Raw genomic sequence first — 56204 nt, 5'->3', positions numbered from 1 at the left:
AGCTCGTCACAGCGTTCGTTTTCCGGGTGGCCCGAGTGTCCTTTCACCCAGAGCCATTCGATCTGGTGACGGGCCACTTCCGCATCAAGGGCCTGCCAGAGATCGACGTTCTTGACCGGCTGACGGTTGGCGGTCATCCAGCCCTTCTTCTTCCAGCCGATGATCCATTGGGTGATCCCCTGGCGCACATACTGGCTGTCGGTGGTGAGCCGCACCTGGCAGGGTTCGTTCAGGGTCCGCAGCCCCATGATGGCAGCCATCAGCTCCATCCGGTTATTGGTGGTCAATCGAAAACCGGCGGAGATCTCCTTGCGATGCTTGCCATAGACCATGACGGCACCATAGCCGCCGGGGCCCGGGTTGCCTAAGCAGGAGCCATCCGTGAATAAATCAATCTGTTTCAACATGAGCAATCAATCTGTTTTAGCGAGAGGCTTGGGGTAAACTAGCGAGTAAAACCGAAGTTTGACATGGATTTGATCATGAGCACACCCCAACTGAATCGCCAGATCATTCTGGATACCGAAACCACCGGCATGAACACCGCGGGCGGCCCTGTCTATCTTGGGCACCGCATCATCGAGATCGGCTGTGTGGAGGTGATCAACCGCAAACTCACCGGCAACCATTTCCACGTCTACATCAAGCCGGATCGGCTGGTGGACCCCGAGGCCATCGCCGTGCACGGCATCACGGATGCCTTCCTGGCGGACAAGCCCTCTTTTAGCCAGATAGCGGACGATTTCATCGAGTTCATTCGCGGCGCCGAGCTCATCGCCCACAACGCCCCCTTTGACGTGAGCTTCATGGACTATGAGTTCAGCAAGCTCGGTCTGAACTTCAAGACGGCGGATATCTGCGGCATCACGGATACCCTGGCGATGGCGCGGGATCTCTTCCCGGGCAAGCGCAACAACCTGGACGTGTTGTGCGATCGATACGGCATCGACAACTCTCACCGTACCCTGCACGGCGCCTTGCTCGATGCGGAGATCCTGGCGGACGTCTACCTCCTGATGACGGGTGGCCAGACCAAACTCAATCTGGCGAGCGAAACCAGCGAGAGCGAGACCAGCCAGGATACCGGCATTCGTCGTCTGGAGAGCAATCGCCCGCCGCTCAGGGTGTTGCGCGCGAGCGACGAGGTGGCGGCTGTCCATGAAGCGAGGCTGGATCTGGTACAGAAAAAAGGAGGTGCCTGCCTGTGGCGGCAATGAGATCGCTTTGGGGGCTGCTGCTGCTGGCCTCCCTCCCGGCCGTGGCCAACGAGGTGTTTGCGCCTTCCGACATTCCTCTGCTCGACAACCGCTTTCGCATCGATTACGGCGTGAAGGAGATCACCTTCATCATCAAGCGCAAGCCGGGGACACCCTCGGTGATCCTGGTGCGACCCGATGGCAGCAAGCTCTATGTGGGCAAGGTCAAGCCGCCCGACGTGGGCTGGTTGCCCCTCAAGGATCAGGATCTCATCACCATCCGCGACCCCATGCCCGGCCCCTGGCAGGCGATCGGAGAGGTGGACCCCGACAATCGGGTGCGCCTGCTCACCGACATCCAGGTCGAGAGCGAGCCGCTACCGGCCCGCCTCTATCAGGGTGAGCGGGTCAAACTGCAATCCCGTCTGCTGATCGATGGCGCGGCGCCTGGGGCGGGTTACTACCTCACCGATCTGGGCATGACCGTCAAGCTTCAGCAGTTCAACGATGCCAGCCAGAGCGGCGATCCCGTGTTCGAGGAGACCCTGGGACGCTACATGGATGATGGCAAGGGGGTGGACGAAGTGCCGGGGGACGGTATCTTGACCGCCGAGGCGGTACTGGACGTCCCTGCGGGAAAATACCGAGCCCTCTTCAGCACCGGCAATGAGGTCTTCTCACGAGCCCAGTCACAGCAGGTGCTGCTCTACCCCTGGCCGGTCAGCTATTCCCTGAATCCCCCCTCCGGGGAGGGGGGAGCCAAGCTCTCTCTGGTCATCGATGTGGATGAACTGGATCCCGTCTCCGTGGTCATCCAGGGCAAGGCCGTCGACGGCGGCGGCAGTAGCATGACGTTCAACGAGGTGGCGACAGCGCCGCGTTTTGGCGTGGATCTCTCCGCCCTCAAGGCGGCAGGGCAGTACAAGGTGGAGGCCACCCTCTTTGGAACAACCCGGCTCGGTCGCGAGGTGCAACTGCAATTGCCGGCCAAGTCGTTCACCATAGCACCGCCTCCCCCTCCTCCCGCCCCCTCTGCGGCCATGCCCGCATCCGCCGCCACCCCCGACCGGTTCGAGGAGCGGGAGAGTCCGGTCTGGCTGCCCTGGGCGCTGGGGGGAGGTGGCGTGTTGCTGCTCTTGCTGGGGGCGGGTGGTTTCATTCTGCTGCAAAAGCGCCGCACTCTGCACAAGGCGATGGCGGCGCAGAAGGCGCAACTTGAAGAGACGCCAGCAACCCCCAAACTGGATCTCAATCTGCCGGAGCAATAATTCCGCGCACATTGCAAAGAAGCCGCCCAATGGGCGGCTTCTTCATGGTGGCAAGTGGATGGGGTGAATCCGATATCAGTGAGCGCCGATATAGATGTCTTTGTATTGCTCGCGAATATCGAGGAACTTCTCCAGATTGGCCAGCATCAGGTCCACCAGGAGGGGGTCGAAGTGCTCTCCTTTCTCCTCCTTGATCAGCGCCAGCACCTGATCCAGCGGCCAGGCCTGCTTGTAGCAACGATCCGAGCCCAGGGCATCGAACACATCCGCCAGGGCGACGATGCGTCCTTCCAGCGGAATGTCCTCTCCCTTCAATCCGCGGGGATAGCCGCTGCCATTCCACTTCTCGTGATGGTTGCCCGCGATGGTGGCGCCTATCTGAAACAGGGCCAGATCACTGCCGGAGAGCATGTCCTGCCCAAGCTGGGCGTGGGTTTTCATGATCTCCCACTCCTCGGGAGTGAGTTTGCCCGGTTTGTGCAAGATGGCGTCCGGGATCCCCACCTTGCCGATGTCATGCAGGGGAGAGGCCTGCTTGATGAGCTCGCACCTGTCCTCATTCATGCCGAGCAGCTTGCAGAACAGTTCGGTGTAGAGGGCCACCCGCTTGACGTGCAAGCCGGACTCCTTCGAGCGGCTCTCCACCAGTTCGCCGATGCGATAGATGATCTCTCGCTGGTTGTCACCGATCACCTCGTTGAGCCGGATATTCTCCAGCGCCACTATGATGTTTTCGGTGAACAGGCTCAGCAGCCCGGTATCCATCTGGCTGAGCGGGCGAGTGGTCTCGATGTGGAACAGCAGGTGATGACGGGCATTCTGGCAATAGAGCACCATCTGGTTGCCATCGTAGACATTGGCTCCCTTGGCCATGGCACAACGCAGGATTTCCGGCGCATCGACGAGGCGCAGCATGGGACCATCGCTGAGCAGAGGCTCGAGCACCTGATCCCGCACCTCATACGCCAGATGTTTCACATCGTAAATCTGGGACTCTTCCAGATTGAGCAGGGCGCTGAGCTGGGTCTGGGCTCCTTCGACGAACTGGCGCAGGGCACGCTGCTCGAAGATCCCCTTGGACGCCTCGATGACCTTCTCCAGCCCCTGTCGATTGCTCTCAAGGGTTCGGATGTCCCGGTAAGAACGCAGGCTGGCGCGCAACAGGGTGCGCAGTTTCTGGGAGGTAAGTTCGGTCTTGTCCTTGTAGTCGTTGATGTCGTAGTTGGTCACCACGTCATCTTCCGGGGCCTGGCCGGGCTGACCGGTTCGCAGCACGATGCGTACCATCTTGTTTTGCAGCTCGTCACGCACGAACTTGACCACCTCGAGACCGGCATGATCGACCTCCATGACGACGTCGAGCAGCAGCAGGGCGACATCCGGGGTGAGGGCGAGCAAGGCTTTGGCTTCAGCCGCAGAGTAGGCGTGCAGAAAATCGATCGGCTTGCCGTCGAATTCAAACTTGTTCAGGGTGATTTTGGTGATGCGATGCACTTCGGGTTCATCGTCCACTATCATCACCTTCCAGCCGGCGGGACGCGGTGCTGATTGGGGAAGATCTTCATCATCAATAATCAGGATTTGATCATCCATTATGCAATCCTGTGTGTGATCCTGTGCTTACCTTAACCGCTTCATTCAATATAGGAAACGGATTGATATCCAAAATATGATCCAGTCGGTTTCTCTTTCTTCGTATCGGATGCCATCCACCAGCCCTTTCATGAAAAACGCCTCCACAAGGGAGGCGTTCTGGCATCAGAGGCATCAAGCTGCCCTGTGATATGCGGAGGCTTCAAACAGTGCCTTGTTGGCCACCAGGTCGACGGGATCGAAGTCATCGACGTTGATGGTGCGAAGGCGACTCTCCTCGGCGCGCCGCAGCAGGTCCGCTTCGGCCTGATTGATGACACCGAGGCTCAGGCCCGCCTCTGCCACCTTGTCGAGCTGGGTGAAGGGGCGTTTGCTCCCTTCGGCTTTGCACACCTTGTCAAACAGTGGCTCTGCGGTCAGCACATCGTCCAGCGCCTGTTCCAGCAGCCCGAAGGGGTTGCCCTCCTCGCGCGTCAGATATTGGCCCTCGGCCAGACGGCTGCGAGTGGCACTTGGCACCTGGAGCAGGCGGGCCACCTGGCTGTCGAGCTTGTCGGAGGGACGCTTCAGGTCGCGACCAAGGGGCAGCACGATGGCGCGCAGGGCCAGACCAATCCAGCGGTTCGGGAAGTTGCGCAGCAACTCGTCGATCGCTTCCTGAGCCTTGAACAGGGCGTCTTGCAGTGCCCAGTGCAGCAGCGGCAGGTCGGCCTGCTGGCGTCCTTCATCCTGATAGCGCTTGAGGGCGCTGGAGGCCAGATAGAGCTGGCTCAGCACATCGCCGAGGCGGGCAGAGACCCGCTCTTTGCGCTTGAGCTCGCCACCCAGGGTGCCCATCGCCATGTCTGACAGGAAGGCCAGGTTGGCGGAGAGGCGGGATAGTTGCTGATAGTAGCCCTTGGTCTGATCCTTGTAGGGCGCGGCGGTGAAGCGGGCACCGGTCAGCCCCAGCCAGAAGCTGCGCACCAGGTTGCTGATGGCAAAGCCCACGTGGCTGAACATCGCCTTGTCGAAATCTTTCAGCGCCTGCTCTTTGTCGGGGTGGCTGGCTGCCAGCATCTCCGGCAACACGTAGGGGTGGCAACGGATGGCTCCCTGACCGTAAATGATCATGCTGCGGGTCAGGATATTGGCTCCTTCGACGGTCACGGCGATGGGCGCCCCCTGATAGCCACGGGCCAGATAGTTGTTCGGCCCCATGCAGATGGCCTTGCCGCCATGGATGTCCATGGCATCGATGATGCACTTCTGGGCGCGGTCGGTGAGGTGGTACTTGACGATGGCGGAGATGACCGAGGGTTTTTCACCGAGATCGATGCCGGTGACCGTCAGTTTGGCGGCGGCGCCCATGATGTAGGCGTTGCCACCCAGGCGTGCCAGCGGCTCTTCAATCCCTTCCATCTTGCCAATCGGCAGCTTGAACTGGCGACGGATGCGGCTGTAGGCACCGGTGGCCAGGGCCAGCATCTTGACGCCGCCCGTGCTGTTGGAGGGCAGGGTGATGCCGCGACCGACGGAGAGGCACTCCACCAGCATGCGCCAGCCCTGACCGGCCATGGCCGGACCGCCGATGATGAAGTCGAGCGGTACAAACACGTCCTTGCCGCGGGTCGGGCCGTTCTGGAACGGCACGTTGAGCGGGAAGTGGCGGCGACCGATGTCGACTCCCTTGATGTGGGTCGGAATGAGGGCGCAGGTGATGCCGAGCTCTTCTTCCTCACCCAGCAGGTGGTCAGGGTCACGCAGCTTGAAGGCGAGGCCGAGTACGGTGGCGATGGGAGCCAGGGTAATGTAGCGCTTGTTCCAGGTCAGGCGCATGCCGAGCACCTCTTCCCCTTCCCACTCGCCTTTGCAGACGATGCCGAAGTCGGGAATCGAGCCCGCATCAGAACCTGCTTCCGGGCTGGTCAGGGCGAAACAGGGGATCTCCTTGCCGACGGCCAGACGGGGCAGGTAGTAATCCTTCTGCTCCTCAGTACCGTAGTGTTGCAGCAACTCACCCGGCCCTAAGGAGTTGGGCACGCCGACGGTAGAGGCGAGCACGGCGCTGGCGCCGCACAGCTTTTGCAGCACGCAGGACTGGGCGTAGGCGGAGAACTCCAGCCCACCGTATTTCTTCTTGATGATCATGGCGAAGAACTTGTTGTCCTTCAGGTATTGCCACACCTCGGGAGAGAGATCGGCACGTTCGTGGGTCACTTCCCAGTCGTTGACCATACGGCACACTTCTTCAACCGGGCCGTCCATGAAGGCCTGCTCTTCGGCAGACAGCGTGCTGACCGGAATGGCGTGCAGCTTCTTCCAGTCCGGGTTGCCGGCAAACAGATCCGCTTCCCACCAGGTCGTCCCCGCTTCGATGGCTTCCTTCTCGGTTCGGGACATCTCCGGCATGATGGACTTGTAGATCTTGAACAGCGGCTTGGTCAGCTGGTTGCGGCGAAACTCCACCAGATTGAGGGGCAGGGCTATCACCGCGAACAGCGCCCACACCAGCAGGGGCACATGGCCATAGAAGGTGCCGGCGACCAGGGCGGCGGCCGTGGCAAGCGTGGCGGTGAACAGGGACGCACGGCGATAGGCCATGGCGCCGATCACCAGGATCACCCCGAGCAGAGTGAGGGTCGTCGTCATTGTTTGCTCCTTGCATGAATTGCCGAGGTTGGGAAATTGGCGTTAACTGATCCAGAGGTCTGACCTGTTGGATGTGGCCCCTGTTGTAATTCATACGCACAAACTTATCAAGCTGTTTACAAGCCTGTTACCTTGGCTCTGTGATCGGCATAACGCGCTGCCCGCCCCATCTTGGCGGGCGGGGGGCGACGATTGGACTGGCTTGTGCGACAATGCCGCCACCCTATGTTGGACGACGAGATTTCAAGAACCATGTACCAAGAACTGATCCGCAACGAGTTGACCGAGGCTGCCAGCGTGCTTCAGGCGTTCCTGGCAGATGAGCAAAATCTGAAAAACATCGAGGCGGCGGCCAGGCTGCTCGCCGACTCCTTCAAGCAGGAAGGCAAGGTACTCTCCTGCGGCAACGGCGGCTCCCACTGCGATGCCATGCACTTTGCCGAGGAGCTGACCGGTCGGTACCGCGAGAACCGCCCAGGCTATGCCGGCATCGCCATCTCCGATCCCAGCCACCTCTCCTGCGTCTCCAACGACTTTGGCTATGACTATGTCTTCTCCCGCTATGTGGAGGCCGTCGGCCGCCGTGGTGACGTGGTGCTCGGCATCTCCACCAGCGGCAACTCCGGCAACATCCTCAAAGCCATCGAGGCGGCCCGTGCCAAAGGGATGAAGGTGATTGCCCTGACCGGCAAGGACGGCGGCAAGATGGCTGGTCTGGCCGATGTGGAGATCCGTGTGCCGCACTTCGGTTATGCCGACCGCATCCAGGAAGTGCACATCAAGGTGATCCACATCCTGATCCAGCTGGTTGAAAAAGAGATGGCCAAGTAATCAACGATCCGGGATTGAGAGGGGGTGATGGGCGACCATCCCGGCCCTCTCATCCAGCAGTGACGGTTGATTGACGAAACCAGAGTCAAGACATTCAGGGAGTGGATGGTATATGTGCGAACTGCTCGGCATGAGTGCCAATGTGCCGACCGACATCTGCTTCAGCTTTACCGGGCTGATGCTGCGGGGAGGCAAGACCGGTCCCCACAAGGATGGCTGGGGGATCACCTTCTATGAGGGGCGGGGTTTTCGCACCTTCAAGGATCCCGAACCCAGTGCCCAGTCTCCCATCGCCAAGCTGGTCCAGGCACTGCCCATCAAGAGCCGTGCCGTGGTCAGCCATATCCGGCAGGCGAACCGGGGGTGTGTCTCCCTGGAAAACACACACCCCTTTACCCGCGAACTGTGGGGCCGTTACTGGACCTTTGCCCACAATGGCCAGTTGACCGGTTACAAGAAGCTGCCGACCGGGCGCCACCGTCCGGTCGGCGACACCGACAGCGAGCACGCCTTCTGCTGGCTGCTCGACAGGCTGGAGCACAAGTACCCCAAACGGCCGGCAAATTTCCCCGCCATGTTCCGTTACCTCGCGACCCTGTGCGACGAGCTGCGCGGGCTCGGGGTGTTCAACATGCTGCTGTCGGACGGAGAGTTCGTGATGACCTATTGCAGCAACAACCTTTACTGGTTGACGCGCAGGGCTCCCTTTGGCGAAGCCCGTCTGCTGGATGAGGATGTGGCCATCGACTTTCAGAGTGAAACCACGCCGAACGATGTGGTGACCCTGATCGCCACCCGGCCGCTCACCGGCAACGAGAATTGGGTGAAGATGGTGCCCGGGGAGTTCTGCCTGTTCAGGCTGGGTGAGCTGGAATATGGCAATGCAGCCAACTTGTTGAACCAGAAATAAAAAAATACCAGGGTAGATGTCTACCCTGGTTCTTCGCAGCAGCCATACAGGCAAAAAGGGATGAGAGAGGTGTTGCTGAGCCGCATCATTCTCATGGGTTGCATTGTTACTTTAATGTTAATTTTGTGACAACCTTTATCTCTCTCCATTCTGACTGACATACCGATAACTTGAAGCTGCTCACATTCTGGTGTCGCAAGAGCACCCGGAGCGATACGGGCATGCCCGAAGGACGGGTGACAGCGGGGCTGTGGGTCCGCTATATTGTGGTCTGTTTGAATACCATCATAGGGAAGAGAAGATGGAGTGGCTGGATCAGAAAGTGCTGCGACAACTGGCAGATGATATCGGTCACGAGATGATGCCGGTCGTCATCTCGGTGTTTGTCGAAGAGGTAGGCGAGCAGTTGGCCCAATTAAGACCGCTTTTTGAGCAGCGGGACTGGTCAGCCCTGGCGCGTCTTGCCCACAGCATGAAATCGTCCTGTGGCAGCTATGGCGCCAAACCCAGCTATCAGCAGGTGATGGATCTGGAGTCCGCCTGTCGCCGGGAAGATGAGCAAGAGGCCGGCAGACTGCTGGCGGAGCTGGAGCACTCCCTGCCCCAGGTCTTCACCCATCTGGCCCAGTTTCACTGATCCAGAAGGGCATCAGCCCGCCATGTCGCGCTCGCCAAGCCTGCTCAGGATCACTGTGTCGAGTGCCAGCCGCAGCTTGAGGCGGTCGTGGCGGTGGGGGAGGGCCGCTTCACCCAGCTCGGCCCGAACGAGGCAGTGCTGCAGCTCGGGTACCTGGGGGCCCTCGGGAGCCAGAATGGCATCGATCCGGCCGCTGCCTATCCGCTCTTCCAGCCAACGATGTTGACTGGACAGTGACAACTGGCCTGCCGGACCCTCTTCGTCCACCAGATTGCTGATGAACACGACGATGGCGCGGCTGTTGCGGATCGCCTCCGCAATTTCGCGCAGCAGCAGAGGAGGCATGATGGAGGTGAGGAAGCTGCCCGGCCCCAGGATGATCATGTCGGCCTGGCTCAGCGCCTTGACCGCTTCGCGCGTGGCGGGCACGACCGGTTTCAGGCTCAGGGCCCGTGGCGGCGTGGTGAGCTGATCGATGGAGACCTCCCCCAGGATCTGATCGCCACAGACGGTGTGGGCGCACAGATCGGTGGGATGCTCGGACATGGGCAGCAGATTGGGTTCAATTTCCAGCATGTCGCTGATGAGCCGGATGGCATCCAGGGGGCGCACGCAGAGGTTGTCGAGGGCCAGCAGCATCAGGTTGCCGAGGTTGTGGCCCGCGAGCTCGCCGCGGCCGGTAAAGCGGTGCTCGAACAGCTGGCTACCGATGCTGGGGGTGGTCACTAGCTGGTTGAGGCAGTTGCGCAGATCCCCCCAGGCGATGCACTCCTGGCTTTTGCGCAGGCGTCCGGTGGAGCCGCCATCATCCGTGGTGGTGACGATGCCCGTCAGCCGGGATCCCAAGAACGACAGGGAAGAGAGCACCCGGCCCATACCGTGCCCGCCGCCGATGGCGACAACCCGGTCGAAGTCATTGATATTTTTCTGCCACATGCAGTGATCCCGTGGGAGGCCAGTGAGCACCATTCTAGTCTCCATGGCCAGGTAATTGTTTGATAAGGGTATGATTTTTGCTTGATGCCAGCATCCCGTACCCCTAGGAGACGATGTTGAACTTTCTGACGGCTCACTCGCTTGCCGAGACGACCCCACTGGCCGCCCAACAAGTTACAGAGCGGTTGCATGCCCAGTCATCCCATGTTCCATCGCTGTTGCTGGTCTATTTTACCCAAGCACACGAGGCGGCGGAACTGCGCCGTGCGCTCAAGGCACGTTTTCCCGATACCCGGCTGATCGGTTGCAGCTCCTGCGGCGGTATCCTGACCCAGGATGGCCATCATGGTCGGCATGGCTGGAGCCTGTCGGTCGCCGCCCTTTATGATGGCAAGGGGGCCTATGGCGTGGCTGGCCAGATGGGGGATCAACCGGATGTGCGGGCATTGCTGCGCCGCGCCATCGCCGATGGTGGCCGACCGGGAGAGCTGCCGCAGCTCGTGTTGCTGCACACCAGCCCGGGGCTGGAGGAGGCTGTGCTCGCTGGGATCGACGCCGAGTTTGGCGCGACCGTTCCCGTCGTCGGCGGGTCGGCGGCAGACGATGGCGTGGCCGGGCAGTGGCAGCTGTGCTGGGACGAAGGGGAGGGATCACAAGGGTGCGTGTTGGCGGTGCTTTACCCCGACTGCCAACTGGCGTTCCAGTTTCACTCAGGCTATGTACCCACCGAGTGTCGCGGCATCATTACTGGGATAGACGGGCGGGAGGTGCTGACCATCGATCACGAGCCGGCGGCCCGGGTCTATGGTCGCTGGACCGAGCGTGCGACGCCCTGGCCGGTGGGCCCCATCCTCAGGGAGACGACGCTCTCGCCACTGGCCCGTCAGGTCGGCATGCTCGATGACCTGCCCTACTACAAGCTCTCCCATCCCGAGGCGGTGACGGCGCGGGAGGGGCTGCGCCTCTTTACCGAGACCCGACTGGGAGAGCGGCTGCTGCTCATGTACAGCAGCCAGGAAGGGTTGTTGCAGCGCAGCCTGAATGCGGTGAATATCGAGCCTGAATATGGTATGGCGAGCAATATGCGCCCCTTTGGCGCCCTGGTGGTGTTTTGTGCCGGTTGTCGGCTGGCACTGGGGGACAGGCTGGGGGACATCGTCAGTCAATTCAGTCAGAGGCTGGGTGAGATCCCCTTCATCACGCCCTTTACCTTCGGTGAACAGGGACGATTACCCCATGGTGAGCTGGCACACGGCAACCTCATGGTGTCGAGCGTAATCTTCCTCGAGAGCTGACACTGTGCTGGATTCAAGATGATAGGGAATAGCGAACTCGAAACCCTGGGTGACAAACTACAAACCACGCTGGTGGAGCTGATGCGTTGCCGGGAGCGGGAGGCCAGATATCGGGAGGAGTCCCAAGCCCTGCTGTGCGGGGTGGCGACCCTGGCACAGGCCCAGAGTCTGGAGCAGGTACTGGAGAGTCTCATTCTTGCTCTCAAGCCCTTTATCGGATTCGAACAGGCGGACGTGGTTGCCTGGGAGGCCGTGAGGGGCAGCACCCATCTGAGCACCCAGCCGGACGAGGTGGGCCGGACCTGGTCGCTGACACCGCTCTTCTCCAGGGCCATCGAGGGGGAGACCCTGGTCATCTATGATCCTGCCCAACTGCCTGAGCTGGCGCCGCTGGCGGGGGCGCCGGGCTGGGCCAGTGTCATGATGACAGGCTTGCAGGGACCGGGGTTTTCCGGTGTGCTCATCTGCCGGCACGGCGTGGCGGGCACCTTCGATCTCAAGAGCAAGGCGGCGATGCAGCGTTGTCGCCCGCTCATCTCCCAGGCCCTGGTCAACATCGCCTATCGGGCTCGCCTGCAAGAACAGGTTGACCTCAAGACCCTGGCCCTGCAGGCCAGCGAACAGCGTTTTCGCAGTTTTGCCGCCATGGCCTCCGACTGGTTCTGGGAGACCGACCCCCAGCACAGGCTCAGCTATGTCTCTGCCCCTGGCTATCAGGGGGAGGTGCTGGCCCGCCAGACGGGGAGAAGCCTCTATGATTTTGCCCACGACAAGCAGGACCCGGTCTGGAGCCACTATCGGCACCTGATCGCCCACCATCTGCCGGTGCGGGAAATGCGGGCCCAGGTGATGCTGGCGGGCGGGCCTTGCTGGATGGAGATCAATGCGGAGCCTTGCCATGATGCCGGTGGCCGCTTCCTCGGCTATCGGGGCACGGCGCGGGAGATAGGCAGCCAGATCCGCCGCGAGCAGGAGCTGGCGCGGGCGCGGGACGATGCCGAGACGGCCAACCGTGCCAAATCCCAGTTCCTCGCCATGATGACCCACGAGATCCGCTCTCCCATGAACGCCGTGCTGGGGATGCTGGATCTGCTGCAGCACGGCCGGCTCGACACTCCGCAACAGACCCTCATCGGCCATGCCACCCACTCTGCGCATCTGTTGCAGACCATCATCGACGATGTGCTCGATTTCTCGAAAATAGAGTCACATACCCTGACGCTGCACTGTGAACCCTTTCAGCCAGCCGAGCTGTGCCGTGCCCTGGTGGAGCCCTTGCAGGCACAGGCCAGTGCCAAGGGCATCACAATGCACTGGCATCTGGATGAGACGCTCCCTGAACGCCTTCAAGGGGATGCCGTCCGCCTCTCCCAGGTGATAGGCAACCTGCTTGGCAATGCCGTGAAGTTCACCTCCGTCGGCAGCGTGCGTCTGGCGTTGACCTGGGAGGAGGAAAAGCTGGGGGTCATGGTCAGCGACACGGGGATCGGCATCTCCACCGAGGATCAGGCGTTGCTGTTCGAACCCTTCTATCAGGTCGACAGTTCGGCAACCCGCCGCTTCTCCGGCTCGGGGCTCGGGCTGGCCATCTGCAGGCGGCTGGTGCAGCTGATGGGGGGAGACATTTGCGTGCAGAGCACGCCTGGGCTGGGAAGCTGCTTCTGGTTCGAGCTGCCCGGGATGGCCTCTCCCTGTGCTCCGGCCACCGCCCCCGGCAGTGAAGAGTGCGCCAGACTGGAGCTGGATGTGCTGGTGGTGGAAGACAGTCCGGTCAATCAGCTGGTGGTATCCCTGATGCTGCAGAAGCTGGTGTGCAGGGTGAGGCTGGCAGGCAATGGTCTGGAGGCCCTGGCACAGGTGGCGAAGCAGCAGCCGGACCTTGTCCTGATGGATATGCGGATGCCGCAGATGGATGGGCTGGAGGCGACCAGGCGCCTGCGGGACATGGGGTGCGAGATGCCCATCGTCGCGTTGACGGCCAATGCCATGATGGAGGACAGGGCCCGCTGCCTTGCCCAGGGCATGAACGATTTTCTGGCCAAACCCATCAGTCTTGCCAGGCTGCGAAGCTGCCTGCTCCGCCATTGCAGGTGATGCCGGCCGATTTTTGGTAAAAAAAATGGTCAACCTGGTGGTTGACCAATTCTTCAGCAAATACTGAAGAGAGCACGGGATAAATCGGGTTGTATGGTTTTATATGAAAAAGTCGTGCCAACTTTTCAAAACCTGTTATTTGCGGCCTGTAGCTGAATTGTGTGTTATTTATCGCTACCGTGATTGCAAAATGCAATTCTCATTTTTTCATTATAAGAATGCAGTGCCGAGAATTCGCGTTTTGCAAACCAACCGTTGACTCACTTTTTGACTCACTGTGCGATCAGTCGGCGCAAGAACTGACGCGCCGCTTCACTGTTCTGCTTGGCAATCAACATCTGTTTTTCATAGATCGGCATGGGCAGGATCTCGAGCCAGCGTTGGCAGAGCCAGGCTGCATCGTCGAACTGCTTGTCCGGGTAGAGTTCATCCAGTTCCGGGTATTGTGCAAAGACCTCTCTCAATCGGCTGACCAGCTGGTTGTCGCTGACATCAGAATCCGCACTCGGCCAGTTGGGCAGTGGCTCGACCTGGGCGTGCCTGAGGCCTGCGTCATCCGTTTCCATCTCGTGGATGCAGAAGCGTTCAAGGCCGAGCACGGTGACCCCGAGCAAACCGTCGTTGAGGGTATAAAAATCAGTCACCTTGACGCGGGTTCCGACCGGGAGAATCCGTCCGCAGGTGCCCGTGCTGGTGGTCTCTTCCATCACGATGCCAAAGCCACGATCCTCGAGGAAGGACTCCTTGAGCATCTGCAGGTGGCGCGGCTCGAACAGGCGAAGGGGGAGCTTGCCACCGGGCAGAATGTGGGACGGCAAGGGGAACAGTGCCAGTTGTTGAAGTTTCATGTTCCATCCTCCTAATCACTCATTGCTGAATGTGACAATGCAGTGACCGTGCCAGAGAGAGGTGGCGTGGCGAAGGGGTGAGCCATTTCCCGTGGTTATTTTTAATATCCATTTAAAATCAATCTATTGTGATTTTGTATCACGAACGCAGGCAAGGTAGTGCGAAAGGGATTCAGGTGAGGTGTTAGGGCGCCGAACATACCCCGTGTGCAGAATGAGTCTATTTTCGCATATTGCAAATTTGATTCATGCAAAATGCCTGTTACAGACCCATTCAGCGATTGGAGACCAAGGCTAGGGGATCAGGTGGTCAATTCGGTGTGCTGTGTCATGCCGTCCAGCATCAGGGCGGCTATCTCGTCATACATCTGCGACCATGTGCCAGTGCCGGGGTAAAACCACTGCCGAGACGCCGTGCCAGTACCTGGGTCAGCGCCTGTTTGAGCAGCGCAAACTGGTGGGGTTGAACGTTGAATCGCTTGTGACGCCTGCCGAGATCGCGAATGATGAAACCCAGTGCATCCAGCTGGGAGAGGCTGGTGATGACGGTGTTCAGGGTGTCCGACACCTTGGCAACGGGCAGCTCCTGATGTGGGGGGAAGAGGGCCCTGAGTTCGGGAGACAATCTGAACAGCTCTTCATAAACCTCCTGGACATAGCTGTTGTTCAGGGCGCTCACCCTGCCCCAGGCTTTCTGGACCAGCTCTATCTGCTCAAAGGTCATGTCGATGTTTCCTTCCCGTTCGATGTCATGAAAATAATAATCCATCTACTCAATAGAGCACCGGGTTCCGCGCCATTTGGGGAAAAGGAGAGGGGGCCAGCAAGGAGGCACGGATGGTGACCCCTTGCTGGCAGGAGGCCGGGACCTCAGTTGCGCTGTTCCAGGTACATGACGGCTGCTTCGACGCGGCTTTGGGCCTCGAGCTTTTTCAGCAGGCTCTTGACGTGGACCTTGACGGTTCCCTCGGAGATATGGAGCACGGAGGCGACCTGCTTGTTGGACAACCCCTTGGCGATTTCACGCATGATCTGCATCTCGCGTCGGGTCAGGCTCTCCAGCTTCTGCTGCAGGTGGTCCAGCTCGTAGATGTTCTCGAGATAGGGACGTAGCGGCTCGCTCAGGATCTGCTTGCCGGTCATCACGTCAGCCAGCTGGGCCAGCAGCATGTCAGGCTCGGTGTCCTTGAGCAGATAGCCGTCCGCGCCTGCCTTGAGCAGGGCAACCACATCCTGGCGGGCGTCAGAGACGGTCAGGATCACCACGCGGGAAGTCACCTCTTCGGCCCGCAGCGCCTTGAGGGTATCGAGACCTGACAACCCCTTCATGTTGAGGTCGAGCAGGATGAGGTCCGGTTCGGACTCCTTGGCCATGGCCACGGCGTCGGTGCCGTTGGAAGCCTCGCCAACCACGTCGATGTTATCTTCCAACTCCAGCAGTTGCACAATTCCCTTGCGCATCAGGGGGTGGTCATCCACGACCAGAACACTGTATTTCATCTCGTCCATCAGGCGTCTCTTGTTAGGCTGGTGGGAAAGGTCAGGTGTATGCGGGTGCCCCCGGAGGGCGGTTCACTGATGGTCAACTGGCCGCGCAATTTGCTGGCGCGTTCATTCATGATGCTGAGACCGTAGTGATTCACCGCCGAGCTTGCGCCCCTTATTCCAACACCATCGTCTGCAATCTGAACCTGGATGTTACCATCAGCCAGGGTCTCACAGCTAACGTCAATGTGCCGTGCGCTGGCATGCTTGATGGCATTGAGCACTGCCTCACGGATCAGCTGCAGGATGTGGATGTGCTGCCCCGCTTCAAGGTCGGTGTCCGTCAGTCCGTACTGGAGCCTGATGTCGGCGTGCGTCTGGGGTTTGAGCTGCTCGAGCATGACCGCGATGGCTTCACCCAGGTTGGCATCGCCGATGCTGAGGCGGAAGGTGCCGAGCAGTTCGCGCAACTGGGTATAGGCATTGCTGAGTCCCTCGTCGATCTGCTCCATGGCTGCCTCGGTCTTGGCCCTGTCCCCCTTGGCGAAGGAGCGCTTGAGCAGAGTGGCCTGGATCTTCAGGTAGGAGAGGGCCTGGGCGAGGGAGTCGTGCAGTTCACGGGCGATGACGGCGCGTTCTTCCATCAGGAGCAGGCGCTGGTGCTGCAGCAGGGTCTGATCCTTGTGCAGCACCTGGGCCAGCAACATGGAGAAGTTCTTCATCAGCCGCTCGTCGATGGGGTGGCCGCTTATCATGTCGAGCCGGCCGTACTCCTCGTCATCCATCTGCAGGTAGAAACTCACCACGGCGTCCAGATCCCCCGGCCACCCCTTTCGCCCTGTGATGTAGACCGGCATCGCATTGTGCTCGAAGCGGGTGAGGCGGATGTACTCGATGTGCTGGTGGCCGGCGGCCCGCTCCAGCAGCTTTTGCAGGGTGCGGCGGCTGAGGGGCGCCGCGTGCAGTTTCTGGGCGGTGGAATAGAGGAAGGAGAGGGTGTCGTTGGCCTGTTGCAGCTTGGCCGTTTTCTCCTCCACCTTGCTCTCCAGCTCCCGATAGAGCTTGCCGAGCTCGTCGGCCATGGTCGCGAACGCCCCCGACAGCTCTCCCAGCTCGTTTTCACAGTGAGGGGGCAGGGTGAGATCGAATTCCTGACGCTGGATCTGGCGTGCGCAATAGACCAGCTGGTTGAGGGGCGCCACCACCTGCTGGCGAGTGAAGCGCACCGTGCACCAGGCGATGGTGATGATGGCGAGCAGCCCTAGCCCCTCGGCCAGCGCCAGCATGCGCACCTTGAACTCCACGTGGTACTGCATCTGGTTGACGAAGTCATCGATGGCGGCGACGAACTGTTCCGTATTGTCGGTATAACGGCTGGGGGTGGCATTCTCGATGTGTTCGCGCATCACTTGCCATTGCAGCAGGACTTCACCATAGGTGCGGCGCAGTGAGGCGGGCGTGATCCAGCGCTGGGTCTCCTGCAGCTCGGGGGCATGAAGGGTCTGTTCAAACTGGGCGAGCCGGCCGAGGACGACCTGATCCTTCTCGATTTCATAGGCCATGCGGTAGGCCTGCATGCGCAGGGATCCCGACAGGTTGATGGCCTTGGCATCGGGAACCGAATAGAAGAGGGTGACCATGGCCACCACGGCGATCAGGCTGGCCATGAACAGGATCAGCACCATGGAGCGACCGATGGCGCTGCTGACCGACTGCACTCTGAACCATTTTCCCATGCCGACCGGCTCCCTTTTCACCCACAAAGACCCCACAAAGTAGCATGGGAGTGTACTCCAAGTTGTGCTAGCATCGAAAAACTAGATGAACTCCGAGCGATTTTGCCTAAGTCATTGAGATAGGGGGAGATCGCCGTCAGCCGATGTTCGAGCTGAAAGGGTCAGGAAAGAAATGCCCTGGCCTCCCGTATTTGGAAAGGTGTTTATGTTGCCACTTGAAGATGGTTTTTCCCGTCGCTTTTACTATTTGCGTCTGTCGGTCACCGACGTCTGCAATTTCCGCTGTACCTACTGTCTGCCGGACGGCTATCACCCGCCGAAAGGAGATGGTGAGGGGCGCCAGTCCTTCCTCTCCCTGGAGGAGATCCGTCGCGTCGTCTCCGGGTTTGCGGCCATGGGGACGCGCAAGGTGCGTCTGACTGGAGGCGAGCCCTCCCTGCGCCGCGACTTCACGGCCATCATCGAGACCGTGGCCAATACTCCCGGCATCGAGAAGGTGGCCATGACCACCAACGGGTATCGGCTCAAGGAGCGTGCCCGCGAGTGGTTCGATGCGGGGCTGACGGCCCTGAACGTCAGCGTCGACAGCCTGGATCCCCGTCAGTTCCACCAGATCACCGGCGAGAACAAGCTGGCGGAGGTGATGGCGGGGATAGACGCCGCCCTGAGTGCCGGTTTTCGGTCGGTCAAGATCAACGCCGTGCTGCTCAAGGGGCTCAATGATCATCAGCTCGAGACATTCCTCGCCTGGATCCGCGACAAACCCATCGAGCTGCGTTTCATCGAACTGATGCAGACCGGCGAGATGGACGCCCTGTTTCGCGATCACCATACCAGCGGTGAACTCATCAAGCAGCGCCTGCAAGAGAGCGGCTGGGTGCAGCAGCTGCGCGGCCTGGATGATGGCCCTGCCCAGGTGTTCACGCATCCGGACTCGAGGGGCGGGGTGGGGCTCATCATGCCCTACAGCAAGGATTTTTGCGCCGGTTGCAACCGGCTGCGGGTCTCCTCCAAGGGCAAGCTGCACCTGTGTCTCTTTGGCGACAACGGGGTGGAACTGCGGGATCTGCTCACCGATGACAGCCAGCAGGAGGCGCTGCAATGGCGTATTCGCCAGGCGCTGACCGGCAAGGCCGCCACCCATCGCCTCCATGAAGGCAATGCAGGCATGACCCCCCACCTGGCCTCCATCGGCGGCTGACAGCCGCCGTGCACCTCAAATAACCTTCGATTAATTATCAATCCTCACATAGGGGTAATTTACCTTGCCCCTGCTGTGTCTAATTACGCCAAGGGTTTGATCCAGCGCAAGAATCCCCCCTGTTTATCTCCCTGGTGGTATATCCCCTGACTTGTCAGGGCCGCAATATACACCCACGCTTATAATTGGCATTGAAAATGCCAGTCACGGGATCCGCGCGGGGGCATTCGTCCCCCGAAAAGAGGAGTCGATATGACCGACGGGGTCAACTTGTCACGCAGAGGCCTGTTTCGGGGACGCCTGAGCGCCCCCAAGGCTGGGATCCAGTTGCCCTGGTCCGTCTCCTGGGACGAGTTCGTGGCCGGCTGTACCCGCTGCGGCGACTGTCTGGCGGCCTGTCCGGAGCAGATCCTGATCAAGGGGGACGGGGACTTCCCCACGGTGGATTTTCACCGCGGCGAGTGCACCTTCTGCACCGAGTGTGTGAGCGCCTGCCAGGCGCCGGTGTTCAGGCCGACAACCCAGACACCCTGGGAGTATGTGGCCCATATCGAGGCGGGCTGTCTGGCCACTGCCCAGGTGTTCTGCCAGCGCTGTCAGGACAGCTGCGAGCAGCAGGCCATCCGCTTTTCCCCCCGGCTGGGGCGCGTACCCACCCCCGGCATCCATGCCGAGTCGTGCAACGGCTGCGGGGCCTGCGTAGCGGATTGCCCAGTGGGCAGTATCAGCATCGGTCTGTCTCGTGGCGAGGCTTCGCGATGACCCAAGAGACGAACAAGTTGGAAAACGGTGATATGACGCGAGAAGAGTTCCATGTATCCAGCCTGGTGGTGCTGACCCAGCCCGATCTGCGCCACGCCCTGGCAGAGCGGATTGCGACCCTGGACGGGGCCGAGATCCACGCCGTCAGCGAGGAGGGCAAGCTGGTGGTGACCTTGGAGGGGCCGAGCCAGCGCCCCATCATGGCGGCCATCGACACCATTCAGGGGTTGCCCGGGGTGCTCTCTGCGGCCCTGATCTACCACCAGTTCGATGAAATGGACGCCGAAGATGGGGAATAAGGCGTCATGTGGCAGAAGCGCAAGAGTCGTTCGCTGACCGCCACGGGTAATACACGGGATGCCGGGTCTGTTGTCTGCGTTCGATGAACGAAAAGCCCAGAGCAAAGGAATAAAGCGCCATGGAGCTGAGCCAGCGCGGCTCGTCACAATGGCTGTCATTGATGTGATTAAGCAATGCGAGGATATGTCATGAAGCTGAGTCGACGCGACTTTATGAAGGCCAATGCGGTGGCGGCAGCCGCTGCCGTGGCCGGTGTCAGTGCCCCCACTCTGGCGGCGAACCTGATCACCAGTACCGACAAGACCGCCATCACCTGGGACAAGGCACCGTGCCGCTTCTGCGGGACCGGCTGTTCCGTGCTGGTGGGCTCCCAGGCTGGCCGCGTCGTGGCGACCCAGGGGGATCCCGATGCACCGGTCAACCGTGGCCTGAACTGCATCAAGGGCTACTTCCTCTCCAAGATCATGTACGGGGAGGATCGCCTGACCCAGCCCATGCTGCGCATGACGAACGGCAAGTTCGACAAGAACGGCAACTTCGCCCCCATCAGTTGGGATCAGGCCTTCGACATCATGGCCGAGAAGTTCAAGGCGACCCTGAAAGAGAAGGGCCCGACCGCCGTCGGCATGTTCGGCTCCGGCCAGTGGACCGTCTGGGAAGGCTATGCCGCCGCCAAGCTGATGAAGGCAGGCCTGCGCTCCAACAACCTGGATCCCAATGCCCGTCACTGCATGGCCTCCGCGGTAGTGGGCTTCATGCGTACCTTCGGCATGGATGAACCCATGGGCTGCTACGACGACATCGAGCAGGCCGACGCCTTCGTGCTGTGGGGCTCCAACATGGCCGAGATGCACCCCATCCTCTGGTCGCGCATCTCCGATCGCCGTCTGTCCCACCAGGATGTGCAGGTGCACGTGCTCTCCACCTTCGAGCACCGCAGCTTCGAGCTGGCGGACAACGGGCTGGTGTTCACCCCCCAGACCGATCTGGCGATCCTCAACTACATCGCCAACTACATCATCCAGAACGACAAGGTGAACTGGGAGTTCGTCAACAAGCACACCCAGTTCCGCAAAGGGGTGACCGACATCGGTTACGGCCTGCGTCCCACCAACCCGCTGCAGCAAAAGGCCAAGAACCCGGACAGCGGCGACTCCACCCCCATGAGCTTCGACGACTTCGCCAAGTTCGTGGCGGATTACGATCTGGAGTCCGTCTCCAAGCTCTCTGGCGTGCCCAAGGACAAGCTCGAGAAGCTGGCCCAGATCTATGCGGATCCGGACAAGAAGGTGGTCTCTTACTGGACCATGGGGTTCAACCAGCACACCCGTGGCGTCTGGGCCAACAACCTCTGCTACAACATCCACCTGCTGACCGGCAAGATCTCCCAGCCGGGCTCCGGCCCCTTCTCCCTGACCGGCCAGCCCTCCGCCTGTGGTACCGCCCGTGAAGTGGGTACCTTCGCCCACCGTCTGCCGGCGGACATGGTGGTCACGGATCCCAAACACCGCGCCATCGCCGAGAAGATCTGGAAGCTGCCGGAAGGCACCATCCCGGAGCAGGTGGGCTACCACGCCGTGCTGCAAAACCGCATGCTGAAAGACGGCAAGCTCAACGCCTACTGGGTGATGTGCAACAACAACATGCAGGCCGGCCCGAACATGAATGAAGAGGCGCTGCCCGGTTATCGCAACCCGGCCAACTTCATCGTGGTCTCCGACCCTTATCCGACCGTGACAGCCCAGGCGGCCGACCTCATCCTGCCCACCGCCATGTGGGTGGAGAAAGAGGGGGCCTATGGCAACGCCGAGCGTCGCACCCAGTTCTGGCACCAGCAGGTGAAGGCACCGGAAGGGGCCAAATCCGACCTGTGGCAGCTGATGGAATTCTCCAAGCGCTTCACCGTGGAAGAGGTGTGGCCGGCTGAGCTGATTGCCAAGATGCCGGAAGTGAAGGGCAAGACCCTGTTCGACGTGCTCTATGCCAACGGCCAGGTGAACCAGTTCCCGAAAGAGCAGAGCAAGGGGGCCCTGAACGATGAGGCCGAGCACTTTGGTTTCTACGTCCAGAAGGGGCTCTTTGAGGAGTACGCCTCCTTCGGTCGCGGCCATGGCCACGATCTGGCGCCGTTCGATCAGTATCACGAAGCCCGCGGCCTGCGCTGGCCTGTGGTGGACGGCAAGGAGACCCTGTGGCGCTATCGCGAAGGGTTCGACCCTTACGTGAAAGCGGGGGAGGGGGTACGCTTCTACGGCAAGCCCGACGGCAAGGCGGTCATCTTTGCGCTGCCCTATGAGCCCGCCGCCGAGGCTCCGGACAAAGAGTACGACATGTGGCTCTCTACCGGTCGCGTGCTGGAGCACTGGCACACCGGCACCATGACCCGCCGGGTCCCCGAGCTCTATCGCGCCTTCCCGGATGCGGTGCTCTTCATGCACCCGGAAGATGCCAAGGCTCGCGGCGTGCGCCGTGGCGAAGAGGTGATCGTCTCCTCCCGCCGGGGCGAGGTGAAGACCCGGGTCGAGACCCGCGGCCGCAACCGTCCGCCCAAGGGACTGGTGTTCATGCCCTTCTTCGACGCGAGCCAACTGGTCAACAAGCTGACCCTGGACGCCACCGATCCGCTCTCCAAAGAGACGGATTACAAGAAGTGCGCCGTCAAGGTCATGAAGGCCTGAGGCGGGGGAGCGCGAGATGAGTCGTAGTCGGCGCCAGTTTCTGGCCGACATGGCCAAGGGGGCCTGCGGTGTGGGCCTGCTTGGCGTGGGGCTTGGCGGCGTGGCGCGCCAGCAGGTGCAGGCCGTGCCTGCCCAGGCGCTGCGCCCGCCGGCGGCCCTCGACGAGGCCGAGTTTCTCGGCGCCTGCGTGCGCTGCGGGCTCTGCGCCCTGGCCTGCCCCTACGACACCCTCAAGCTCGCCCGGCTGTTTGAACCCGTGACCACCGGCACCCCCTATTTCAAGGCGCGCGCCGTCCCGTGCGAGATGTGTGACGACATCCCCTGCGTGGCGGCCTGCCCGAGCGGGGCGCTGGATCGGGCCATGACCGACATCGATCAGGCGCGGATGGGGGTGGCGGTGCTCATCGATCACGAGACCTGCCTCAACTACCTGGGGCTGCGCTGCGACGTCTGCTACCGGGTCTGCCCCCTCATCGACAAGGCCATTACCCTGGAGCTGCAGCACAACCCGCGCACCGGCAAGCACGCCATGTTCCTGCCCACGGTGCACAGCGATCTCTGTACCGGCTGCGGCAAGTGCGAGCACGCCTGCGTGCTGGAGGAGGCGGCCATCAAGGTGGTACCTCGCCAGCTTGCCAAGGGGGAGCTGGGTCACCACTACCGGCTCGGCTGGGAAGAGAAGGAGAAGGCGGGCAAGTCCCTCATCGGTGAGCGACTGACCCTGCCGACCCGCAAACCGGAGGGCCTATGAGTCGGTATCCAGGGGCCGAGGCCACGGCCAGGCTGGGGTGGTGGCGTGCCCATCGCTTCCTGCTGCTGCGCCGGCTTTGCCAGTTCGGGGTGCTGGGGCTGTTCCTGCTGGGGCCGCTCGCGGGCATCTGGATCCTCAAGGGCAACCTCTCCAGCTCCTTGCTGCTGGAGACGGTGCCCCTCACGGATCCCCTGACCCTGTTGCAGTCGGTGGCGGCGGGCCAGTGGCCCATCCCCACCCTGTGGCTCGGGGCCGGGCTGGTGCTCGCGGGTTACTGGCTGGCCGGGGGGCGGGTGTTCTGCTCCTGGGTCTGTCCGGTCAACCTGGTCACCGATGCCGCCGCCTGGCTCAGGGGGCGACTTGGCCTCAAGGGCAATGGTCAGTTCAACCGCGCTACCCGCTACTGGCTGCTGGCCATGGTGCTGGTGGCACCGGCCATCACAGGCGTGCTGGTGTGGGAGCTGGTCAATCCGGTGTCCCTCACCCTGCGCGGCCTGCTGTTCGGCATGGGGGCGGGCTGGGGCCTGCTGGCGGCGCTGTTCCTGTTCGACCTTTTTGTGGTGGAGCGGGGCTGGTGCGGCCACCTCTGTCCGGTGGGGGCCTTCTATGCCCTGGTCAACCGGGTCGGGTTCATCAAGATTGCAGCCTCGGGGCGCGAGCGGTGCAGCAACTGCATGGATTGTTATGCGGTCTGCCCGGAGCGTCCCATCCTGCGCGGCCCCGTTCACGGTGCCAGGCGTGGTCACGGGCCCTTGATTGCAGCTCAGGAGTGTACCAACTGCGGCCGTTGCATCGATGTCTGCGCGGAGCAAGTTTTTGAAATCACTGTAGGTTTTGCCGTCAAGGCAGAGAAAACGTCGGAGAACACATAATGAAGAAGCTGATTGGAGCAATGCTGGCCTGCCTGATGGCGGGTTCCTTGATGGCGGCCGTCCCCGAGATCACCAACAGCACGGGGGGCATCAAGTCGGAGCGGGGAAGCACGGATCTGGTAACGGATGCCGACGCGGCCCCTCTGAAGAACTTTCGCAAGGATGGCGACCTCTACGATCGCCAGTACATGCACCAGCCCCCGCTGATCCCCCACGACACCCGCAACTATGAAGTGGACAACAAGGTCAACAAGTGCCTGGCCTGTCACAGCTTCAAGAACGCCAGTGCCATGAAGGCCCCCAAGATAAGCCCCACCCACTTCGAGACCCGCGACGGCATGACCCTGGGCGAAGTCTCGCCGCGTCGCTACTTCTGTCTGCAGTGCCACGTGCCGCAAGCGGATGCCAAGCCGCTGGTGAACAATACCTTCAAACCGGTTGAAGCGCTGAACTGAGGAACCCATAGATGAAATTACCCGGCTTTGTGAAGCGTCTGTGGACCACCTTCAAGTCACCGTCGAAGGCGGCCCTCTGGGTCATCCTGCTGATGGGCTTCTTTGGTGGCGTCATCTTCTGGGGCGGGTTCAACACCGCCATGGAAGCGTCCAACACCGAGGCCTTCTGCACCGGTTGCCACGAGATGAAGGACAACGTGTTCGTGGAGTACCGCGACACCATCCACTACGCCAACCGCTCCGGCGTGCGGGCCAGCTGCCCGGATTGCCACGTACCCCACGAATGGACCTACAAGATCATCCGCAAGGTGCAGGCCTCCAAGGAGCTGTGGGGCATGATCACCGGCAAGGTGGATACCCGCGAGAAGTTTGAATCCCACCGGCGGGAGATGGCCGAGCGGGAGTGGCAGCGGATGAAGGAGACGGATTCGCGCGAGTGCCGCAACTGCCACAACTTCGAGTACATGGACTTCTCCCTGCAAGGGCGTCGAGCCGCCCAGATGCACTCCACCAACCTGGCAAGCGGGGCCAACACCTGCATCGACTGCCACAAGGGGATTGCGCACCAACTGCCTGACATGAAAGGGGTGCCAGGCTTCTGATGGGAAGGCCGCCGGATCCCCGGGATCCGGCGGCCTTCGAGATTAATGGGCAATGACGCCCCCCCAGCCAGACATCTTTTGATAGAATCCCTTCCCGGCAACGCGGCGCCCACCGGCTCCTTTCATGGCTGGCACCACGGTGCGGCGCGTTCACCTCATCCTCTCGTGGTCAATGATTGACAGGAATGGCCCCAATGGCACCCAAACACAGCGAATTCATCCCTCTCAAGATCGCCGTCCTGACGGTTTCCGACAGTCGCACCGCTGCCGATGACAGCTCGGGGGACTATCTGGTCGAGGCCCTGACCCAGACCGGCCACGTGCTGGCCGACCGGGCGCTCTGCCCCGACAACCTGTTTCGCATCCGCGCCCAGGTGAGCGACTGGATTGCCGACGAGGGAGTCCAGGTGGTGCTCATCAACGGCGGCACCGGCTTCAACGAGCAGAACCGGGTGCCCGAGGCGGTCGGCGTGCTGTTCGAGCGCACGGTGCAGGGTTTTGGCGAGATGTTCCGCCAGCTCTCGTTTGCCGAGATAAAAGGCTCCGCCATGCAGAGCCGTGCCCTGGCCGGGCTCGCCAATCGCACCCTGATCTGCTGCCTGCCCGGCTCCACCGGCGCCTGCCGTCTGGGCTGGGAACAGCTAATCCGGGATCAGCTCGATGCCCGTACCCGGCCGTGCAACTTCGTGACCCATCTGTGATCCCGGGAGTAAACCCGGATCATCCATCTTATTTTTCGATAGGGGCATAGATGAACCTGACCCATCTCAACCAGAGCGGCGAGGCCCACATGGTGGATGTCACCGACAAGCAGGTGACCGAACGCGAGGCCCGCGCCGAGGCTTTCGTGACCATGGCCCCCGAGACCCTGGCGTTGATCCTGAGTGGTCAGCACCACAAGGGGGACGTGTTCGCCACCGCCCGCATCGCCGGCATCATGGCGGCCAAGAAGACCGCCGACCTCATTCCCCTGTGCCATCCCCTGGCTCTGACCCGGGTGGAGGTAGAGATAGCCCCCCAGGCGGCGCACAATCGGGTCCATATCCGCACCCTGTGCAAGCTCTCGGGCAAGACCGGGGTGGAGATGGAAGCGCTCACCGCCGCCTCGGTGGCGGCCCTGACCATCTACGACATGTGCAAGGCGGTGCAAAAGGACATGGTGATCGAGCAGGTGCGTCTGGTGGAGAAAAAGGGCGGCAAGTCCGGTCATTTCCAACTGGGTGCGACCCAAGGAGAGCAAGCATGATCAAGGTTCTGTTTTTTGCGCAGGTGCGTGAGCTGGTCGGCTGCGACGAGCTCAGCCTGCCTTGCGACTACGTCAGTGCCGATGTCCTTCGCGCCGCCTTGAGCGAGCGAGGTGACAAGTGGGCGCTGGCGCTCGAATCCGGCAAGCTCCTGGTGGCGGTCAACCAGACCCTGGTGCCGCTGGATACCCCCCTCCATGACGGGGATGAGGTCGCCTTCTTCCCGCCGGTGACTGGAGGCTGATGATGAGCGAGGCAACCATTATCGATCGCATCCTGGTGCAGCGGGATGACTTCTCGCTGGCCGACGAATATGCCCGCCTTGCTGCCCGGCAGGACACAGGCGCGATTGTCAGCTTTGTCGGCAAGGTGCGCGACTTCAATCAGGGGGAGCATGTGAAGGGGCTGGCCCTCGAGCACTACCCCGGCATGACCGAGAAGGCGCTGGCGGGCATCGTGGCCGAGGCCCGCGGGCGCTGGCCGCTGCAGGAGTGCACCCTCATTCACCGCATCGGCGAGCTGCTGCTCGGGGATCAGATCGTGCTGGTGGTGGTGAGCAGCGCCCACCGCGAGGCGGCTTTCGAGGCCTGCCACTTCATCATGGATTTCTTGAAGACCCGGGCACCGTTCTGGAAAAAAGAGCTGACCGCCGACGGGGTGCAACGCTGGGTCGAGGCCAGGGCGAGCGATGACGCCGCCCTGGCCCGCTGGCAACAAGGGGAGTGAGCCTCGAGCTCGTGTCAATCGATCCGGCGTGCCGGAACATAAGGAGCAAAGGAATGAAGAGATGGGTATCCGTGTTGGTGCTGGGGGCCGGTGCCATGTACAGCGGTGCTGTGCTGTCTGACGAGGTCAAGGTGGCGGTGGCGGCCAACTTCAAGGGCACCATAGAGCGCATCGGCAAGGAGTTCACCGCCAAGACCGGCCACAGCGTCGTCATCAGTTCGGCGGCCACCGGCGTGCTCTATACCCAGATCACCCACGGTGCGCCCTTCGATCTCTTCCTCTCGGCCGACGTGGCGACCCCTCAAAAGCTGGAGTCGGAAGGCAAGGGGAGCGAGCGCTTCACCTATGCCATCGGTCAGCTCGGCCTCTGGCAGAAGGGGGGGCTTGCTCCTGATGAGGCCACCTTGCGCCACTGGCAGGGGGAGCTGGCCATCGCCAACCCCAAGACAGCGCCCTATGGCGCTGCCGCCATGGCGACCCTGGCTCACCTCAAGATCGATCCCAAGCAGTATCGGGTGCTGACCGGCACCAACATCAGCCAGACCTGGCAGTTTGTCGATACCGGCAATGCGAAGCTGGGCTTCGTCGCCTGGGCCAACCTGGTGGAGGCGGGCAAGACCGGCGAAGCCTGGGCGGTGCCGGCCAGCTTCTATCCCCCCATCGAGCAGCAGGCCCTGGTGCTGAAGAAAGGGGCAGCGGTGGATGCCCTGGTCGCCTGGCTCAAGGGGCCGGGACAGGCGCAGATCAAGGCGGCGGGTTACGCCCTGCCGCAGTAAGCGCCCGGCGTCTGCCGGGATCCGGCCAGCCCCGTGCTGGCCAGATCCGGTGCCTGACGTGTCCCAAGGCGGCGTCCGTCATGACGGCGCCCTGTTTTTTATCGACACCCGAGAGGGGACCCTATGAGTGAAGGGGATCTGCTGGCGGTCTGGCTGACCCTGAAACTGGCGGCCAGTACCACTGCCATCCTGCTGCTGCTGTCGCCGCCGCTCGCCTGGTGGCTGTCTCGCAGCCAGCACCGGCTGCGCCCTCTGGTGGAAGCCATGGTGGCCCTGCCGCTGGTGCTGCCGCCCACCGTGCTCGGTTTCTATCTGCTGCTGGTCTTCTCCCCGGAGTACGGCCTCGGTGGCTGGTGGCGGGAGACCTTCGGGGCCCCGCTCGCCTTCAGCTTTCTCGGCCTGCTCATCGCCTCCGTCATCTATTCGCTCCCCTTCGTGGTACAGCCCCTCACCTCCGCCTTCGTCAACATGGGCAACAAGGAGCTGGAGGCTGCCGCCACCCTGGGGATGGGCCCGTTTGAGCGCTTCTTTCGCATCATCCTGCCGATGACGCTGCCCAGCTTCGTGATGGCGGCGGCGCTGGGCTTTGCCCACACCCTGGGGGAGTTCGGGGTGGTGCTGATGATTGGCGGCAACATTCCCGGGGAGACCCAGGTGCTCTCCATCGCCCTGTTTGATCACGTGGAGGCGATGGATTACCAGAATGCCCATATTCTGGCCGGCGGCCTGATGGGCTTCTCCCTGGTGATGCTGGTGCTGGTCTACGGCGTGCTGCAACGTCGGCAACGGAGGCTGTTCGGATGAACCTCTACCTCAAGGCCAGACGTGATTTCGGCCCCTTCACCCTGGCGTGCGATCTGGCACTGCCCCCCAGCCGCATCCTCGGCCTGTTCGGTCCTTCGGGCTGTGGCAAGAGCACCCTGCTGCGCATCATCGCCGGGCTCGACAAGGCCCCGGGCGATGCCCTGCGCTGGCAGGGGCGCGAGCTTGCAGCCCTGCCCCCCGAGGCGCGGCGCATCGGGCTGGTGTTTCAGGATGCTCGTCTCTTCCCCCACCTGAGCGTGCTCGGCAACCTGCAACTGGCGGCTCGCAAGGGGAGGGGGCGCTGGCAGCCAGAGGATCTGGCTGCGCGCCTCGGCTTTGCCGAGCTGCTGGGGCAACCGGCCCACGGCCTCTCCGGCGGTCAGCGTCAGCGGGTGGCACTGGCCAGGGCCTTGCTGGCCGAGCCCGACTTGCTGCTGCTGGATGAACCCTTCTCGGCGCTGGACAGGCGCAGCCGCATCCATCAGGCCCACGTGCTCAAGGGCTTGCAGCAGGAGAGCGGCATCCCCATGATCTTCGTCAGCCACGCCATGGAGGAGGTGAGCCTGCTCTGCGATGGACTGGTGCTGCTGGCAGAGGGACGGGTGGAGGCCCAGGGCACCCCCGAGGAGATCTTCGCCCGCACCGACCTGTCGCTGGCCAGTCGCGACGACGTCGGGGTCATGCTCTCGGCGACCCTGTCCCACTACGACGAGCACGAGCAGATGGCGACCCTGCGACTCGGGGAGCAGACCCTGATGGTGACCATGGAGCATGCCCCCGATGAAGCGGGCCCCTTGCAGATCAAGGTGGCGGCGCGGGATCTGGTGATCGCCACCGAGCCCATCGTGCACTCCAGCCTCTCCAACTGCCTCGAGACCCGGCTGCTGGAGGTGCGGGAGGTGCGACCCGGGCAGACCCTGTTGCAGTTAGCTCTCGGGCAGCAGATACTGCTGGCCCGGATCACCAGCCGCTCCGCGCAGCGGCTCGCCCTGACGCCGGCCATGCGCCTCTACGCCTACATCAAGGCGGTGAGCCTGGTGGGAGAGGGGTAGACAGGGGACCGGAGTACGGATTGGCTGGCCATGAGTGGCCGGCATGGCGTCGAGAAAGGGGGGACGGGTGCGTCGCAATCAGGTAATGAAATCCCATGGCTTGGCCCTGCGCAGTGCGGGGGAGGGGCCCTTGCTGCTCTTGCTGCACGGGCTGGGCTCTTCCAGCCTCGACTGGCAGGCGCAGATCGAGCGTTTTTCCGAGCGCTACCGGGTGGTGGCCATCGACTTGCGCGGCCACGGCCAGAGCATGCAGGAGGGGCCCTTTGACGTGCCCACCCTGGCGGCGGATGTGGCCCGCTGGCTCGACGAGCAGCCCGAGCCTGCCTGGGTAGTGGGGTTGTCGCTCGGTGCCATGGTGGCGCTGGAGCTGGCGCTGCAACTGCCCCACAAGGTGCAGGGGCTGGTGCTGGTCAACGGCTTCAGCGAATTTCTTCTGGAGACGCCAAAGGAGCAGGAGCGCTATGCCATGCGCCTCAAGTGGCTGCGCTGGTTCGGCATGCGGCCGCTGGCGTGGTGGCTAGGTCGCGAGCTCTTTCCCGGCCCCGATCTCGCCCAGATGCGCCACACCTTCCGGGGGCGCTTCGTGCGCAACAAAAAGAAGACCTACAAGGCGCTGCTGGAGGCGCTGCCCGGCTGGTCGGTGCGGGCTCGTCTCGGCACCCTCTGGCAGCCGGTGGCCATCATCTCCACCAGTCACGACTATCTGCCCCTGGCGCGGCGGGTGGAGCAGTTCGCCTCCCTGCCCAATGCCACCATCCACACCCCGGATGGTCACCACGCCTGGCCGGCGGAAGATCCTGCCGGGTTCAATCATCTGTTGCAGCGGATCCTCTCAACCCATTGAGGGGAGCAGACAGCAGAGGTAGATAAAAAAGCCGAACCCCGGGGTTCGGCTTTTTTGTGGGCGCTGCTCAGGGCCTTGAGCAGACCGGGCAGTCGGGGCGTTTGGGAAGCTTCAGCTCGCGAAAGCTGCCACCCAGACCGTCGATCATCAGCAGGCGGCCGCTGTAGCTTTTGCCCATGCCCGCCAGCAGCTTGATGGCTTCGAGCGCCTGCAGGCTGCCCACCAGCCCCACCACGGGGGCCAATACCCCCGCCTCGACACAGGTGAGGGCCTGATCGCCAAAGAGGGTGCTGAGACAGGCGTAGCAGGGTTCATCCTCCTGCCAGGTGAAGCTGCAGAGCTGCCCTTCGAGCCGGATGGCGGCGCCGCTGACCAGGGGCACCTTGTGCTGGCGGGCACGCTGGTTGAGGAGGTTGCGGATGGCGACGTTGTCGGTGCAGTCGAGCACCAGCTGATGGCCTGGCAGCAGGGCATCGAGCAGCGCCTCGTCGGCGAGGGCGGCGTGGGTCTCCACCTCGAGCCAGGGGGTGAGGGCGCGCAGGGACGTCGCCGCGGACTCCACCTTGAGCTGGCCGATGCGCTCGTCGCTGTGCAGCACCTGGCGCTGCAAATTGGAGAGCTCCACCCGATCGAAATCCACCAGGGTGAGGTGGCCGACCCCGGCCACCGCCAGATACTGGCTGGCGGCGCAGCCCAGGCCCCCGGCGCCGATGACCAGCACGCGTGACTGCTTGAGCGCCTCCTGCCCCTCGAAGTCGAAGGATTTGAGCACGATCTGGCGGTTGTAGCGAAGGAGTTCTGCGTCGCTCAGGATCTCGCTCACAGCAGCAGCCCCGAGAAGGGCTCGACGGTGACCGTCTCACCGGCGGCCACCTTGCCGCGCTCCTGCTCGAGCACGATGTAGCAGTTGGCCCGGGACAGGGAGCTGAACACCCCGGAGTCCTGGGAGCCGGTGCTGCGTACCTCGAGGCCATTCGGGCCCACGCTCAGGATGCCGCGCTGAAAGTCCAGGCGCCCCGGGCTCTTCTTGAGCGGCTCTGTCGCCAGGGCCTGGAGGGGGTGCGGGCGTGCAAATTGCTGACCGGCCAGTCTGGCCAGGGCCGGTTGCACCAGCTGATCGAAGGTGACCATGGCGGAGACCGGGTTGCCCGGCAGACCGAAGAACCAGGCGTTTGGCAACCGGCCAAAGGCGAAGGGTTTGCCCGGCTTGATGGCGAGCTTCCAGAAGCCAATTTCCCCGAGCTCTTCGAGCAGTTGCTTGGTGAAGTCCGCTTCTCCCACCGAGACGCCCCCGGTGGTGATCAGGGCATCGGCCTCGCGGTCGGCCTGCAAGAAGGCGGCGCGCAGGGCCTCCGGATCATCGGGAATGATGCCAAGGTCCAGGCACTCACAGCCCATGCGGCTCAGCATCGCCTTGACCCCGTAGCGGTTGGAGTCGTAGATGTCCCCGTGCTGGAGCGGGGTGCCCAGAGGCTTGAGCTCGTCCCCTGTGCTGAAGATGGCGACCCTGAGGGGACGGCGCACCGTGACGTTCGCGATGCCAAGGGAGGCGAGCAGCGGCAGCTCCCTGGGGCTCAGGCGCAGGCCGCTTTCGAGCACCCGGGCGCCCTGCGCCAGATCCTCGCCGCGGCGACGGATGTTCTGGCCAGGCGTGGGCGCGGTCAGGAAAGTGATCCCGTTGTCGCCGGCTTGCGTTTCTTCCTGCATCACCACAGCGTCTGCACCCGGGGGCACAGGGGCCCCGGTCATGATGCGGATGCAGTGGCCGGCGGGCCACTCCCCCTCATAGGGCTGGCCCGCAAAGGCCTTGCCCGCCACGGGGAGCGGCACCCCGGCGGCGAGATCCGCCAGGCGCACGGCATAGCCGTCCATGGCGGCGTTGTCGAAGGGGGGGACGAAGAGGGGGGAGCTTATCTCCTCGGCCAGGATCCGATCCAGCGCCTGGGGCAGGGGCAACTGCTCCGTCTCGCAACAGCAGGTGAGTTGTTCCAGCATCCCTTGCAGGGCCTTGTCCAAGGGGAGGAGTGCACCGGTATCGAATCCCATCATCATGACCTCTCTGGTGTGTAGGGGGCGGATTATCCCAAAAATCCGCTCCGATGGGCAGACCGAAGGTGCGGTAATGGGGGGCAGATGCCCCGGTGTGATCGGATTCTGGGGCGCTATCCCGTTGAATTACCTCCTGATGGGTAACCAGGGCGAGGCTTGCGCGGGATGGCAGGTGGGGAAGAGGCGGCACGGCCGTGCGCCTTGCCCCCGAATGGGCAGGCCGGTGCGGACAAAACGGGGTGGTTTGGCATAAAGTCGGGCACCGGGCTTGAGTTAGACAGAATTATGACAATAATCGCCCTGTAAGATTGCGCCGCGGCACCATGCCGCAGGCCAGCACAGTCCCTGAGCGTGGGAGAGAAACACGATGACGAGCTTAAGCCAGGAAGCCCTGTTGGTCAGGGCGGCGCTCGAGGCCGAGGGCCTTGAGACACCTCTGGTGGCCAATGAATTGAGCGGCCAGCAGAAAAAGGAAAAAATCGAAGGTCATATGCGCGCCATCATGGAGACGCTGGGACTGGATCTGGCCGACGACAGTCTGGCCGAGACCCCGCACCGCATTGCCAAGATGTACGTGAACGAGATCTTCTCCGGCCTCGACTATGCCACCTTCCCCAAGGTGACGGTGATCGAGAACAAGATGAAGGTGGACGAGATGATCATGGTGCGGGACATCAGCCTCACCAGCACCTGCGAGCACCATTTCGTCACCATAGACGGCTTTGCCCACGTGGCCTACATTCCCCGCGGCAAGGTGATTGGCCTGTCGAAGATCAACCGCATCGTGCAGTTCTTCGCCCGCCGTCCCCAGGTACAGGAGCGGCTGACCCAGCAGATCCTGCTGGCGTTGCAGACCCTGCTTGGCACCAGGGACGTGGCCATCAGCATCAAGGCGACCCACTTCTGCGTGAAGGCCCGTGGCGTGATGGACTCCACCTCCTACACCACCACCACCTCCCTAGGCGGCGTCTTCAAGACCCAGCCCGACACCCGCGCCGAGTTCCTCGGTGGTCTGAAAGGGTAGTGCTCCCGGGGCCTGTCGCCGACAGGCCCCGTCTCCTTTCCCTCACTTTTTTTGAAAAATACCTAAAGTTGTGACCGTGCCGGTCGCTATGGCTCTCCGTGTTGTCGGACGGTCTGGTTGACGCCGACACCCCCGGGCCCGCCCTTGTGCGCGCCGACAGGGACGATATGTGCTGCCAAGGAGGGTAGTGAAGGCGCAGGCCAGGCCTGCGCCCAGCAATGCCACTTGTTTTCCCCATGCAGGACATGCCATGAACACCATGACGATAGGCAAAAAACTTACCGCCGGCTTTGCCGTACTCGGCCTGATGATGGCCTTTATCGGCGGCTTCTCGCTGTTTGAATTCAGCAAGATGAACCGCGCCGCCATCGGCTTTACCGACAGTATCCTGCCCGCCGTCGTGCGCACCAGCACCCTCGGCGAGACCATCAATGCCCTGCGCCGCTACGAACTGGATGTCTTCCTGGTGGCGGACGATGCCCAGCAGAAGGCCCGCTATCGCAACGAGAGCGAGAAGAGCCTGCAAGAGGCTGCGCGCCAGATAGTGGCCCACGATGGCACCATCTGGGCGGAGGATCGGGAGGAGCGCCGCGCCTTTGACATTGTCAAGGCGGACTGGGAGCGATATGTCGCCCTGCACCAGCGCATCCGGCAGATGCAGGACTCGGGACAGATGGCCGAAGCCCGGCACCTCTTCATGGGGGAGGGGGTCACCCTCTACACCACCCTGAGCAAGTCGGTGGGGGATCTCATCCGCATCAACCACGGCTACTCCGTGGGCTCCCGCGCCGAGGTGATCGCCGCCTTTGACAGCGCCAAGCTGAGTGTGACCCTGGCCCTGGTGATCGGCCTGGCCCTGGTTGTCGCCCTCTCCGTGGTGCTGACCCGCCAGATCCGTGACCCGCTCATCATGCTGGCCCGTCAGGCCCAGCGCATTGCGAGCGGCGATCTCGGTCGGGGCGAGCTGCAGGAGTGGATCCGCGGCAACCGCTTCAACCGCGACGAGCTGGGCCAGCTGGGGTCGGCCATCGACCGGATGCAGGGGGCTCTGGCGGAGCTGGTGAGTGAAATCTCCGGCTCGGTGAGCCAGCTCAGCAGCGCGGTAGAGGAGGTGAGCGCCATCTCCGAGCAGTCCGCCAAAGGCATGGCAAGCCAGCAGGGAGAGGTCTCTCAGGTCGCCACCGCCATGAACGAGATGCAGTCCACCGTCAATGAGGTGGCTCGCAACACCACGGACGCCATGGGGGCGGCCAAGCAGGCTTCCCGCACCTCCACCCAGGGCAACCAGGTGGTGCGCAGCGCCATCGGCAGCATAGAGCAGGTTTCCCGCCAGATAGAGCAGGCCGGGAGCGTGGTGCAGCAACTTGAGACCGACAGCGCCAGCATCAGCATGGTGCTGGACGTGATTCGCGGCATCGCCGAGCAGACCAACCTGCTGGCCCTCAATGCGGCCATCGAAGCGGCCCGAGCCGGCGAGCAGGGGCGTGGCTTTGCGGTGGTGGCAGACGAGGTGCGCAGTCTGGCCCAGCGCACCCAGGCGTCCACCGCCGAAATCAGCAAGATGATCGAGGTGTTGCAGGAGCGTACCGCCGAGGCGGGCAGCGCCATGCAACTGAGCCGTCAGCAGATGCAGGAGAGCGTGGAGCTGGCGCGGGAGGCGGGGAGCAGCATCGACAGCATCAACGGTGCCGTCACCCAGATCACCGACATGAACACCCTGATCGCCACCGCCACCGAGCAGCAGAACGCGGTCACCGAGGAGCTCAATCGCAGCATCGTCAAGATCCACACCGCCGCCGACGAGAATGCCCAGGGGGCGCAGCAGACCGCCCAGGCCTGTGTCGAGCTGAGCAAGCTGGCCAATACCCTGCACCATATGACCCAGCGCTTCACCCTCTGAGTCTTGCTGCCACCCGGCACAGCGCAGAAGGCCCCGCCAATCGGCGGGGCCTTGTTGTTTGTCATCGCCCTCCCTGTGCCCGTTTCAACCGGCCCGCCTGCCCCGTCACCTACCGGATGGGGGGATGACAGGCCGGATGTTCGACTTCGCTCACAAATCGGCGATTAATTTCATGCAGGGCCGTTTGCGACCTGTTTGCGAGCCCGTATAATGCCCCTGTTTTGGCTCAAGAGACCCACCATCCGTCATGTTCCGTTCCATCAAGTATCAAGTCATGTTCTTTGCGGGTTGCATCCTGCTGACCACCGTCCTCAGCGTGGTGGGTTACAGCTATGTTTCCCTGGCCAGCATGCAGGAGAAGATCCAGCAGGAGAGCCACGACGCGGCCCGCCAGCAGGCCAGGCAGTGGCTGCTGACCCTGGCGGATGGTCAGGCGAGCGAGGTGGCACGCTCCTTCGAACTGGCGCTGGATGCGGCCGAAACCCTGGCGGCACTGCTGGCGGGCAATGTCCATCAGTCCGAGCCTCTCGATCGGGACGAGGTCACGGCCCTGCTCAAGGACATAGGGGATCGCAACCCGGATTTCCTCAGCATCTACAGTGGCTGGGAGGCGGATCGTTTCGACGGTCAGGATGCGCTCCATACCGGTGATGGCCGGCATAGCCAGGCATCGGGCAACTTCGCCCCCTACTGGAGCCGCGGCCCGGCCGGTTTTGACCTCAAACCCCTGGGGGATTTCTACAGCAAGACGCCGAGCGCGACCGGGATCCGGGCCTCCGAGTGGTATCTCTGCCCGCAGGAGAGCAAGGCAAGCTGCGCCGTCGACCCCTCCGTCTACCAGGTCAACGGTCAGCCCACCCTGCTCACCTCCTTCGTGGTGCCTGTGCTGAACGGGGATCAATACCTCGGCATGGTGGGCATCGACTACTCCCTCAACTACCTGCAACGGCTGGCCGCTGACATCAGCCGACGGGTATTCGACGGGCAGGGCAGGGTGCGCATCATCAGCCCCATGGGCATCATCGCCGCCGACTCCCGCGATGGCGACGGGGTAGGGCAGCGCTTGCAGGATCCATCCTTGCTGGCCCAGTTGCAACGCGGCGAGAGGGGCAGCGACGAGCATGCCGATGGCTTGAGGGTCTTCGCACCCATCAGCCTCAACAAGGTCACACAGGCCTGGGGGATCGCCATCGAGGTGCCGGGCAGCGCCCTCTATGCCGAGTACGAGCGGATGGCGCAAGCCCGTGCCGAGGCCTTTGGCAAGGGGGTCTGGACCCAGCTGATGGTGGGCATCCTGGTGGCGGGTATAGGTCTGGTCGGACTCGCTTTCGCGGCAGGGTCCATCTCCCGGCCGGTGCAGGAGACGGCTCGCATGGTGGTGCGTCTCTCCAGCGCCGGAGGGGATCTGACCCAGCGGCTGACCCAGCACCGGCGCGATGAGACCGGGGTGCTGGCGGAGGGGATCAACCAGTTCGTCGCGACCGTGCAGGGCATAGTGACCGACACCGCCACCAGCGTGCACGAGTTGCAGCAGGCGGCGGTGAACTCGGCCAGGCAGGCCCAGCAGGGGCTGGCGAACAGCCATCACCAGCTGGAGCAGGTCGAGCTGGTGGCCACGGCCATCCATGAAATGTCATCAACCGCAGACTCCGTCTCCAGCAGCGCCCAGATCACGGCCCAGGCGGTGGATGAGACCCGTCATGCGGTGCACAAGGGTCAGCAGGTGGTGAGCGCCTCTGCCAACGGCATCCGCCAGTTGAGTGCCCAGGTCAGCGAGGTGTCGGACAGGATCACCGCCTTGCAGCAGCAGGGGGTGCAGATTGGCAGCATCCTGGATGTGATCCGGACCATCTCTGAGCAGACCAACCTGCTGGCGCTAAACGCAGCCATCGAGGCGGCACGGGCCGGTGAACATGGTCGCGGTTTCGCCGTGGTGGCCGACGAGGTGCGTACCCTGGCCTCCAAGACCCGGGCCTCGACCCAGGAGATCCAGCAGATGATAGACAGGCTGCGGGATACCACGCGTGCCGCAGTCGACACCATGACAGAGGGGCGCCAGTTGAGCAGCCTGGCGCTGCGTGATGCCGAGCAGGCGGTAAGCGAGCTGGCGACCATAGTGCAGGCCGCCGACCGTATCCAGGACATGGCGACCCAGATTGCGAGCGCCGCCGAGCAGCAATCCAAGGTGAGCGAGGAGATTAACCAGAACGTCAGCAACATCCACGAGCTGGCGAGCGCCTCCACCCGGGTGGCCCGGGAGCAGGATGCCCAGAGCCGGCAGATGCACGGGTTGACCGAGACGGTCATGAACAAGCTGGGGCGCTTCCACTACTGATGGCGTTCTGATACGCATAACAAGGCCCCGCCAATCGGCGGGGCCTTGTTGTTTCTGGCTGGACCTGGGCGCCGTCAGCTCAGGCCGACAATCTCCCCGTCATCGTCGATGTCCATATGGTGTTCAGGGACGGCAGACTGCCAGCCTGCACGTCAGCTCAGGCCGACAATCTCCCCGTCATCGTCGATGTCGATATGGCGATAGGCCGGCAGGCTGCCCAGGCCCGGCATGGTCATGATGGGGCCTGCCAGGGCATAGACGAAGCCTGCCCCCGCGCAGAGTTTCACCTCCTCGATGGGGACCTCGAAGTCCGTCGGCACGCCCTTCCTGGCCGGGTCATGGCTGATGGAGAGCGGCGTCTTGGCCATGCAGACGGGCAGGTGATCCTGGCCCTCTGCCGAGAGTCTGGCCAGTTGCTGGCGCGCCTTGTCCGAGAGGGTGACGCCCCGGCCACCATAGCCGCACTCCACCAGGGTGGCGAGCTTGGCGACAAGGCTCATCTCATCGGGGTAGAGCAGCCTGACCTCACTGGGCTGCTTGCAGGCCGCCACCACGGCGTGAGCCAGATCCGCCGCGCCCGCGCCACCGTCAGTGAAGGCCCGGGAGAGGGCGACCCCACAGGCACCGGCCTGGCGCGCCGCCTCCTCCAGCAGGGCCAGCTCGGCGTCGCTGTCGGTGGGGAAGCGGTTGATGGCGACCACCACGGGCACCCCGTAACGGCGGGCGTTGTGAATATGCCAGGCGAGGTTGGCGCACCCCGCTGTCAGGGTGGGCAGATCTTCCCCTTGCAGGCTGGCCGGCAGCGGCTGGCCCGGCCGGATGTCGAGCAGGCCGCTGTTGGCCTTGAGGCCGCGCACCGTAGCCACCAGCACCACGCAGGCGGGGGCGAGGCCGGATTGGCGATACTTGATGTTGAAGAACTTCTCCAGCCCCATGTCGGAGCCAAAACCCGCCTCGGTCACCACGTAGTCGGCAAGACCCAGCGCCATGCGATCGGCGATGACGGAGGAGTTGCCGTGGGCGATGTTGGCAAAGGGGCCGGCGTGGACCAGCACAGGGGTCTGCTCCGTGGTCTGCATCAGGGTGGGCTTGAGGGCGTCTTTGAGCAGCACCGTTATGGCCCCCGCCACTTCCAGCTGCTCGGCGGTGATGGGCTGGCCGCGCAGGTCGAGGGCGAGCTGGATGCGGCCGATACGCGCGCGCAAGTCCTTGAGATCCCTGGCCAGGGCCAGAATGGCCATCAGCTCGGAGGCGGCGGTGATGACGAAGCGATCGGGGCGCTCGACACCATCGGCAGCGCCGCCCTGGCCGAGGGTGAGGTGGCGAAGCGCCCGGTCGTTCATGTCCAGGGTGCGGGGCCAGAGGATGTTGGCCGGGTCGATATCGAGCCGCGCCAGACCGGTTCTGGCGCTGAACTGGTCACCGAGTTTGCGTTCATGGAACAGGCGGGCATCGAGGGCGGCAGAGGCCAGGTTGTGGGCGGCGGTGAGGGCGTGAAAATCCCCGGTGAGGTGCAGGTTCATCTCCTCCATCGGCACCACCTGGGCCATGCCGCCTCCGGCGGCGCCCCCCTTGACCCCGAAGACGGGGCCGAGGCTCGGTTGGCGAATGGTGGCGATGCTGGGCTGGCCGATGTGGTTGAGCCCCATGGAGAGGCCGATCGTGGTGACTGTCTTGCCCTCCCCAAGGGGGGTGGGCGTGATGGCGCTCACCAGCACCAGCTTGCCGGGCTCGCGGGCGGGGGCGTGATGGAGCAGCGCGAGGTCGAGTTTGCCCTTGTAATGGCCGTGGGGGTGGAGATGGGCGGCCGCTATGCCGAGCTGTGCTGCCACCTCGGCGATGGGCAGGCGGGGGGACTGGCGGGAGATCTCGATATCGCTTAGCATCAGCACCTCGTTGGCATGTCAGGTCAAATATGCGGCGAAGTCTAGAGGAATCAACAGGGTAATCCAATGAGCAATACTATTTTATCCGGCAGTCGTGAGCCCCATCAAAGCCCCATCCTGCTGGATCTCAACGCCCTCTATCACCCGCCCAAACGGCCCCTCACCGCCCTTGGCATCGTCAGCGCCTTCATTCCGCTCTTTGGTTACGGCTGGCAGGCGATGACCCAGGATCCCGAGACCCACTTTCGCCACGAGCTCGGCAAGCGCATCAACAAGCACAAGAGCGACGAGGCAAACCTCGCCCTGATGATGCAGTTGGCGGCCATGCTGGATTGCCATTGCCTGCACGTCACCCTGCCCTATGCGCTGGGGGAGGCCGAGCTCGCCGCCTTGCGCCAGCGTCTGCCACGCTGGCAGATGAGCCAGCAGGATCACCTGCTGGTGGCCGAGCTGATGCCCACCCCCTGAGCCCGGGCTCAGGTCTCCCTGTCCCAGTAGTGGGGCGCCAGATAGCGCTCCTGCACGAATTCGATGAAGCAGCGCACCTTGGCCGACACGAAACGGCGGTGCGGATAGAGGGCATAGAGCCCCACCTGCCCCTTCTCCCACTCCAGCAACAAGGGGACCAGCGCCCCCGAGCGCAGCGCATCCCCCACGATGAAGGTGGGCTGCAAGATGATGCCCTGGTGGTCGCAGGCGGCCCGGGTCAGGGCCACCCCGTTGTTGGCGCGAAGGGGTCCCTGGGGGCGAATGCTGTGCTCCTCCCCATCCCGTTTGAAGACCCAGTCCGGCTGGGTCAGGGTGTAGATGAGGCAGTCGTGCTGCTTGAGATCCTCCGGGGTCTTCGGCCTGCCCCGGCGGGCCAGGTAGTCGGGGCTGGCGCACACCACCATCTTCATCATGGCGAGCGGCTTGGCCACCAGGGAGGAGTCCGGCAGGTTGCCGATGCGCAGGGCCAGATCGAACCCCTCCTCCACCAGGGCCACCCGCCGGTCGCTGTACTCAATCTCTAGCTTCAAGTCCGGGTAGCGCTCGCGAAACAGCGGCAGGGCGGGGGAGAGGTGCAGGTAGCCGAAATCCATGGGCACCGAGAGCTTGAGGGTGCCCTGGGGCTGCTGGTTGTTGTGGGTGAGCTGGCTGTGGGTCTCTTCCAGCTCCGCCAGCAGGGCCAGGGAGCGCTGGTAGTAGAACTGGCCCGCCTCGGTGGGATTGACCTGGCGGGTGGTGCGCGACAGCAGCCGGGTGGAGAGGGACTCCTCGAGCTGCTGCATCAGCTTGGAGGTCATGGCGACCGAGATCCCGAGCTGATGGGCGGCCTTGGTGAAGCTCTGGCACTCCACCACCTTGATGAAGGTGCGCATGGCGGCTATCTGATCCATATTCCACTCTCGGTTGATAATTATTTTAATAAATCGATGATTATCTATTCTCGATAGGAGGTTAGCATTTTGGACACCGTTGTGAACCCCCAATGAAGGAACGATCGGAATGAAAATGACCAAGGCCCTGCTGGCCTCCTGCCTGTTTATGGCGGCTCCCCTGATGGCTGCCGATTACGATGTCGATGCAGCGCACACCACAGTCCAGTTCAAGGTGGGCCACCTCGGCTTCTCCGAACTGGTCGGCCGGTTCAACACCTTCAGTGGCACCTTCAGCATGGACGACGCCAACCCGGCGGCGGCCAAGGCGAACTTCGAAATCGATGCCGCCAGCGTGGATTCCAACCACGAGGCCCGCGACAAGCACCTGCGCAGCCCCGACTTCCTGGACGTGAAGCAGTACCCCAAGATGACCTTCGTCAGCACCGGCTATGAAGGCACCAAGGACAAGGGCGTGCTCAAGGGCACCCTGACCCTGCACGGCGTGTCCAAGGACGTGGCCTTCGACCTGGTCCACATCGGCGAAGGCAAGGATCCCTGGGGCGGCTACCGCAGCGGCTTCAACGCCACCACCACCATCAAGCGCAGCGAGTTCGGCGTGAACTACATGGTGCCGAACATCCCTGACGAGATGACCATCAACCTGTTCGTTGAAGGCGTGCGCAAGTAATGGGCGCAGCACTCCTGCTTCAAACCCTGGCGGCTCCTTTAGGGGCCGCTTTGCTGTCGTGGCGCTGGCCGCGGCTGGGCTATCTGTGGGGCGCCCTGGGGATCTGGCTGGTAGGCTGCCTGCTGGGCGGTGCCTATGGCCTGCCGGTCAAGGCGTGGCAGTGGCTGCCGCTGACCCTGCTGGTACCCGCTCTGATCCAGGGTACCAACAAGGGGATCGCCCTTGCGCTGTTCGGGGTGCTGGGCGCCCTGGTGTGGTGGCAGGGGCTGGCCTCCGTGCTGGCGAGCGAGCCCGGGATCTGGCTGGCCCTGCTGCCCGCCATCCTCTGGTCTGGCTGGACGAGCTGGCGTGGTGACAGCGAGGAGGGGCTCGGCTTCGCCCTGGCCTTCATCTGGCTGGCGCTGGTCATCGGCATCGATGGCAGCCTGCTCATCGCCCAGCTGACGGGGGCCCTGGCCGCGTTTGCCGGATTCCGTGCCCTGCTCGGCGCCTTTGCAGGGGTCAAGGTGACCCCGGCTGCCCTGGGGCTTTCACTCGCCTTCGTGCAGATGCTCGCCTGGCAGTACGTGGAAGTGCCCCTGCTGGTGCTGCTGCCGGTCTGGCTGTTGCCGCTGCTGGAACGTGCCCTGCACGGGCGCCCGGGACTCTCTCGCTGGGGGGTCTTGATCCTGGTGGCGGCCGTCGGTGTCGGAGTGAGTCTGTGGTGGGTATGGCCAGAGGCGTCACTTTACTGATTTCTGCATGAAAAACAGGCTATTACCTTAGAAATTGATGGGCTTGTCAAAGTCTGGACAGATAAAGATTGAGACCCATGGTGCTTTCGGATAAAAAGGATTTTCAATTATCTGGATACACACAGAACCCGGCTATGCCGGGTTCTGTTTGCCTGCTTTCCCGCGGCACGCTAAGGAGGCCACAGTTGCACAGTCAGGGATCTGAGCATCTGTTTTTTCGCCATTTCACCGAACAGGGATGTCTTGGGGATCTCTGCATCCTGCTGGTGACCCACCTGCTTCCCGACAGACCCGACTTCATCCAGGTGCTCGATCGGGTGGGCCGGGTCGGTGCCATCCTGCCCAAACCCAAGTCCGTGCACGGGCCGACGCTGGCCTGGGCCCAGCAGCACTACCCCGTGCTGCCCCTCAATCGCCACTGGACCTCGGATCCCGGTGAGGTGATCGCCCAGATTGCCCCCCTGGTGATGTCCCACGAGCGGCTCATCATCCTCGACATCGGCGGCTACTTCGCCAAGAGCCAGGCGGTACTGGCCGAGCACTTTGGCGCACGCTTCATCGGGGTGGTGGAGATGACCGAGAACGGCCATCAGCGCTACGAACAGGAGTCCCTGGCGGCCCCCGTCATCTCGGTGGCCCGCAGCCCCCTCAAGCAGGCGGAAGATATCCAGATCGGCCTGAGCGTGGTCTACTCCGCGGAGTCCCTCGCGCGTACCCTGAGGCGTACCTTCAATGTCTGCCAGGCAGCCCTGTTCGGCTATGGCAAGGTGGGGCGCAGCATCGCCCGGGAACTGCGCTGTCGCAACCTGCATCTGGAGCTGGTGGAGACGGATGCCCTGCGCCAGGTGGAGGCGCTCTCCCACGGCTTCAAGCTGGTGAACAAGGCCGAGGCCCTGGGCCGCGCCGAGCTGGTGATCTGCTCCACCGGCAACGGCTCCCTCGACATCACCGATCTGCAGGCCCTGCGCCCCGGCGCCATGCTGGCCTCGGTCACCTCCGCCGACGACGAATTCGCCTTCAGCCTCGCCCAGCTGCCCTGGCCGAGCGAGGAGGTGTGTCCCCATGTGCTGGCCCTGACCCGGCCGGACGGCAGCACCATCTTTTTGCTCAACCGGGGGGAGGCGGTCAACTTCGTCCACGGCGCCGTCATCGGCGAATATGTCTACCTGGTGCTGGCGGAGATCATCGAAGGGGTGCACCAACTGGCCCATCAGGCATCCTCCCCGGGCCTTCACGAACTGCCCCAGGCCACCATGCAGCGCATCGCTCGCCACTGGTTGACCGATTTTCACGGAGTCACCCCATGACAGACACCCATTTGCCCCTCGCGAAACCGCGCATCGAAATCCGTTACTGCACCCTCTGCCGCTGGATGCTGCGGGCCGCCTGGCTCGCCCAGGAGCTGCTCTCCACCTTCGACGGCGAACTGGGAGAGGTGGCCCTGGTGCCCGCCAGCAAGGGGGAGTTTCGCATCCTGGTGGACGGGGTGCTGGTGTGGGACAGGGTGGCCGACGAGGGCTTCCCCGAGGCCAAGGAGATCAAGCAGCGGGTGCGGGATGTCATCGCCCCGGAGCGGGATCTCGGTCATGCGGATCGCAAACCCGCAGCCGAGTAGGCGGCATCACCCATGATGTGAAAGAGGGAGGCGCAGGCCTCCCTCTTTCATTGCTGCCCCCGGTCAACGGTCGCCAGAGGTGGCCAGCCCTTCCCCGGCGGGGAGGCCAATATAGCGGGCCCGCTTGTGGGGCTTGATGCGGCTCACGTCCACCCACACCAGGCCGTCGATGCAGTGGTTGAAGTCCGGGTCGATGCCAAAGTCCATGAACTGCACGCCCCCCGGCTCGCACAGCTCGGCGTACTGCTTGTAGAGGGTGGGAATGGCGCAGCCCAGGTTGTCTAGCCCGGCCTTGAGCACCTTGAGGTCGTCCCCGTAATCGCGCCCCTCGAACAGCGTCGGCGTGGCGGGATAGGGGCGGCGGGAAGGGGCGAGGGCAAGGGCGGGGGCGAAGTGCTGGCGATAGAAGCTCACCAGCAGATCCTTGGCCGCCGGCGGCAAGCTGCCGGAGAGGGTGACTGGCCCGAACAGGTAGCGGTATTGGGGATAGCGGGCCAGATAGGCCCCGATGCCGAACCAGAGGTAATCGAGCCCCCGCTTGCCCCAGTAGGCGGGCTGGATGAAGCTGCGGCCAAGCTCGATGGCCTGTTCCAGCCGGGGCAGCAGCTTCTCTTCGAAGCCGAACAGGGTGTGGCTGTAGAGGCCATCCAGCCCCTTGCTGGCCAGCCGTTCGGCCACCGGGGCGAAACGGTAGGCACCGATGATGTCGAGGCGGGCGGGATCCCAGAGGATGAGATGGTGATAGTCATCGTCGAAGGCATCGAGATCCCGCCGCTTGCCCGAGCCTTCCCCCACCGCCCGAAAGGCGATCTCCCGCAGGCGCCCCAGCTCGCGCAGGATCACCGAGTGGCTCTGCTCGTGGCGACGATAGAGCAGGATGCGCTGGCCGTCCGGGGTCTGGCCGAGCAGCTCGCACCCGTCGATGGCCTGTTTCAGCAGGCGGCGATCCTCCGGCAGGGCGATGGGGGCCTCGGTCTGCAACCGTCCCGCCTTGCCCCGAGCGATTCGGTAGAGGTGGCCGCGCACCAGCCGGGCCGCCGTCTTGGCCGGCAGCTCCTGAAAACTGGCAAGGGGAATGCGCGCCCCTATGGTCACCGGCAGCGTCTGCCCCTGCTGGCGAAACAGCTGGTGTACCAGCAGCAGGGCGGAGGCGGGCTTGTTGAGCCAGGAGGCGAGATAGAACCAGAGGCTGTTGCGCCCTCCCAGGTGAATGGGCACCAGGGGCGTTCGGGTGCGTTGGGCCAGCTTGATGAAGCCAGCCTGCCAGGGGCCATCCTTCACCCCCTTGGGGCCGAGGCGGGAGACCTCGCCTGCGGGGAAGATAACCAGGGCCCCGTCGGCGGCAAGGTGTTCGTTCATGGCGAGGATGGCCTGCCTGTCGGTCTTGCCCCCCAGGTTGTCCACCGGCAGCAGCAAAGGGCGCAGCGGTGCGAGCTGGGCCAGCACCTGGTTGGCCACTATTTTGACGTCGGGGCGGATGCGCCCGATGAGGCGCAGCAGGGCCAGCCCGTCCAGGGAGCCGATGGGGTGATTGGCGACAAGAATGACCCGGCCGCTGGCGGGAATGTGCTCGAGCTCGGCCTCGCTCACCCGGTAGTCGAAGTGGAGCTCGGTGAGGGCCTGCTCGACGAAGTCCAGACCGCGCAGGTGGGGATGGCGCGCGGCAAAGCGGGTGAAGGCCTCCTCATGCAGCAACCAGCTCAGCCCCTGCCTCATCAGGGGACGGAGGAGAGGCTGGCTGGCGAGGCGGGGCAGGTGTTGCCCCAACAGGGTATCGACGTCGAACATGGGCAAGGCTCCGCTGAACTTTGCCCCAGCTTGACGCCCCTGCGTGCCTTTCGTGTGTCGGTTGGGTGACGGTTTGATGACGGGGCGAGCCCCGTCCTTGCTCCCTTACTCTACCCGCCAGGCAGAGGTGAGGCGCACCAGTGCCACCAGGGTAGCGACCGCTTTTTCCATGGATTGCAGGGGGATGAACTCGTGCTTGCCGTGGAAGTTGTGGCCGCCGGTGAACAGGTTCGGGCAGGGCAGCCCCATGAAGGAGAGCCGGGCGCCGTCGGTGCCGCCGCGAATGGGTTTGATCTTGGGCACCACGTCGGCGGCCTCCATGGCGGCTTTGGCCAGCTCGACGATGTGGGGATGGGGTGCTATCTGGCTGCGCATGTTGCGGTAGTTGTCCGCTATCTCCAGGGTGATGCGCGCCTTGGGGGCGTCCAGCTGAAGGGAGGCGACCCGCTCCTTGAGCTGGGCCTTGCGGGCGGCGAAGCAGTCATCGTCGAAGTCGCGGATGAGGTAGTGCAGGGTGGTCTCCTCCACCGTGCCCTCCATCCGGGCCAGGTGGAAGAAGCCCTCATACCCCTGGGTGCACTCCGGGGTCTGTTCGGCGGGCATGGCGGCATGGAAGCGGGCGGCCAGGGTCTGGCTGTTGATCATGCTGCCCTTGGCGGTGCCGGGGTGGACGTTGTTGCCTGTGATGCGCACCGTGGCGCTGGCGGCGTTGAAGTTCTCGCATTCGAGCTCGCCGAGCTCGCCGCCATCCACCGTGTAGGCCCACTTGGCCGGGAAGCGGTCCAGCGGGAAGCGGTCGGCACCGCGCCCTATCTCCTCGTCCGGGGTAAAGCCGACCCAGACATCGCCACGGTGGATCTCGGGGTGAGCCTGCAGGTATTCCACGGCGGTGAGGATCTCGGCGATGCCCGCCTTGTCGTCGGCCCCCAGCAGGGTGGTGCCGTCGGTGGTGATGAGATCCTGCCCCAGGTAGTTTTTCAGGAAGCGGTACTGGCGGATGGCCAGCACCTCGTCCCCCTTGCCAAGGCAGATATCGCCCCCCTGATAGTTCTCGACTATCTGGGGAACGACGCACTCGGCCTCGTAATCGGCGGTGTCCATGTGGGCGATGAGCCCGATGGCGGGGGCATCCGGCTGGTTGCCCGGCAGGCAGGCTGTGAGGTAGCCATGCTCGTCCAGGGTGACCTGGCTCAGCCCCATCTGCGTCATTTCGTCGCACAGGGCCCGGGCGAAGAGGCGCTGTCCCTCGCTGCTGGGGCAGGCAGGATTGGTCGCATCGGAACGGGTATGAAAGGTGAGGTAGTGGAGAAAGCGCGAAAGCAGGGTGTTCATGGGCAAGCCTCGGGTCACGAAAGAGGAGTCATTGTGGCCAAGACGGCGGCGCCGCTTATTGCGTCAGCGCAGTTTTTGATGACTTTATGGGGGAGAGGAGGGCCATCGAGGGGGAGGGGCAGGGATCATCGCTCGGCACCTTGCATAAAAATTCCAAAATAAAAACTGGTTAAGCAATTGCGAAAAAGCTGAATTTCCCCTCGGCCCAGCGCTGGCAAGGGGTGACCCAAAAAGCGTGACGTGTTGGTTATTTTCATCGCCTCGCCCACGCACTCTCATCCCCCGCCATCCCAGAGCCCGCCTTGCTGGCAGCGAGATTTTGCCCCCTGATGAAAACCCGTTTTTTAACACGATTTTTTATTGTCACTGGCTGTGGTAAGTGTGTACACTCCGCGCCGATCCGAGGGCAACCCTGCGCAGGCCGTGTCCGCCAGACCCGCAGGATCATGACGCCTATAGGGCGAGGCACGCAGAAACGACAGACACTGCTGGGGAATGGTTTCTTTAATACCGGTTAGGCTCCGGTATCAGGGAGAACAACGGACTCTCATCTTTCAGCTGACCGAGTGGGCTTCGGGCTCATCATCTCCCTTGTCATGGGCGGTCACTGGCGTTGAGCGGGTCGTAGTGGTTGTCGTCCATCAACACGATGCGTGCTGACGTCTTCCCTTCTCTTCCTTGAAACCCTCTCCTGTCCGTCGGGATGGCTGCCGAATGATGAACAAACGGCGTGGCTGATGCCGATTGTCATCAAAGTACCGCGGTACGCCGGCAAGGTGTTACCGCATACCGTTGAGCTTGATGTAAAGCCACCAGCCCCACATCAAGACTCGTTACTTCCCAAGATCCACCAGGCAGCCTTGGCTTGCCGCGATGTGCAATGAACAGGATGTGGCGGAGCATGCTCCGTTGCGGGTCCAACGTCAGCAGGCCGCTCTGGCTTGCCGCATTTTGCAATCAATGGTCTGGATGTGATTGAGGGTAACGAAGGCGGCCCACGGCCGCTCATTTGCGAGGCATAGCCCATGACTAACTGGTCCAGCAAGGACTCCTTGAAGGTCTACAACGTTCCCTACTGGGGGGCGGGTTTTTTCAATATCAATGACGCCGGTCATGTGACCGTCTCTCCCGACAAGTCTCGCCCCGAGGCTCAGATCGTGCTGTCCGAGGCCATCGAGCAACTGCGCCAGTCCGGGCTGACCACGCCGGTGTTGCTGCGTTTCCCCGACATCCTCAAGAGCCGGGTCGATGCGCTGTTCAACGCCTTCGGTCAGGCCATCGAAAAGTCAGGCTATGAAGGGGATTACCTGTGCGTTTACCCGATCAAGGTAAACCAGCAGCGCCGCGTCATCGAGACCATCAGTCAGTCCTACAGCGACAAGCCGAGGCTTGGGCTGGAAGCGGGCTCCAAGCCCGAGTTGCTGGCCGTGCTGTCCCATCATCATGAGCAAGGGTCCGTGATCGTCTGCAACGGTTACAAGGACCGCGAATACATCCGCCACGCCCTCCTGGGCAACCTGATGGGCCACAAGGTCTACATCGTGGTGGAGAAGCCCTCCGAGCTGGAAATGGTGCTGGACGAGTCAGCTCGTCTCAACATCAAGCCCAACATCGGGGTGCGCGCCCGTCTGGCGTCCACCGGCTCCGGCATGTGGGAATCGAGCGGCGGTTCCATGTCCAAGTTCGGTCTCTCTGCCTCCCAGATCCTGGCGCTGGTGGAGCGTCTGCGCAGCCTCGGCAAGCTGGATTGCCTGCAACTGCTGCACTTCCACCTGGGCTCCCAGATCGCCAACATCCGCGACATCCAGGGCGGCATCCGCGAGTGCGGCCGCTTCTACGCCGAGCTGTGCCGTCTTGGTGCCAAGGTCGAGGTGGTGGACGTGGGCGGCGGCCTGGGTGTGGACTACGAGGGCACCCGTTCCCAGAGCCACTGCTCCGCGAACTACAGCCTCTCCGAGTACGCCAACAACGTGGTCTGGGGCATCGGCGATGTCTGCCGCGAGTTCGACCTGCCGCACCCCACCATCATCAGCGAGTCCGGCCGTGCCCTGACTGCACACCACGCCGTGCTGGTCACCAACATCATTGGTGCCGAAGGGGTGGAGGTGAACGACATCAGCGCCCCGGACGAAGACGCGCCCACCATCTTGCAGAACATGTGGAAAGGGTGGCTGGACCTGCGCGGGGAAGATCCCTCCCTGCTGGAGATCTTCCACGACTCCGTGGCGGATCTCGGTGACGTCAACGCGCAGTACACCATGGGTCTCTTGAATCTGGAGCAACGCGCCTGGGCCGAGATGCTGCACCAGAACACCTGTCTGGCGCTCAAGGAGCTGCTGAACCCGGTCAACCGCAACCACCGCGCCCTGGCCGACGAGCTCTCCGAGAAACTGGCGGACAAGTGCTTTGCCAACTTCTCCCTGTTCCAGTCCCTGCCGGATGCCTGGGGTATCGGTCAGGTGTTCCCGGTGATGCCACTGGCCGGTCTTGATCGTCCTCTCACCCGCCGCGGCATCCTGATGGACATCACCTGCGACTCCGATGGTCAGGTGGAGCACTACGTCGACGGTCTGGGGGTAGAGAGCACCCTGCCGATGCCGGTCTACGGTGAAGGCGAAGAGTGCCATGTCGGCTTCTTCCTGGTGGGTGCCTATCAGGAGATCCTGGGGGATCTGCACAACCTGTTCGGTGACACCCACTGCGCGGAAGTGTGGCTGGATGAAGAAGGCAAGATGGACATCCGCAACGTGGTGCGTGGCGACACCGTCGACCAGCTGCTGCGTTACGTCAACATCGACCCGTCCGTGATCCGCGAGAACTACCAGCGCATCGTCTCCCACCCGGCGCTGGACGACGAGACCCGCAAGGCCCTGCTCGACGAGCTGGAGCTGGGTCTGCAAGGCTACGCCTACCTGGAAGACGAATAAGCCAGCGGCTTGTTCCCCGTCGGTCAAATGACGGACATGAAAAACGGCGCCTTCGGGCGCCGTTTTTGTTGTGCTGTTGCCTGGCTGGGGCCGGTTGGCGGGCTCGGTCACCCTGGCTGGCGGCATCCCGCCCCGGCCAGATCCGGCCACTGCCCGCTTCTGCCCGTCACCACCCTTGATCCAGGTCAAGGGGGACTTAGGTCCCTTATTTTACGGTCAAGAGTGATGTTGGTGAATGACACATAAGGATGTGCGTATGGAACTCAAGAGGGACCCGAGATGCTATACCGACGTCTGTATCGACGGTAAGTGGTATCACTACGATCACTGCAGCACTCACGTTTATATGCTGATGGGGGGCGCCGCCCCCAGCCTGCAGCTTGCCCATGAACCCGGCAGTGAAGAGGAGCTGGTGGAGATGCTCCGCCAGCACCCCCAACGCTGACTGCCTGCGGGCCATCGGGGGTATCGTCCCGGCGGCCCGCCTTGCTCAGCCCGCCTTGCGGCCCAGGATCTTATTGCCCATCTCCAGCAAGGCCGTTGCCGCCGCATAGGCCTCGTCTGACTTGCCTATCTCGTCCGCCACGTAGAGAAAGCCGGATCTGTACTTCTCAACCGCCTCGCGGGGAGTGGCCGCGTCGATGAAATCCTCTTCCACCTCGAACCCTTGTGTCAGCAGCGCCTCCTTCTCCGTGAGGAAGGTGGGGGAGGCCATGTCGACATAGGTATATTGCTGACGGCGGGAGGCGGGGACGCTGAAGAACTGGTATCTGGCCATGGATGTGGCTCCTCTGAACGGGTGATCTGCCATGGGGGCGCTCGATGCGCCCGGCAAGATAAAGGGGCATTCGAGTCTTGCAGCAGACTACCTTGAGTCGTGAAGGGACGCAATCGGGCTGGTGATGACCCTGGCGACACGGGCGCAGCGCCTCACCTGCTTGTCAGGCAAGCACACCTTCCAGCACCCGTTGGGGAGTCTCGGGAGCGCAGTGGACAAGCAGTTGCTCCCCGGTCATGGGGCGTCCGAGCAGGTAGCCCTGCAAGGTGTCGCAGCCCAGCTCGGTCAGCAGGTCGCGCTGCTCCGGGGTTTCCACCCCCTCTGCCACGATGCGCATCTCCAGGGCCTGACCCAGGGCGATGATGGCGGCGATGATGGTGGCATCATCGCCCCCCCGCTCCAGGGTGGTGACAAAGCCCCGGTCAATCTTGAGCTCGTTGGCGGGGAAGCGCTTGAGGTAGAGCAGGCTGGAGTAGCCGGTGCCGAAGTCGTCGATGGAGATGCCAAGGCCGAGCTCGGCCAGACGGTTGAGGATGGCGAGGCTCTCCTCGGCCTTCTGCATGGCGGTGGATTCGGTGATCTCCAGGGTCAGGTGACGGGCCTCGAGCCGATGGCGGGCGAGGGCGCCCTGCACCTCCTCCAGCAGCCCGGGGCTGGCGAGCTGGATGGTGGAGAGATTGACCGCCACACTCCAGTTGTGATGACCCGCCGCCCGCCAGGCGCTCATCTGGCGGCACGCCTCGTCGATGACCCAGTTGCCGATGGGGATGATGAGCCTGCTCTTCTCCGCCAGCGGCAGGAAGCTGGCCGGCGAGACGGCACCATGCATCGGGTGCTGCCAGCGCAGCAGGGCCTCGGCGCCGACCACCTGGCCGCTGCGGGCACAGTATTTGGGCTGGTAGTGCAGGGCCAGCTCCCCCCGCTCCAGGGCGTGTTGCAGCTCCTTGTGCAGCAGGAACTGCTGGTGGGCGTTGGCGTTCATGGCGCTGTCGAAGTAGTAGTAGTCGTTGCGCCCCTGCTCCTTGGCGTAATACATGGCGGCATCGGCGTTGAGGGTCAGCTCGTGCAGGTTGGTGCCATCCTGGGGATAGACGGCAATGCCGATGCTGGCGGTGATGTGCAGGCTGTGGTGCTCCCACTCATAGGGCTGGGCCAGGGTGGCCAGCAGCCGCTCGGCGAAGGCCGTGGTCTGGCTCACGTCCCCCGGCGCCAGGGCCAGCACGAACTCGTCCCCGCCAAAGCGCGAGGCGGTGTCGCTGGCACCGAGCAGGCCGGTGATGCGCTGGGCCACCTCGGCCAGCAGCAGATCCCCGGTGTGGTGGCCGTGGGCATCGTTGATGATCTTGAAGCCGTCGAGATCGAGAAACAGCAGGGAGAAGCTGCGCTGGCTGTGCTGGCACTCCTGGATGCGCTGCTCCAGCCGGTCGGCGAACAGCAGCCGGTTGGGCAGCCGGGTCAGGCTGTCGTGGAGCGCCAGCTTGAGCAGCTCGTCGTGGGCCTGGTGCAATGAGGTCGAGAGGCGCGCGGCGTGGGCGTCCAGCATGGAGAGCACCAGGGCGATGGCGAACACCGCCAGGGTCACTATGATGACCACGGTCGCCAGCCACTGGGTATTGAGCCCGGTATAGAGGGCGCCGCACAGGCTCTCTGTGGGGAACTGGGCCGCCGCCATGCCGGTGTAGTGCATGCCGATGATGGCGGCCCCCATCACCAGGGAGGCGAGGGCCTTGCTGAAGAAGGCGCGGGGCGAGCTGTTGCGCAGGCGAAACGCTATCCAGAGTGCGGCACCCGAGGCGAATACCGCGATGAGGATGGAGAGGATGAAAAGCCCAGGCAGGTAGTGGATGCCGGGCGCTATCTTCATGGCCGCCATGCCGATGTAGTGCATGGTGGCGATGCCGGCACCCATCAGTACGGCCCCGAACAGGATCTGGTGCCAGGGGAGCTGGGGACGACTCACCAGCCAGAGCGCAAAGGCCGAGGAGCCGATGGCCGCCACCAGGGAGAGACCGGTGAGGGTCAGATCGTATCCCAGCGCGATGGGCAGGTTGAAGGCGAGCATGCCGATAAAATGCATGGACCAGATGCCGAGCCCCATGGCGAAGGCTCCCCCCGCTAGCCAGAGCACGGCGGCCCGTCCCCGGCTCTGGCTCACCCGGCTGGTCATGGTCAGCGCCGTGTAGGAGGCGAGCACCGCCACCAGGATGGAGAAGAACACCAGATCCTGGCTGTAATAACTGTCGAGCATGGGGTGGGTTGGGGTCACGTTCATTTACTCTGGGGTACATCAGGGCCTGAGCCTGGGCCGGGTCAGGGGAAATCGGGTGGCAGATTGTACACCAGGCGTCCCTGTCGTGAGCCAGAGATACGTACCAAAATGGCCCCCGGATCAGAGCAAAAACTCTGTCTTTTCTGGCTTTGGCCGCCATCCTGTGACCGATAAACCGGCACATCCCCATTTTATTCCGTCCGAACAACAAGATAGGGGAGCATGGGGCGCTTGCCACGGCGCTGGCGGGCCCGTGGCGAAGGCGTGTGGTATGCGCACAAGGCGCCTGTGCGATAAAGGCGCGCACCCCCTGTCGTCCTTTCACGATAGCCGCAGGCCATGCGCTCAAGGAGTCAGCACAAGCCTGCATCCTCCGGGTCTTGGTTGACCCGGTACATCTGTTATCATCTTCCCCCTGTTTTTCTTATCTCGTTGACTCTGCTGGAGAAGCCATGTCTCGAACCCTCTATTTGCTGCGCCACGGCCAGACCCGTTACAACGCCGAATTGCGGTTGCAGGGGCGTTGCAACTCCGAGCTGACCCCCAGGGGAGAAGCCCAGGCCCTCGCCATGGGGGCCCGTCTGGCCAAGCTCCTGGCCGAGCCCACCGACTGGACGATCTACGCCAGCCCCCTCGGCCGGGCACGGCAGACGGCGGAGCGGGTGTGTCAGCAGCTTGGCTTGGACCAGGGGCGCATCATCTGGGACGAGCGGCTGGTGGAGCTGGGGATGGGGGAGTGGGAGAGTCGCCGGGTGCCCGAGCTGCTGGCGGCCCACCCCGAGCTGGATCTGGAGGAGCCGGACTGGTATCTGCGGGCCCCCCATGGCGAGAGTTTTGAGAGCATTCAAGGCCGGGCCCGGCAATGGCTTGAGGACGAGCAGATTGCCGAGCAGGCCATCGTGGTTTCTCACGGTCTCTTTGGCGCCATGCTGCGCGGCGCCTATGTGGATCTGGACTACACCACCACCTGGCTGCAGGAGCTGCCGCAGGATGCCTTCTTCAAACTCAGTGGCGGTCGCATCGAGCGGATTGCCTGCTGACCACACGAAGGCGGCCCGCCGTGGGTGGGCCTTGTTGTGATGGGTCGCTCAGCCAACTGCCAATTTGGCCGCTTCTTTCCACATAAAAGGCGGCATCGGAGTAGTGAGACGCCATTTTATGTTCATCGGTTGGCTACCGCTGTGGGAGATGTACTCCACCTCACCGAAGTTCACAAAGCCAAGGGTGCGGCCAAATTCATCTTTGCTCTGCTCACGAACGAACAGAAACAAACGCTTACCTTCTGCTCTGTGGTTTATGTAACTCAGCCCCTTACCTCGCTCTGGGCGAGCGCTGTTTTGGCTCTGCCAATGGAACAGCGACTCATTGATGGCGTAGTCGTGATAACGGGTGGTGGGGGAGAAGTGCTGCTCCGTTTTGTTCAAGGTCACGAACAGCAACTCGATATTGTGCTCTGCGATGACATAGACCCCTTCGCGAGCCGTGGGCTGTTGCGTGAAGGTGGTTGCCCCAAAGCCAACCAGCACCTGCTCTCTGGCATAACGGGCATGCAGTTGTAGTGGATTGCCGGGAAGATCTGGCATGGCTCTTTGTTCGTGCTGCACCCGGTTGATCAGCATGGGCAACAGATCTGCCAGCTCGGCCCTTAACTCTGGTTGATTGAGTTGTTTCAGGCTGTGCGCCAAGGAGCTAAAGCCTGCGTTGGGGCCGCTTTGTTGCCAGAAGTCGTAATGGCACATCAAGGCCATCCGCTCATCGTGCTCAGCCGTTAAGGTAAAGGCGCTTTCCACCAAGGTTTGTAAGAAGTTCAAGTAATGGAGCGCATCGCAGCCCAATAGCCGGGTTTTGATGGCCCGGGTGTAGAGGGTCGACAGCTTCTCATCGCTCATTTCAGAAATGGTATGGTTGTGGGCCTGTTTGACCAAGGCGCTCCAATTGCCGCGCTTGTAGACCTCCTCAAGGCTGATATGAGGGTAGAACTTCAAAAAATTCGTCAGTGTCAGTGGTAAATCGCAATCCTGTGAGAAACGGCGGATCAGGCCCATGAGGCGCGAGGTATTGAGAGTCGCCTTTTTGATATTGCTCAGAATTAACTCTTGGGTCTGTTTTGAGAGCTCGATACGGCAGCCCAAGGGGGCGTGAGGGAAGCCCTGTTTGATCTCGTGGCTGATCGCTTTATTGGTTTTACCCACCAGTGCCCGGAACTTCTGGGCAAAGTCATACTCAGCACGGGCATTCCCAACAAAGTCCAATACGGTGCAGCACTCTTTATCGCTCGCCAGTCGCAGGCCGCGCCCCAATTGCTGCAAGAAGATGGTGAGGCTTTCCGTTGGTCGTAAAAACAGCAAGGTATCGACTTCCGGGATATCAACCCCTTCGTTGAAGATGTCCACCACGCAGAGAATATTGATAACGCCGGTACGCAAATCTTGTTGCTTACTATGTCGCTCGTCTCGGTTATCGCTGGTGAGGATGTCAGCCTTGATGCCCTTCAATAAAAATGCTTTGCACATAAAGTCGGCATGTTCACGGCTCACACAAAATGCCAGTGCTTTGATCTTGGTAATATCGGTGACGATCTCATTGAGGCTCTGGACTATCTTCTGTACCCGCTGCTGATTGTGGGTATAGATATTGGTGAGCTCAGTGATGTCATAACGGCCATTTTTCCAAGTCACTTGGTGCAAGTCAGTATCATCATCGATACCAAAATATTGGAATGGACAGAGATGGCGACGATTGATGGCCTCGGGCAAGCGGATTTCTGCTGCGATGACACCACAAAAGTCGGCAAGAATATCACCGCCATCATGGCGCTCTGGCGTTGCGGTTAATCCCAACAGAATGTGAGGTTCAAAGGCGGCGAGCAGACCGCGATAACTGGCCGCCGCAATATGGTGAACCTCATCAATGACGATGTAATCGAAATAGTCTTGGCTAAGACGTAAATTAGCCAGCTGGTTATTCAAAGATTGCACCGAGGCAAACAGC

51 protein-coding genes and 1 riboswitch (1 of these 52 running past the window's edge) are annotated in these 56204 nt (G+C 62.7%); of the genes, 34 read left to right on the top strand and 17 right to left on the bottom strand.

The genetic code is table 11. From position 1 onward, the window contains the following. A protein-coding gene (gene rnhA / locus J9893_RS02110; RefSeq protein WP_210600187.1) for a ribonuclease HI crosses the window boundary here: on the bottom strand, nt 1-407 show its 5' portion. The gene continues 58 nt to the left of window position 1, outside the view; 407 of the gene's 465 nt are visible here — the first part of the coding sequence; the start codon lies at nt 405-407; its stop codon lies off the left edge, out of view. 75 nt (nt 408-482) lie between these two features. Between rnhA and dnaQ the strand changes: the two genes are divergently transcribed. Beyond that, a complete protein-coding gene (dnaQ, locus tag J9893_RS02105) occupies nt 483-1217 on the top strand; it encodes a DNA polymerase III subunit epsilon (protein ID WP_161653403.1) in 735 nt (244 codons plus the stop codon). After that, nucleotides 1214-2464: a TIGR03503 family protein gene (locus J9893_RS02100; protein WP_210600188.1), complete on the top strand. Its 1251-nt coding sequence runs from the start codon at nt 1214-1216 to the stop codon at nt 2462-2464. The genes dnaQ and J9893_RS02100 overlap by 4 nt, the downstream gene beginning before the upstream one ends. A 75-nt stretch (nt 2465-2539) precedes the next feature. Here J9893_RS02100 and J9893_RS02095 read toward each other — a convergent pair whose 3' ends face one another. Together J9893_RS02095 and fadE are read right to left on the bottom strand one after the other, a co-directional pair. Then, nucleotides 2540-4057 carry an HD domain-containing phosphohydrolase gene (locus J9893_RS02095; RefSeq protein WP_210600189.1) on the bottom strand — a complete coding sequence of 506 codons (1518 nt, stop codon included), beginning with the start codon at nt 4055-4057 and terminating at the stop codon, nt 2540-2542. A 174-nt stretch (nt 4058-4231) separates the two neighbouring features. Further along, complete coding sequence (gene fadE / locus J9893_RS02090; RefSeq protein ID WP_069784860.1) at nt 4232-6688, bottom strand: acyl-CoA dehydrogenase FadE; 2457 nt, start codon at nt 6686-6688, stop codon at nt 4232-4234. A 252-nt stretch (nt 6689-6940) separates the two neighbouring features. Between fadE and lpcA the strand changes: the two genes are divergently transcribed. The 3 genes from lpcA to J9893_RS02075 all read left to right on the top strand — a co-directional run bounded on the left by lpcA (nt 6941) and on the right by J9893_RS02075 (nt 9066). Beyond that, nucleotides 6941-7519 carry a D-sedoheptulose 7-phosphate isomerase gene (lpcA, locus tag J9893_RS02085; protein ID WP_161653738.1) on the top strand — a complete coding sequence of 193 codons (579 nt, stop codon included), beginning with the start codon at nt 6941-6943 and terminating at the stop codon, nt 7517-7519. A gap of 112 nt (nt 7520-7631) precedes the next feature. Continuing rightward, complete coding sequence (locus J9893_RS02080) at nt 7632-8429, top strand: class II glutamine amidotransferase (RefSeq protein WP_043154215.1); 798 nt, start codon at nt 7632-7634, stop codon at nt 8427-8429. A 301-nt stretch (nt 8430-8730) separates the two neighbouring features. Then, nucleotides 8731-9066 carry an Hpt domain-containing protein gene (locus J9893_RS02075; RefSeq protein WP_010674144.1) on the top strand — a complete coding sequence of 112 codons (336 nt, stop codon included), beginning with the start codon at nt 8731-8733 and terminating at the stop codon, nt 9064-9066. A 12-nt stretch (nt 9067-9078) separates the two neighbouring features. On the opposite strand, the gene yvcK is transcribed toward J9893_RS02075, so the two are convergent. Next, the gene (yvcK, locus tag J9893_RS02070; protein WP_210600190.1) at nt 9079-10002 is read right to left on the bottom strand and encodes a uridine diphosphate-N-acetylglucosamine-binding protein YvcK; all 924 of its coding nucleotides are present in this window, start codon (nt 10000-10002) and stop codon (nt 9079-9081) included. Between the two features lie 113 nt (nt 10003-10115). Between yvcK and J9893_RS02065 the strand changes: the two genes are divergently transcribed. Together J9893_RS02065 and J9893_RS02060 are read left to right on the top strand one after the other, a co-directional pair. Continuing rightward, on the top strand, nt 10116-11297 hold the full coding sequence (locus tag J9893_RS02065; protein ID WP_053288598.1) for an FIST N-terminal domain-containing protein: 1182 nt from the start codon (nt 10116-10118) through the stop codon (nt 11295-11297). Between the two features lie 18 nt (nt 11298-11315). Continuing rightward, nucleotides 11316-13391, top strand: a complete 2076-nt coding sequence (locus tag J9893_RS02060) for an ATP-binding protein (protein ID WP_210600191.1) — start codon at nt 11316-11318, stop codon at nt 13389-13391. 272 nt (nt 13392-13663) lie between these two features. Here the strand turns inward: J9893_RS02060 and J9893_RS02055 are convergent, their stop codons facing one another. The 4 genes from J9893_RS02055 to narQ form a co-directional block, all read right to left on the bottom strand. Then, nucleotides 13664-14239, bottom strand: coding sequence for an LON peptidase substrate-binding domain-containing protein (locus J9893_RS02055; protein ID WP_041212730.1), 576 nt, complete (start codon nt 14237-14239; stop codon nt 13664-13666). Nucleotides 14240-14591: 352 nt separating this feature from the next. After that, nucleotides 14592-15008, bottom strand: a complete 417-nt coding sequence (locus tag J9893_RS02050; RefSeq protein ID WP_223931226.1) for a globin domain-containing protein — start codon at nt 15006-15008, stop codon at nt 14592-14594. Nucleotides 15009-15109: 101 nt separating this feature from the next. Continuing rightward, nucleotides 15110-15748 (bottom strand): two-component system response regulator NarL, encoded by a 639-nt coding sequence (gene narL, locus J9893_RS02045; protein ID WP_039038841.1) that lies wholly within the window; start codon nt 15746-15748, stop codon nt 15110-15112. Further along, nucleotides 15748-17460 carry a nitrate/nitrite two-component system sensor histidine kinase NarQ gene (gene narQ / locus J9893_RS02040; protein WP_210600192.1) on the bottom strand — a complete coding sequence of 571 codons (1713 nt, stop codon included), beginning with the start codon at nt 17458-17460 and terminating at the stop codon, nt 15748-15750. The genes narL and narQ overlap by 1 nt, the downstream gene beginning before the upstream one ends. Nucleotides 17461-17538: 78 nt before the next feature. Further along, a riboswitch (molybdenum cofactor riboswitch) is annotated at nt 17539-17678 on the top strand. Here narQ and moaA point away from each other — a divergent pair. From moaA to J9893_RS01960, 16 genes are all read left to right on the top strand, one after another. Further along, the gene (gene moaA, locus J9893_RS02035) at nt 17666-18661 is read left to right on the top strand and encodes a GTP 3',8-cyclase MoaA (protein ID WP_010674152.1); all 996 of its coding nucleotides are present in this window, start codon (nt 17666-17668) and stop codon (nt 18659-18661) included. Its footprint overlaps the riboswitch before it by 13 nt. 252 nt (nt 18662-18913) lie before the next feature. Further along, nucleotides 18914-19423, top strand: coding sequence for a ferredoxin-type protein NapF (napF, locus tag J9893_RS02030; RefSeq protein WP_143237338.1), 510 nt, complete (start codon nt 18914-18916; stop codon nt 19421-19423). Beyond that, nucleotides 19420-19722: a chaperone NapD gene (locus J9893_RS02025; protein ID WP_010674154.1), complete on the top strand. Its 303-nt coding sequence runs from the start codon at nt 19420-19422 to the stop codon at nt 19720-19722. The genes napF and J9893_RS02025 overlap by 4 nt, the downstream gene beginning before the upstream one ends. A gap of 189 nt (nt 19723-19911) precedes the next feature. Next, a complete protein-coding gene (gene napA, locus J9893_RS02020; protein ID WP_041212735.1) occupies nt 19912-22401 on the top strand; it encodes a nitrate reductase catalytic subunit NapA in 2490 nt (829 codons plus the stop codon). A 16-nt stretch (nt 22402-22417) separates the two neighbouring features. Further along, the gene (gene napG, locus J9893_RS02015) at nt 22418-23152 is read left to right on the top strand and encodes a ferredoxin-type protein NapG (RefSeq protein ID WP_119196777.1); all 735 of its coding nucleotides are present in this window, start codon (nt 22418-22420) and stop codon (nt 23150-23152) included. Next, entirely contained in the window at nt 23149-24024 is an 876-nt protein-coding gene (gene napH, locus J9893_RS02010; RefSeq protein WP_119196776.1) for a quinol dehydrogenase ferredoxin subunit NapH, read from the top strand. Before napG ends, napH begins: the two co-directional genes overlap by 4 nt. Then, nucleotides 24024-24479 (top strand): nitrate reductase cytochrome c-type subunit, encoded by a 456-nt coding sequence (locus tag J9893_RS02005; protein ID WP_041212738.1) that lies wholly within the window; start codon nt 24024-24026, stop codon nt 24477-24479. Before napH ends, J9893_RS02005 begins: the two co-directional genes overlap by 1 nt. Before the next feature lie 11 nt (nt 24480-24490). Then, nucleotides 24491-25081: a cytochrome c3 family protein gene (locus tag J9893_RS02000; protein WP_010674159.1), complete on the top strand. Its 591-nt coding sequence runs from the start codon at nt 24491-24493 to the stop codon at nt 25079-25081. 194 nt (nt 25082-25275) lie between these two features. After that, a complete protein-coding gene (moaB, locus tag J9893_RS01995) occupies nt 25276-25782 on the top strand; it encodes a molybdenum cofactor biosynthesis protein B (RefSeq protein ID WP_039038846.1) in 507 nt (168 codons plus the stop codon). A gap of 50 nt (nt 25783-25832) precedes the next feature. After that, a complete protein-coding gene (moaC, locus tag J9893_RS01990) occupies nt 25833-26327 on the top strand; it encodes a cyclic pyranopterin monophosphate synthase MoaC (protein WP_210600193.1) in 495 nt (164 codons plus the stop codon). After that, a complete protein-coding gene (moaD, locus tag J9893_RS01985; protein ID WP_041215509.1) occupies nt 26324-26569 on the top strand; it encodes a molybdopterin synthase sulfur carrier subunit in 246 nt (81 codons plus the stop codon). The genes moaC and moaD overlap by 4 nt, the downstream gene beginning before the upstream one ends. Nucleotides 26570-26571: 2 nt before the next feature. Next, nucleotides 26572-27051: a molybdopterin synthase catalytic subunit MoaE gene (gene moaE / locus J9893_RS01980; RefSeq protein ID WP_210600194.1), complete on the top strand. Its 480-nt coding sequence runs from the start codon at nt 26572-26574 to the stop codon at nt 27049-27051. 53 nt (nt 27052-27104) lie between these two features. Further along, nucleotides 27105-27827 (top strand): molybdate ABC transporter substrate-binding protein, encoded by a 723-nt coding sequence (modA, locus tag J9893_RS01975; RefSeq protein ID WP_210600195.1) that lies wholly within the window; start codon nt 27105-27107, stop codon nt 27825-27827. A 123-nt stretch (nt 27828-27950) separates the two neighbouring features. Further along, the gene (gene modB / locus J9893_RS01970) at nt 27951-28631 is read left to right on the top strand and encodes a molybdate ABC transporter permease subunit (RefSeq protein WP_139739616.1); all 681 of its coding nucleotides are present in this window, start codon (nt 27951-27953) and stop codon (nt 28629-28631) included. Continuing rightward, a complete protein-coding gene (gene modC / locus J9893_RS01965; protein WP_210600196.1) occupies nt 28628-29683 on the top strand; it encodes a molybdenum ABC transporter ATP-binding protein in 1056 nt (351 codons plus the stop codon). The genes modB and modC overlap by 4 nt, the downstream gene beginning before the upstream one ends. Before the next feature lie 67 nt (nt 29684-29750). Then, nucleotides 29751-30527 (top strand): alpha/beta fold hydrolase, encoded by a 777-nt coding sequence (locus J9893_RS01960; protein WP_210600209.1) that lies wholly within the window; start codon nt 29751-29753, stop codon nt 30525-30527. A 67-nt stretch (nt 30528-30594) separates the two neighbouring features. Here J9893_RS01960 and moeB read toward each other — a convergent pair whose 3' ends face one another. Together moeB and moeA are read right to left on the bottom strand one after the other, a co-directional pair. Next, on the bottom strand, nt 30595-31350 hold the full coding sequence (gene moeB / locus J9893_RS01955) for a molybdopterin-synthase adenylyltransferase MoeB (RefSeq protein WP_109112507.1): 756 nt from the start codon (nt 31348-31350) through the stop codon (nt 30595-30597). Continuing rightward, on the bottom strand, nt 31347-32573 hold the full coding sequence (gene moeA, locus J9893_RS01950; protein ID WP_282597903.1) for a molybdopterin molybdotransferase MoeA: 1227 nt from the start codon (nt 32571-32573) through the stop codon (nt 31347-31349). Before moeA ends, moeB begins: the two co-directional genes overlap by 4 nt. A gap of 370 nt (nt 32574-32943) precedes the next feature. Between moeA and folE the strand changes: the two genes are divergently transcribed. From folE to J9893_RS01935, 3 genes are all read left to right on the top strand, one after another. After that, nucleotides 32944-33600, top strand: coding sequence for a GTP cyclohydrolase I FolE (gene folE, locus J9893_RS01945; protein WP_010674171.1), 657 nt, complete (start codon nt 32944-32946; stop codon nt 33598-33600). A gap of 250 nt (nt 33601-33850) precedes the next feature. Continuing rightward, nucleotides 33851-35500, top strand: coding sequence for a methyl-accepting chemotaxis protein (locus J9893_RS01940; protein WP_043154240.1), 1650 nt, complete (start codon nt 33851-33853; stop codon nt 35498-35500). A gap of 247 nt (nt 35501-35747) precedes the next feature. After that, nucleotides 35748-37835 carry a methyl-accepting chemotaxis protein gene (locus J9893_RS01935; protein WP_210600198.1) on the top strand — a complete coding sequence of 696 codons (2088 nt, stop codon included), beginning with the start codon at nt 35748-35750 and terminating at the stop codon, nt 37833-37835. A 152-nt stretch (nt 37836-37987) separates the two neighbouring features. On the opposite strand, the gene J9893_RS01930 is transcribed toward J9893_RS01935, so the two are convergent. Then, complete coding sequence (locus tag J9893_RS01930) at nt 37988-39721, bottom strand: formate--tetrahydrofolate ligase (protein WP_210600199.1); 1734 nt, start codon at nt 39719-39721, stop codon at nt 37988-37990. A gap of 66 nt (nt 39722-39787) precedes the next feature. Here J9893_RS01930 and J9893_RS01925 point away from each other — a divergent pair, with 66 nt between their 5' ends. Beyond that, entirely contained in the window at nt 39788-40189 is a 402-nt protein-coding gene (locus tag J9893_RS01925) for a hypothetical protein (protein ID WP_010674174.1), read from the top strand. A gap of 8 nt (nt 40190-40197) precedes the next feature. Here J9893_RS01925 and J9893_RS01920 read toward each other — a convergent pair whose 3' ends face one another. Then, the gene (locus J9893_RS01920) at nt 40198-41100 is read right to left on the bottom strand and encodes a LysR family transcriptional regulator (RefSeq protein ID WP_039038856.1); all 903 of its coding nucleotides are present in this window, start codon (nt 41098-41100) and stop codon (nt 40198-40200) included. A gap of 109 nt (nt 41101-41209) precedes the next feature. On the opposite strand from J9893_RS01920, the gene J9893_RS01915 reads away from it, so the two are divergent. From J9893_RS01915 to J9893_RS01900, 4 genes are all read left to right on the top strand, one after another. Beyond that, nucleotides 41210-41770 (top strand): YceI family protein, encoded by a 561-nt coding sequence (locus J9893_RS01915; protein WP_053288582.1) that lies wholly within the window; start codon nt 41210-41212, stop codon nt 41768-41770. Next, on the top strand, nt 41770-42504 hold the full coding sequence (locus J9893_RS01910) for a hypothetical protein (protein WP_210600200.1): 735 nt from the start codon (nt 41770-41772) through the stop codon (nt 42502-42504). Before J9893_RS01915 ends, J9893_RS01910 begins: the two co-directional genes overlap by 1 nt. Nucleotides 42505-42689: 185 nt before the next feature. After that, on the top strand, nt 42690-43811 hold the full coding sequence (locus tag J9893_RS01905; RefSeq protein WP_210600201.1) for an adenosylhomocysteinase: 1122 nt from the start codon (nt 42690-42692) through the stop codon (nt 43809-43811). Further along, a complete protein-coding gene (locus tag J9893_RS01900) occupies nt 43808-44119 on the top strand; it encodes a SelT/SelW/SelH family protein (protein ID WP_010674179.1) in 312 nt (103 codons plus the stop codon). Before J9893_RS01905 ends, J9893_RS01900 begins: the two co-directional genes overlap by 4 nt. A 63-nt stretch (nt 44120-44182) precedes the next feature. Here J9893_RS01900 and J9893_RS01895 read toward each other — a convergent pair whose 3' ends face one another. Further along, entirely contained in the window at nt 44183-45907 is a 1725-nt protein-coding gene (locus J9893_RS01895; protein ID WP_210600202.1) for a GNAT family N-acyltransferase, read from the bottom strand. 105 nt (nt 45908-46012) lie between these two features. Continuing rightward, complete coding sequence (pepT, locus tag J9893_RS01890; RefSeq protein WP_210600203.1) at nt 46013-47239, bottom strand: peptidase T; 1227 nt, start codon at nt 47237-47239, stop codon at nt 46013-46015. Nucleotides 47240-48264: 1025 nt separating this feature from the next. Here pepT and speA point away from each other — a divergent pair. Both speA and J9893_RS01880 read left to right on the top strand, forming a co-directional pair. Beyond that, nucleotides 48265-50166: a biosynthetic arginine decarboxylase gene (gene speA, locus J9893_RS01885; RefSeq protein ID WP_210600204.1), complete on the top strand. Its 1902-nt coding sequence runs from the start codon at nt 48265-48267 to the stop codon at nt 50164-50166. 256 nt (nt 50167-50422) lie between these two features. Further along, nucleotides 50423-50611 (top strand): hypothetical protein, encoded by a 189-nt coding sequence (locus J9893_RS01880; protein WP_010674183.1) that lies wholly within the window; start codon nt 50423-50425, stop codon nt 50609-50611. Between the two features lie 45 nt (nt 50612-50656). Here the strand turns inward: J9893_RS01880 and J9893_RS01875 are convergent, their stop codons facing one another. Together J9893_RS01875 and J9893_RS01870 are read right to left on the bottom strand one after the other, a co-directional pair. Beyond that, nucleotides 50657-50944, bottom strand: coding sequence for a hypothetical protein (locus J9893_RS01875; protein WP_049636330.1), 288 nt, complete (start codon nt 50942-50944; stop codon nt 50657-50659). A gap of 163 nt (nt 50945-51107) precedes the next feature. Continuing rightward, nucleotides 51108-53216 (bottom strand): bifunctional diguanylate cyclase/phosphodiesterase, encoded by a 2109-nt coding sequence (locus J9893_RS01870; protein ID WP_246875494.1) that lies wholly within the window; start codon nt 53214-53216, stop codon nt 51108-51110. A gap of 449 nt (nt 53217-53665) precedes the next feature. On the opposite strand from J9893_RS01870, the gene J9893_RS01865 reads away from it, so the two are divergent. Beyond that, complete coding sequence (locus J9893_RS01865; RefSeq protein ID WP_210600205.1) at nt 53666-54253, top strand: histidine phosphatase family protein; 588 nt, start codon at nt 53666-53668, stop codon at nt 54251-54253. A 48-nt stretch (nt 54254-54301) separates the two neighbouring features. Here the strand turns inward: J9893_RS01865 and J9893_RS01860 are convergent. Beyond that, the coding region (locus tag J9893_RS01860; RefSeq protein ID WP_210621909.1) for a DUF3427 domain-containing protein at nt 54302-56204 on the bottom strand (1903 nt) is incomplete at its 5' end.

It is taken from the genome of Aeromonas sp. MaB10011B (assembly GCF_017939325.1).
GTDB lineage: Bacteria > Pseudomonadota > Gammaproteobacteria > Enterobacterales > Aeromonadaceae > Aeromonas > Aeromonas caviae.
Note: the sequence above shows the minus strand (reverse complement) of the source record. Positions and strands in the feature narration are given on the sequence as shown.

Excerpts from the sequence above, each read along its gene's own strand:
- dnaQ (WP_161653403.1), top strand. The coding sequence starts at position 483 with ATGAGCACACCCCAACTGAATCGCCAGATCATTCTGGATACCGAAACC.
- J9893_RS02100 (WP_210600188.1), top strand. The coding sequence starts at position 1,214 with ATGAGATCGCTTTGGGGGCTGCTGCTGCTGGCCTCCCTCCCGGCCGTG.
- J9893_RS02095 (WP_210600189.1), bottom strand. The coding sequence starts at position 4,057 with ATGGATGATCAAATCCTGATTATTGATGATGAAGATCTTCCCCAATCA.
- fadE (WP_069784860.1), bottom strand. The coding sequence starts at position 6,688 with ATGACGACGACCCTCACTCTGCTCGGGGTGATCCTGGTGATCGGCGCC.
- lpcA (WP_161653738.1), top strand. The coding sequence starts at position 6,941 with ATGTACCAAGAACTGATCCGCAACGAGTTGACCGAGGCTGCCAGCGTG.
- J9893_RS02080 (WP_043154215.1), top strand. The coding sequence starts at position 7,632 with ATGTGCGAACTGCTCGGCATGAGTGCCAATGTGCCGACCGACATCTGC.
- J9893_RS02075 (WP_010674144.1), top strand. The coding sequence starts at position 8,731 with ATGGAGTGGCTGGATCAGAAAGTGCTGCGACAACTGGCAGATGATATC.
- yvcK (WP_210600190.1), bottom strand. The coding sequence starts at position 10,002 with ATGTGGCAGAAAAATATCAATGACTTCGACCGGGTTGTCGCCATCGGC.
- J9893_RS02065 (WP_053288598.1), top strand. The coding sequence starts at position 10,116 with ATGTTGAACTTTCTGACGGCTCACTCGCTTGCCGAGACGACCCCACTG.
- J9893_RS02060 (WP_210600191.1), top strand. The coding sequence starts at position 11,316 with ATGATAGGGAATAGCGAACTCGAAACCCTGGGTGACAAACTACAAACC.
- J9893_RS02055 (WP_041212730.1), bottom strand. The coding sequence starts at position 14,239 with ATGAAACTTCAACAACTGGCACTGTTCCCCTTGCCGTCCCACATTCTG.
- J9893_RS02050 (WP_223931226.1), bottom strand. The coding sequence starts at position 15,008 with ATGGATTATTATTTTCATGACATCGAACGGGAAGGAAACATCGACATG.
- narL (WP_039038841.1), bottom strand. The coding sequence starts at position 15,748 with ATGGACGAGATGAAATACAGTGTTCTGGTCGTGGATGACCACCCCCTG.
- narQ (WP_210600192.1), bottom strand. The coding sequence starts at position 17,460 with ATGGGAAAATGGTTCAGAGTGCAGTCGGTCAGCAGCGCCATCGGTCGC.
- moaA (WP_010674152.1), top strand. The coding sequence starts at position 17,666 with ATGTTGCCACTTGAAGATGGTTTTTCCCGTCGCTTTTACTATTTGCGT.
- napF (WP_143237338.1), top strand. The coding sequence starts at position 18,914 with ATGACCGACGGGGTCAACTTGTCACGCAGAGGCCTGTTTCGGGGACGC.
- J9893_RS02025 (WP_010674154.1), top strand. The coding sequence starts at position 19,420 with ATGACCCAAGAGACGAACAAGTTGGAAAACGGTGATATGACGCGAGAA.
- napA (WP_041212735.1), top strand. The coding sequence starts at position 19,912 with ATGAAGCTGAGTCGACGCGACTTTATGAAGGCCAATGCGGTGGCGGCA.
- napG (WP_119196777.1), top strand. The coding sequence starts at position 22,418 with ATGAGTCGTAGTCGGCGCCAGTTTCTGGCCGACATGGCCAAGGGGGCC.
- napH (WP_119196776.1), top strand. The coding sequence starts at position 23,149 with ATGAGTCGGTATCCAGGGGCCGAGGCCACGGCCAGGCTGGGGTGGTGG.
- J9893_RS02005 (WP_041212738.1), top strand. The coding sequence starts at position 24,024 with ATGAAGAAGCTGATTGGAGCAATGCTGGCCTGCCTGATGGCGGGTTCC.
- J9893_RS02000 (WP_010674159.1), top strand. The coding sequence starts at position 24,491 with ATGAAATTACCCGGCTTTGTGAAGCGTCTGTGGACCACCTTCAAGTCA.
- moaB (WP_039038846.1), top strand. The coding sequence starts at position 25,276 with ATGGCACCCAAACACAGCGAATTCATCCCTCTCAAGATCGCCGTCCTG.
- moaC (WP_210600193.1), top strand. The coding sequence starts at position 25,833 with ATGAACCTGACCCATCTCAACCAGAGCGGCGAGGCCCACATGGTGGAT.
- moaD (WP_041215509.1), top strand. The coding sequence starts at position 26,324 with ATGATCAAGGTTCTGTTTTTTGCGCAGGTGCGTGAGCTGGTCGGCTGC.
- moaE (WP_210600194.1), top strand. The coding sequence starts at position 26,572 with ATGAGCGAGGCAACCATTATCGATCGCATCCTGGTGCAGCGGGATGAC.
- modA (WP_210600195.1), top strand. The coding sequence starts at position 27,105 with ATGAAGAGATGGGTATCCGTGTTGGTGCTGGGGGCCGGTGCCATGTAC.
- modB (WP_139739616.1), top strand. The coding sequence starts at position 27,951 with ATGAGTGAAGGGGATCTGCTGGCGGTCTGGCTGACCCTGAAACTGGCG.
- modC (WP_210600196.1), top strand. The coding sequence starts at position 28,628 with ATGAACCTCTACCTCAAGGCCAGACGTGATTTCGGCCCCTTCACCCTG.
- moeA (WP_282597903.1), bottom strand. The coding sequence starts at position 32,573 with ATGGGATTCGATACCGGTGCACTCCTCCCCTTGGACAAGGCCCTGCAA.
- folE (WP_010674171.1), top strand. The coding sequence starts at position 32,944 with ATGACGAGCTTAAGCCAGGAAGCCCTGTTGGTCAGGGCGGCGCTCGAG.
- J9893_RS01940 (WP_043154240.1), top strand. The coding sequence starts at position 33,851 with ATGAACACCATGACGATAGGCAAAAAACTTACCGCCGGCTTTGCCGTA.
- J9893_RS01935 (WP_210600198.1), top strand. The coding sequence starts at position 35,748 with ATGTTCCGTTCCATCAAGTATCAAGTCATGTTCTTTGCGGGTTGCATC.
- J9893_RS01930 (WP_210600199.1), bottom strand. The coding sequence starts at position 39,721 with ATGCTAAGCGATATCGAGATCTCCCGCCAGTCCCCCCGCCTGCCCATC.
- J9893_RS01925 (WP_010674174.1), top strand. The coding sequence starts at position 39,788 with ATGAGCAATACTATTTTATCCGGCAGTCGTGAGCCCCATCAAAGCCCC.
- J9893_RS01920 (WP_039038856.1), bottom strand. The coding sequence starts at position 41,100 with ATGGATCAGATAGCCGCCATGCGCACCTTCATCAAGGTGGTGGAGTGC.
- J9893_RS01915 (WP_053288582.1), top strand. The coding sequence starts at position 41,210 with ATGAAAATGACCAAGGCCCTGCTGGCCTCCTGCCTGTTTATGGCGGCT.
- J9893_RS01910 (WP_210600200.1), top strand. The coding sequence starts at position 41,770 with ATGGGCGCAGCACTCCTGCTTCAAACCCTGGCGGCTCCTTTAGGGGCC.
- J9893_RS01900 (WP_010674179.1), top strand. The coding sequence starts at position 43,808 with ATGACAGACACCCATTTGCCCCTCGCGAAACCGCGCATCGAAATCCGT.
- J9893_RS01895 (WP_210600202.1), bottom strand. The coding sequence starts at position 45,907 with ATGTTCGACGTCGATACCCTGTTGGGGCAACACCTGCCCCGCCTCGCC.
- pepT (WP_210600203.1), bottom strand. The coding sequence starts at position 47,239 with ATGAACACCCTGCTTTCGCGCTTTCTCCACTACCTCACCTTTCATACC.
- speA (WP_210600204.1), top strand. The coding sequence starts at position 48,265 with ATGACTAACTGGTCCAGCAAGGACTCCTTGAAGGTCTACAACGTTCCC.
- J9893_RS01880 (WP_010674183.1), top strand. The coding sequence starts at position 50,423 with ATGGAACTCAAGAGGGACCCGAGATGCTATACCGACGTCTGTATCGAC.
- J9893_RS01875 (WP_049636330.1), bottom strand. The coding sequence starts at position 50,944 with ATGGCCAGATACCAGTTCTTCAGCGTCCCCGCCTCCCGCCGTCAGCAA.
- J9893_RS01870 (WP_246875494.1), bottom strand. The coding sequence starts at position 53,216 with ATGAACGTGACCCCAACCCACCCCATGCTCGACAGTTATTACAGCCAG.
- J9893_RS01865 (WP_210600205.1), top strand. The coding sequence starts at position 53,666 with ATGTCTCGAACCCTCTATTTGCTGCGCCACGGCCAGACCCGTTACAAC.